Below are 57,516 nucleotides of genomic sequence, written 5' to 3' on the forward strand. Positions count from 1 at the left end.
CTGGCATGAGTAACGAGAGCGGGGTGGAAAACCCCGCCGCCGTAAACCCAAGGTTTCCTGGGCGAGGCTAATCCTCCCAGGGTCAGTCGGGGGCTAAGGCGAGGCCGGAAGGCGTAGCCGATGCACAGCGGGCCGACATTCCCGCACCCCGGAAGGGCGCTATAACCGATGGGGCGACGCAGGAGGGTAGCTGGACGGGGTTCTGGACGTCCCCGCGATGGCGCGTAGGGCGGCTCCCAGTGAAACGCGGGAGCCACGTGAGCCTGAGGCGCCGGACGAAGCCTTGTGGCGAAGCCAGTGAGCCCATGCTGCCGAGAAAAACCCCTAGGGAGCCCGACGGGGCCCGTACCGCAAACCGACACAGGTGGGTGGGTAGAGAATACCAAGGCGATCGGGAGAACTATGGTCAAGGAACTCGGCAAAATCGCCCCGTAACCTCGGGAGAAGGGGCGCCGGCCTGGGTGGGGGGACACGCTCCCCGAGCCCGGTCCGGCCGCAGCGAAAAGGTCCAAGCGACTGTTTACCAAAACACAGGACTCTGCTGAAGTCGTAAGACGACGTATAGGGTCTGACGCCTGCCCGGTGCCGGAAGGTCACGAGGAGCCGTCAGCGCAAGCGAAGCGGCGAATCCAAGCCCCGGTAAACGGCGGCCGTAACTATAACGGTCCTAAGGTAGCGAAATTCCTTGTCGGGTAAGTTCCGACCTGCACGAAAGGCGTAACGATTTGGACGCTGTCTCGACCATAGGCCCGGTGAAATTGCACTAGTCGTGAAGATGCGACTTACCCGCGGAAGGACGGAAAGACCCCGTGAACCTTTACTGCAGCTTGGCATTGGCTGCCGGGGCGCCGTGTAGAGGATAGGTGGGAGACTTCGAACCGGGACGCCAGTCCCGGGGGAGTCGCCCTTGGAATACCACCCTCGGCGCCTTGGCATCCTAACCTGCGGCCGTTATCCGGCGCAGGGACCGTGCCAGGTGGGTAGTTTGACTGGGGCGGTCGCCTCCTAAAAGGTAACGGAGGCGCACGTAAGGTCTGCTCGGGACGGTCGGCAACCGTCCTTGAGAGTGCAAGAGCGCAAGCAGGCTTGACTGCGAGACGGACAGGTCGAGCAGGTGGGAAACCAGGTTCTAGTGATCCGGCGGCTCAGAGTGGTATGGCCGTCGCTCAACGGATAAAAGGTACTCCGGGGATAACAGGCTGATCTTCCCCAAGAGTCCACATCGACGGGAAGGTTTGGCACCTCGATGTCGGCTCATCGCATCCTGGGGCTGGAGCAGGTCCCAAGGGTATGGCTGTTCGCCATTCAAAGCGGTACGCGAGCTGGGTTCAGAACGTCGTGAGACAGTTCGGTCCCTATCCTCCGTGGGCGCAGGAGAACTGATGGAGGCTGCCCCTAGTACGAGAGGACCGGGGTGGACGGACCTCCGGTGCACGGGTTGTCGACCAACGGCACCGCCCGGTAGCTGAGTCCGGTTCGGATAACCGCTGAAAGCATCTAAGCGGGAAGCCGGTCCAGAGATGAGTTCTCCCTTCGGTAAGGCCCCTCGTAGACCACGAGGTTGATAGGCCGCAGGTGGAAGCCCCGCGAGGGGCGGAGCCGAGCGGTACTAATCGGCCGAGCTCTTCCTTCGCGACCTTCTGGGGGATCCTTCGGGCGCGGTCACGCTGTGCGGCCCTGAGGGCACGGCCACGCGGCCCGCCCGTAAATCGCAGAACGCCCCTTGGCGGCCGGCGGCCATGGCAGGGGAGGCACACCCGGACCCATCCCGAACCCGGAAGTTAAGCCCCCGAGCGCCGATGGTACTGCGGAGTAAGTCCGTGGGAGAGCAGGACGCCGCCGGCCACCAAGGGGCATTTTGCCAGGGGAGGCCCCCTCCGCGAGAGCGGAGGGGGCCTCTTCTTATATGTACAGGGGTTGTGCACTATATAGAATGGGGGCCGAGGGGACCTCGCCGTCCCCTCGGCCCCCTATCGGCATGCGGGGGATGGCTGCGGTCAGCCCCCGAGGCCCGGGAGGAGGGGCGTGACGGGACCCTGGGAGAGGGCCGTCACGCGGTGCGTGGCGCGGCTGACGGCGGTGTACATGCGGCGCCTGCACAGGGGCGTCCTTTGTGACGGGCCATTTATCTCTCTTGATCTGTCTGGGAACATTTCTGACACGATTTTTCAGCGCATAGCTGCGTGGTATGCAGCACTCCTATTTCGAGACTGCTTAATTTAGTATTGGCGAATTGCTTTGCCTCGTGTTCCTCAGAACACTGGGCTTGGCTTAGCTTGATGACTTAAGATCTCCAGGTAACGGCCCTTCAATGCAAGCTAGTCCTCTGAGCTGGTATTTTCTCTGACTTGGACGGTCAGTGGCTGCTCCATCGCCCGCGGCGGCTTCTAGCCGCCCGCCCCCCGAGTTGTGTAGGAACCGTGAACCCGCCGATTCCCGCCCCGGCCCGGCGGGAGGCAGCGTATATTAACTCCTCGCGCGGCGGCGGGGCACAGAGCCCGGCACGAGCGCGGCGAACCTTGAAAACCGGATACCGCGGCCCGAGAGGGCCGACAACCAGGACAGACTATAGGACAGGTTCTTGATACATGAGTGGAGTGTCATATCACTCCCGTCGAGTTCCTTGTCCCAAGGGATCCGAGTTAAACGACATGGCGCTCACCGGCCGGGACGGCTCGAAGCGAAGACTTATCCAGGCCCAGGGCCTGGTTCTTTGAACGGAGAGTTCGATCCTGGCTCAGGATGAACGCTGGCGGCGCGCCTAACACATGCAAGTCGAACGGTTAAGGCGCCCTTCGGGGCGCGTATAGAGTGGCGAACGGCTGAGTAACACGTGGGCAACCTGCCCCCCGCACCGGGACAGCCTCGGGAAACCGTGGGTAATACCGGGTACTCCGCCACCCCCGCATGGGGGAGGCGGGAGAGCGTATGCGGCGGGGGATGGGCCCGCGGCCTGTTAGCTAGTTGGCGGGGCAACGGCCCACCAAGGCGATTATGGGTAGCTGGGTTGAGAGACCGACCAGCCAGATTGGGACTGAGACACGGCCCAGACTCCTACGGGAGGCAGCAGTGGGGAATCTTGCGCAATGGGGGCAACCCTGACGCAGCGACGCCGCGTGCGGGACGAAGGCCTTCGGGTCGTAAACCGCTTTCAGCAGGGACGAGGCCGAAAGGTGACGGTACCTGCAGAAGAAGCCCCGGCTAAACTACGCGGCCAGCAGCGGGTAATACGTAGGGGGCGAGCGTTATCCGGATTCATTGGGCGTAAAGCGCTCGTAGGCTGCCCGCTAGGTCCGGGGTCAAATCCGGGGGCTCAACCCCCGCACGCCCCGGATACCGGCGGGCTTGAGTCGGGTAGGGGAAGGCGGAATTCCAGGTGTAGCGGTGGAATGCGCAGATATCTGGAAGAACACCGGTGGCGAAGGCGGCCTTCTGGGCCTCGACTGACGCTGAGGAGCGAAAGCTGGGGGAGCGAACAGGATTAGATACCCTGGTAGTCCCAGCCGTAAACGATGGACGCTAGGTGTGGGGGGAGATGCCCTCCGTGCCGCAGCCAACGCATTAAGCGTCCCGCCTGGGGAGTACGGCCGCAAGGCTAAAACTCAAAGGAATTGACGGGGGCCCGCACAAGCAGCGGAGCATGTGGCTTAATTCGAAGCAACGCGAAGAACCTTACCAGCGCTTGACATTATGGTGAAGCCGGGGAGACCCGGTGGCCGAGAGGAGCCATAACAGGTGGTGCATGGCTGTCGTCAGCTCGTGTCGTGAGATGTTGGGTTAAGTCCCGCAACGAGCGCAACCCCCGTCGCGTGTTGCCAGCGGTTCGGCCGGGCACCCGCGCGAGACCGCCGGCGTCAAGCCGGAGGAGGGTGGGGACGACGTCAAGTCATCATGCCCCTTATGCGCTGGGCCGCACACGTGCTACAATGGCCGGCACAACGGGCTGCCACGCCGCAAGGCGGAGCGAATCCCCAAAGCCGGCCCCAGTTCGGACCGGGGGCTGCAACCCGCCCCCGCGAAGTCGGAGTTGCTAGTAATCGCGGATCAGCACGCCGCGGTGAATGCGTTCCCGGGCCTTGTACACACCGCCCGTCACACCACCCGAGTCGCCTGCACCCGAAGTCGCCGGCCCAACCCGCAAGGGGGGGAGGTGCCGAAGGTGTGGCTGGTAAGGGGGGTGAAGTCGTAACAAGGTAGCCGTACCGGAAGGTGCGGCTGGATCACCTCCTTTCTAGGGAGAGACAAGTCTCATCTAGAGAATCGATTATGACGACGGGCCGTCCCGTCAGGCCGAGGCGCCATGCCTCGGGTCCCTTTCGTCCCCTGGTTGCTCGCGGGCCTGCGCCCGCGCGGTGTCCGGTCCCCGGGGCTCGCCCTGGCCGTACCTTGAGAGCTGCATAGCGTGACCAACGAAGATTTTCTTCTAGAAGATCGCATCTCATGCAATATGACACCCAAGGCCCCACCAAGTGGGGCCGTATGAGTCGTTTAACCATACCGTCTGAGATAGAAGGAAGATGGTAAGGGCAGGCGGCGGATGCCTTGGCACAGGAAGCCGACGAAGGACGCGGCAAGCTGCGATAATCCGCGGTGAGGGGCACACGCCCTTTGACCCGCGGGTCTCCGAATGGGAAAACCCGGCGCGCCGTCGAGGCGCGTCGCCCTCCCCCCGAACACATAGGGGGGAGGGGGGCAACCCGGGGAACTGAAACATCTAAGTACCCGGAGGAAGAGAAATCAATCGAGATTCCCCCAGTAGTGGCGAGCGAACGGGGAAGAGGCCAAACCGGCCCGAGCGAAAGCCGGGCCGGGGTCGTGGGGCCGTCTACAGTGCGGTTACAAAGCGACGCGCGAGCGGAACCGGATGGGAAGCCGGGCCGAAGGGGGTTAGAGCCCCGTACGCGAAGCGCGACGCCCGCCTGACGGTGCCCGAGTACCGCCGGACACGTGAAACCCGGTGGGAAGCAGGGGGGTCCACCCTCCAAGCCTAAATACTCTCCTGTGACCGATAGCGCACTAGTACCGCGAGGGAAAGGTGAAAAGCACCCCGGGAGGGGAGTGAAACAGCACCTGAAACCGCCTGCCCACAAGCAGTCGGAGCATCGCCTTCGGGCGGTGTGACGGCGTGCCTTTTGTAGAATGAGCCAGCGAGTTGCGGCGCGTGGCGAGGCCAAGCCACGAAGCGAGCCGTAGCGACAGCGAGTCCGAACAGGGCGCTAAGTCGCGCGCCGCAGACGCGAAGCCGGGTGAGCTATCCATGGGCAGGCTGAAGCGGGGGTAAGACCCCGTGGAGGGCCGAACCCACCTAGGTTGAAAACTGGGGGGATGACCCGTGGATAGGAGTGAAAGGCCTATCAAACCCGGAGATATCTCGTTCTCCCCGAAATAGCTTTAGGGCTAGCCTCGGGCGTTTACCATGGGGGGTAGAGCACTGGACTGCCGCGGGGGCCTCACCGCCTACCAACGCAGACCAAACTCCGAATACCCATGGTCCACAGCCCGGGAGTCAGAACATGTGGGCTAAGCTGTGTGTTCGAAAGGGAAACAGCCCAGACCGCCCGCTAAGGCCCCCAAGTCGATGTTGAGTGGCAAAGGATGTGCGTCCGCCCAGACAACCAGGATGTTGGCTTAGAAGCAGCCACCCATTCAAAGAGTGCGTAATAGCTCACTGGTCGAGTGGACATGCGCCGACAATACACGGGGCTAAGCATCGCGCCGAAGCGGCGGACCGGAACCATGCGTTCCGGTGGTAGGGGAGCTTCCCGTGCGCGGGGAAGCCGGGGGACGACCCCCGGTGGAGCGCCCGGGAGTGAGAATGCTGGCATGAGTAACGAGAGCGGGGTGGAAAACCCCGCCGCCGTAAACCCAAGGTTTCCTGGGCGAGGCTAATCCTCCCAGGGTCAGTCGGGGGCTAAGGCGAGGCCGGAAGGCGTAGCCGATGCACAGCGGGCCGACATTCCCGCACCCCCGGAAGGGCGCTATAACCGATGGGGCGACGCAGGAGGGTAGCTGGACGGGGTTCTGGACGTCCCCGCGATGGCGCGTAGGGCGGCTCCCAGTGAAACGCGGGAGCCACGTGAGCCTGAGGCGCCGGACGAAGCCTTGTGGCGAAGCCAGTGAGCCCATGCTGCCGAGAAAAACCCCTAGGGAGCCCGACGGGGCCCGTACCGCAAACCGACACAGGTGGGTGGGTAGAGAATACCAAGGCGATCGGGAGAACTATGGTCAAGGAACTCGGCAAAATCGCCCCGTAACCTCGGGAGAAGGGGCGCCGGCCTGGGTGGGGGGACACGCTCCCCGAGCCCGGTCCGGCCGCAGCGAAAAGGTCCAAGCGACTGTTTACCAAAAACACAGGACTCTGCTGAAGTCGTAAGACGACGTATAGGGTCTGACGCCTGCCCGGTGCCGGAAGGTCACGAGGAGCCGTCAGCGCAAGCGAAGCGGCGAATCCAAGCCCCGGTAAACGGCGGCCGTAACTATAACGGTCCTAAGGTAGCGAAATTCCTTGTCGGGTAAGTTCCGACCTGCACGAAAGGCGTAACGATTTGGACGCTGTCTCGACCATAGGCCCGGTGAAATTGCACTAGTCGTGAAGATGCGACTTACCCGCGGAAGGACGGAAAGACCCCGTGAACCTTTACTGCAGCTTGGCATTGGCTGCCGGGGCGCCGTGTAGAGGATAGGTGGGAGACTTCGAACCCGGGACGCCAGTCCCGGGGGAGTCGCCCTTGGAATACCACCCTCGGCGCCTTGGCATCCTAACCTGCGGCCGTTATCCGGCGCAGGGACCGTGCCAGGTGGGTAGTTTGACTGGGGCGGTCGCCTCCTAAAAGGTAACGGAGGCGCACGTAAGGTCTGCTCGGGACGGTCGGCAACCGTCCTTGAGAGTGCAAGAGCGCAAGCAGGCTTGACTGCGAGACGGACAGGTCGAGCAGGTGGGAAACCAGGTTCTAGTGATCCGGCGGCTCAGAGTGGTATGGCCGTCGCTCAACGGATAAAAGGTACTCCGGGGATAACAGGCTGATCTTCCCCAAGAGTCCACATCGACGGGAAGGTTTGGCACCTCGATGTCGGCTCATCGCATCCTGGGGCTGGAGCAGGTCCCAAGGGTATGGCTGTTCGCCATTCAAAGCGGTACGCGAGCTGGGTTCAGAACGTCGTGAGACAGTTCGGTCCCTATCCTCCGTGGGCGCAGGAGAACTGATGGAGGCTGCCCCTAGTACGAGAGGACCGGGGTGGACGGACCTCCGGTGCACGGGTTGTCGACCAACGGCACCGCCCGGTAGCTGAGTCCGGTTCGGATAACCGCTGAAAGCATCTAAGCGGGAAGCCGGTCCAGAGATGAGTTCTCCCTTCGGTAAGGCCCCTCGTAGACCACGAGGTTGATAGGCCGCAGGTGGAAGCCCCGCGAGGGGCGGAGCCGAGCGGTACTAATCGGCCGAGCTCTTCCTTCGCGACCTTCTGGAGAGGCTTCGATCCCGGTCACGCTGTGCGGCCCTGAGGGCACGGCCACCTGGCCCGCCCGGAACAGCAGAACGCCCCTTGGCGGCCGGCGGCCATGGCAGGGGAGGCACACCCGGACCCATCCCGAACCCGGAAGTTAAGCCCCCGAGCGCCGATGGTACTGCGGAGTAAGTCCGTGGGAGAGCAGGACGCCGCCGGCCACCAAGGGGCATTTTGCCAGGGGAGGCCCCCTCCGCGAGAGCGGAGGGGGCCTCTTCTTATATGTACAGGGGTTGTGCACTATATAGAATGGGGGCCGAGGGGACCTCGCCGTCCCCTCGGCCCCCTATCGGCATGCGGGGGATGGCTGCGGTCAGCCCCCGAGGCCCGGGAGGAGGGGCGTGACGGGACCCTGGGAGAGGGCCGTCACGCGGTGCGTGGCGCGGCTGACGGCGGTGTACATGCGGCGCCTGCACAGGGGCGAGTCCCGGTAGACCTCCGCCTGCGCGTCGGGAATAATCACGTGGTCAAACTCCAGACCCTTGGCAACGCGTAACGGCAGCAGAACGATGCCCGTTGCGGGGAGCGTGGAGTTCTTTCCAAGTACCGTGACCGCGTCGCCCAGCTGCTTTGCCAGCCAACTTGTGCGCGAGTCGCTCTCGGTAATGATGGCCGTAAGGCCAGACTCCTCGCGAGCGGCCTCTGCAAGCTCTCTGAGGCGCGTCAAGAACCCCTCCCGGTCGTCTACTCCAAACTCCTCAACTTGGGGCTTCTCGCCGGCTCTGTGGACGCTGGAGATTTTGAGCTGCGTGTCGTGATCTATGAGGCTGCAGAAGAGCTCAGTGATCTCGGGAGAGGAGCGATAGCTGGTAAGCAGCCGGCACTCCTCCACGGAGTTGTGAGTATCCTCAAAGATTGACTTGATCTGGGGGAACGTTGCCGTTCCCTCCATGATTGCCTGGTTCTCGTCGCCCAAAAGGAGGAAGTGGGCGCGCGAGAAGTGCCTTGCCAGAACCATGAGCTGGCTCTCGGTATAGTCCTGGACCTCGTCGATCATCACGTAGCGGGCGTTCTTGTCGCCGGCTCCGGTAATGAGGAGCTTGAGGTAGAGCCATTCGGTGGCAGAAAGGGCCTGCTGGCCAAGAAGCCTCATGCCAATGCGGTCGAACCTGATCCAGGCAAGGGCATCAATCAGGTCGTGCGCCTCTGCGTAGCGGTGCTCGAGGTACTTCTGGGTAAGGTCCGCCGTCTCCTTCTCGTCGTCGGGGCTGATGGTCTCGCCAAAGATCTGGACCTGCTCGTCCACGTCGAGTCCGAGCATCTCCTCCTGGATCTCATCGTCCTTGGACATCTGCGAGAGACGACGAGAAAGTCGCTCGTGCAGCTCGTCCTTCACCAGGGCGCAGAACCGCGAGCCGATGCCAAAGCGCTCGAACTTCTCGACGGCGCTCTGTACCTGGACGGCCTTGAGAAGCACGGTGTCGCCGAGGCGGATTTCCTTGAGGTCCTCGGGCTCAAGCGCGAGGCTTGGGATGGCCTGCTCAAGGCGGCGGAGCTGTTGGGGGCTGGTCTTCTCGCCAGAATCTCGCTGACCGGCACCTTGGGCCGTAACAAAGTCCTTCCAGGTGAAGACCTGCGGGTTAGACTCGCCCATGGAGGGCAGCACGGTGTCGATGTAGTTCTCAAAGACGCTGTTGGGAGTGAAGAGGTAAACCTGGTCCGGGTTGAGCGTCTTGCGCTCGCGATAGAGGAGGAAGGCGATGCGCTGAAGAAGGACGCTCGTCTTGCCCGACCCCGCAATGCCGTTGACCAGCATGACGGGCACGTCCTCGTGGCGGACGATGCGGTTCTGCTCCCTCTGGATGGTGGCCGTGATGGCCTGGAGCTTCTCTGAGTGATGCTTCTTGAGGGCGCTCAGCAGAAGGGAGTCCTCGATGGCCACCGTGGTGTCAAAGTACATGTTGAGCTTGTCGCGCACGATGTCAAACTGGCGGCGCAGCTCGAGGTTGACCGTGCGCATCTTGCCGTCGACGGAGTAGCTGGTGGGGCCCATCTCGTGGTTGTAGTAGGTCTCGGCGACGGGGCTTCTCCAGTCAACCACCAGGGGAATGGAGTGCTCGTCGGTCATGCCGGCGGCGCCGATGTAGACGTCTCGCGCGGGGCGCCCGGGACGCATCTGGAGCTTGACCTTGGCAAAGTAGGGCTGCATGAGCAGCAGCATCACGCGGCGGAGCTTGTCGACGTTGAAGTCGTGGTACTGGTTGTAGGCGTCGATGACGGAGTTGAGCGTCTCGATTGCCGCCAGGGTCTCCATGGTCTCGTCGGCGCCGCCAAAGTCTAGGCGCACCTCCTCGCTCATGGTGATGAGGTCCTGGGCCGCGCCCGCGTGGCTGCTCTCCAAGTCTGCCGAGATGGCGTCGCGCATCTGCAGCAGCTTTTGGTAAAGGGAGGAGAGGTGCGCCTGCTCCTCCTTAAAGACGGGGTCGTTCTGCTGGTCTAGCTGGTCGGACATGCTGACTGCTCCTACGGTTGCGAGAACAATGAGTTATTAATGCTAGCGCAAAATGGGGGCTAGACTTGATGGCTGGGAAATCGTCAGGGGAGAAGCGCATGCGCAAGCTCATCGAGCAGTTTTTGAAGTTCGGCGTCGTCGGAACCATTGCCTTCTGCATTGACTATGGCGTCCTGATGCTGCTCTCGCAGGCGTTTGGCGTGGACCCAGTGCTGTCGGCCGCGGTCTCGTTCTGCGTCTCGGTCGTCTTCAACTACATGGCGTCAATGCGCTACGTCTTCACGCACCGCGAGGACATGAGCCGCGGCCGCGAGTTCGTGATCTTCATCGTGCTCTCTGCGGTGGGGTTGGCTATCAACGAGATTTGCATGGCCGTGGGCGTGGCCGTCTTGGGCACCTCAGCCCTTATGGTGACCGTCACCAAGCTCTTTGCGACGGCGGTGGTCATGGTCTGGAACTTCTTCAGCCGCAAGAAGTGGCTGGACGGCGGAGAGGCCGCTAACGAGAGGGGCCAGCGCTAGCTGCGCTCGAAGCCCGTCTGCGTGACCTCGGCACCGTTTGCCGTAATGACGCGCTTGGCAATGTAGACGGGACGGCGCTTGCCCTCAAGGTAGATGCGTGCCACGTACTCGCCGATGATGCCAAGCGTCAGAAGGGTGAGGCCTCCCAAAAGCAGAATGAGGCAGACGATAGTGGGGTACCCACTGGGGACCCTGTCGGTCGCAAAGGCTTCCCAGACCACTACGAAGAAGTAGATGACGGCGGCAAGGGAGGACAGCGCCCCAACCAGGGTGGCCAGCTTGAGCGGCGCCGTCGAGAACGCGAAGATGCCTTCGATGGCATAGGACATGAGCTTGCGAAGGGACCACTTGGTGGTGCCTGCCGCGCGCGGGGAGGGCTCGTAGGCAAACGGGATGGTCTCAAAGCCCACCCAGGCAAAGAGCCCCTTGGAGAAGCGGTGGTACTCGGGCATGGAGAGAAGGGCCTCTGCTACGCAACGGCGAAAGACGCGGAAGTCGGAGGCGCCGGCAATCATGCCGGAAGTGCCCTGTGTGATGCCCTTGAAGACCCGGTAGAAGGCACGCTTGAGCAGCGCCTTGAGTGCGCCCTCGTGACGGGTGCTCTGGTAGGCGGCGACACAGTCTGCCTCTGGGTGGCAAATGAGCTCCTGGTACATGGCAAGAAGCGTCTCGGGCTCCTGCTGCAGGTCCGCGTCCATGATGCCCAGGACCTCCCCCGAGGCGTGGGAGAGCCCGGCGAGAAGCGCTGCCTCCTTGCCAAAGTTTCGGGAGAAGTCCACTCCCACGACGCGCGGCGCGCGCCCAGAGCGAGCAAACTCGTCGATGAGCTGCCAGGTTTGGTCACGACTTCCATCGTTGACGAAGACGAGCTCATAGGAGAGGCCGGTGGTGCCAAGGGCTTCGGTGATGCGGTCAAACAGCAGCGGGAGGCACTCGTGCTCCTCGTAGCAGGGTATGATCACCGAAAGGTCCATGCGCTCCTCCTGTTGTCCTTGCGCGTCCACAACCCGACAGATGTCAGGGGAGAGACAAACGCACCTCACCTATACTAGCCGCTGCGAGACAAAAACACCCAAGGCACATGCCTTTTGCAAGGAAAGCGGTTCAGATGGATTTCATCTTTCATGCAGATGACTTTGGAATAACGCCGGAGCAGTCGCGAAGGATTCTGGAGTGCTGCGACGGCTGTCCGGGTGGTCGCGGGCTGCTCAACTCGCTGAGTGTGCTGGCTGGCTCTCCCCGCTTCGAGGAGTGTGCGAGCCTGCTTGACGGACGTCCTGAGGGGCTGCGCGTGGGCGTGCACCTCAACTTCGTGGAGGGACCCTGCTGCGCCGACCCGGTCGACGTTCCCCTCCTAGTCGATGAGAAGGGCATGTTCAAGCTGGGTTACGGTGGGCTTCTCGCCGGGTCCTGGGGCGCGGGCGCGGCTGAGCTGCGCCGTCAGCTGACGATTGAGGCGGCGGCGCAGATTGCGCGGGTGGTGGGGCGCTTTCCGGAGCTCGCCACCCACCTGCGCGTGGACGGCCACCAGCACACCCAGCTCATCCCAGCCGTCTTTGACGCTACGCTGGAGGCCGTGAGGCAGAGTGGCTGCACCCTTGAGTACCTGCGCGTTCCCGCTGAGCCGACCGCACCCCTCCTGCGCTCGGGCGTCGCTGGTACCATCAAGCCGATCAACTGGGTGAAGCACGCGCTTCTCAATGTCCTGTGGCGGCGGGACCGGCGTGCCCTCGCCGCATCCGGCCTGCCGTCCTACGAGAGGGTCTCGGCGGTCTTCTGCGGCGTGCTCTTCTCGGGGCACATGGACCAGGGGCGCGTGTCTTGCGTGCTGCCGGCACTCACGGATGAGGCGCGGAGGCGGGAAATGCCTCTTGAGCTGCTGTTTCATCCGGGTCGCGTGGCCAGCGCGACAGAGTGCCTGAACCCGGCGCTGCCTGGCTTTGTGGAGTTCTCCTGCGGGGAGGGGCGCGACGTGGAGCACGACGCCCTGAGGTCCGAGGAACTCAGGGCGTCGTTTGAGGCGGTCTGCGGCTAGTGAGCTGTGGGGCTAGTCGTCGACGAAGCCCACGCGGTAGTGCGTGAAGACGACGGCGCCCTCCTCCTGGGTGGCGTCGAGGTCGACGTCTGCCCAGATGCCAAAGTCGCGGTCGTCGTCGCTGTCGCGGAAGACCTGGTGGACGTGCCAAGCGTGGCCGCCCTCCTCGCGCGGGGTGCGCTCGTCCTTCTCGTCAATGGAGTAGTAGGCGGTGCTGCGGGCGTCTGCGTCCAGGAGGATGTCCTCGTGCTCCTCGTGGAAGCGGTCGAGGGCCTGGCGCCAGACGGGCGCCCTCCAGCCCCAGTCCGCGTCTAGGCTGCCCAGGGTGTCCGTGTCGCCGAAGGCGGCCAGGCGCACGCGGGCAAAGAGCGCGTTTCTGACCAGGAGCGTGAGGGCGCGGCGGTCGTGGACCACCTCGCCTGCGGCCTCGGGAGGTGCCACGTCCACGCTCTCGGCGCTTCCGGCGGCGCTCCACTCGTCCACGAGGCTGGAGTCCACGGAGCGCACGACCAGGCCGAGCCAGGAGATGATGTCCTCGAGGCGCTCGTCTCGCTTGTCCTGGGGGACGGTGCGGTCGAGCGCGCGGTACGCCTCGGAGAGGTAGCGTAGCAGCAGGCCCTCCGAGCGGGCTATGCCGTAGCGGCCGATGTACTCCTTGAAGTCGCTGGCGGTCTCGACCATGTCGCGCAGGACGGACTTGGGCGAGAGGGCAAAGTCGCGCGCCCAGGGCACGGCCTCGCAGTACTGGGCAAATGCCGGCTCGAGGACGTCCTCCAGGGGCTTGGGCCAGGTGACGTCCTGGAGGCGCTCGATGCGCTCGTCGTACTCCACGCCGTCGGCCTTCATCTCGGCCATGGCGCGGTCTCGTGCGGCGCGCTGCTGGGCCCTCAGGATCTGCGGCGGGTCCTCGAGCGTGGCCTCGGCCATGGATATGACATCAAGCGCGTAGGTCTCGCTCTCCGGGTCCAGGAGCTCCAGCGCGGCAAGCAGGAAGGGCGAGAGGGGCTGGTCGAGCGCGAAGTCGTCGGGCAGGTCGACGGTGGTCTGGTAGCTGACGGAGCCGTCCTCGGCCTCCTCGCGCGTGACCACGCCGGCGTCCAGCAGCGTGGCGATGATCTCGTCGGCGCGCTGGTGCAGGGCGACCTTCTCGGCGTCCGGCTGGGCGGAGTCATCGACGAGTCGGTGGACGCGGACCATGGCGTCCCCGCCCTGCTCGACCTCGGCGAGGACCATGGAGTGGCTGACCTTCATGCGCGGGCGAAGCGGCTCGGGCACCGCGGTCTCAAGCCGCTCGAAGGTCTGCTTGTTCCAGCCGACGAAGCCCTCGGGCGGCCTCTTTGCCTTGCTCTTCTGGCGGGCCTTCTTGGGGTCTCCGCCGGCCTTGCGCAGGGCGCGGGCGTTCTCGATGTCGTACTCGGTTGCCTCCGCGATGACCATTCCCTCGGTGTCAAAGCCTGAGCGCCCGGCACGGCCCACGATCTGGTGGAACTCGCGGGCGTTGAGGTGGCGCATGCGGCGGCCGTCGAACTTGGAGAGGGCCGTCAGGACCACGGTGTGGATGGGCACGTTGATGCCCACACCCAGCGTGTCCGTTCCGCAGATGACGGGGAGAAGCCCCTGCTGGGCGAGCTTCTCGACGAGCAGGCGGTAGCGGGGGAGCATACCGGCGTGGTGGACGCCGACGCCGCAGCCCAGGAGGCGCTGGAGGGTCTTGCCGAAGGTGGTGGTGAAGCGAGTGCCCTTGATGGCCTCCTTCACGGCTTCGCGCTGCTCCTTGGTGGAGACGCCGTAGCTGGCCAGGGACTGCGCGCTCTTGAGCGCCGCGTCCTGCGAGAAGTGCACGATGTAGAGGGGCGCCTCGCCCTTGCGCAGGGCCAGCTCGACGGCGCCCTCGAGCGCGGTGTCCACGAACTCGTAGGAGAGGGGGACGGGGCGCGGGGCGTCGGCCAGCACGTCGACAGCACGGCCGGTGTGCTCCTCGAGCGAGGCCGCGATGGCCGTGGTGTCTCCCAGCGTGGCGCTCATGAGGAGGAACTGCGTGTGGGGCAGGGTGAGCAGCGGGACCTGCCAGGCCCAGCCGCGGTCCGGGTCCGCGTAGAAGTGGAACTCGTCCATGGCGACGCAGCCCACGTCGCACTTCTCGCCCTCGCGGAGCGCCTGGTTGGCCAGGATCTCGGCCGTGCAGCAGATGATGGGCGCCTCGGCGTTGATGGAGGCGTCGCCGGTGATCATGCCGACGTTCTCCTTGCCAAAGAGCTCGACGAAGTCAAAGAACTTCTCGCTGACCAGGGCCTTGATGGGGGCGGTGTAGTAGGAGCGGCGGTCTGTGCAGACGCTCATGAAGGCAAGACCCAGGGCAACCATGGACTTGCCGGAGCCGGTGGGCGTGCCCAGGATGAGGTTGTCTCCGGCCGCGAGGTCGAGGAGGGCCTCCTCCTGGTGGGGCCACAGCTCTATGCCGCGAGACTCGACCCAGCCCAGGAAGAGCTCGAGGGCCTCGTCGGCGGGGATGTTGGGGTAGGTGGACTCGTCGGGCCAGGGGATGAGGCGCCCGAGCGAGCCGTGGCCGTTGGGGCCTTCGTCGACGGCGTTGGCGTCGAGCGCGGCCTCGGTGGTGCTGTCTGACATGCGGTGGGGCCTTTCTGCGAAGTTGACCCTCTCATTATGGCGTCCGCCGGTCGCTTGGCGGACGGCGCGTGCCGAATGTGCCGCAAATCGGGCAGGTTGCGACAGGATGGCCCCCGCGTCCGACCCCGTGGTCTATCTTTCAAGCTGCGAGCGGAAGCGGTCCGGCCCAATCGGCGTGATGCGCCCTGAGCCACTCCTCCCCCTCCTTCCCCGGCTCTGTCCGGCCAGGACCTCCCTCGCCTTGCCTCGGACGGGCCGGACGTCGCAGATGACGACATCCGGCCCATCTGCTTTTTCTGGGGCTGTGACGCGGGATGGCGACGAGAGGCCCTAGAGCTTCCAGTGCGAGATGACCTCCTCGCTGCGGTGGCCGCTGTTGATGGACGTGCCACGGTCGGTGAGGAAGTAGAGGATGAGGTCGTTTATGACGAGCTCGTGCAGGTGGGACGTTATGCCGAAGTCGCCGAGAAGCTCGTCCTGGTCGCCCGTGCACAGGATGCAGTCGGCAAGCGAGCCCGCCTCGCTCGTGGGGTCGTTGGTGATGAGAACGACTTTGATGCCCTGCTCGCGAGCGACGCGCATGGTCTCGAGGGAGACCGTCGACTGCCCCGTGTGGGTGAACACTATGAGGATGTCTCTGGGGTCGGCGATGACGAGGCTCCTGAGAACGTACTCGGTGCTCTCGGTCGTGAAGGTGTTGACGCCGCAGCGCGCCAGCCTGTGGGCGAGGTCGGCGGCGACCACGGAGCTGTTGCCCCAGCCGAAGACGAAGACGGTGCGGGCGTCGCGCAGCATGCCTATGGCCTGATGGACGGCATCGGAGTCGAGCGTCTTCGATATGGAGAGAATCCCCTCGTCCGTCCTGCGCAGGAACTCGACGATGTCGTTGGGCTCCTCGTCGGGGCCCTCGCTGGCTCGAGGTGCCTCCGGCTCGGCGCTCAGCTCCATGGCGAGGCTGATCTTGAGCTGGTGGAAGCCCGTCTCGCCAACGAGCTTGCACATCCTCATGACGGTGGCATCGGAGGTTTCGCTCGCCTCGGAGAGGCGGTTCATGCTCATGCGAACCACGCTTGAGGGCGAGGAGAGAATGTAGTCGGCGACGCGCTTCTCGGCGTCGGTCATGTCTTTGTAGCAGGTGCGTATGTTGTCGAGGACCATGGCTCTCCCAAGTGCTTCGGCCTGTGGCGGATTGCTCTGAAGTATAACTTCAGCCAGTGAAGCAAAGATATCATGCAATGGGGGAGAGACGGACGCCTCGCCATGGGACGGGAGAGCTGCGAGCAGGGTGTTTACCTGTGAGTGGAGCAAAAATCCACGTGAACGGAAAAGCAGAAGTCTTTCTCCACCAATGGTTGACTACGGATGTTGGCTGAAGTAAAACTGCACTCGGAAAGAGAAACGAAGTTTTCCTTCTAAAGCGAAAGGGGACGGCATGGGGGAGAGAAGGGTGCTCCTGGCATCCCACGGTCATCTGGCGAGCGGCCTGAAGAGCTCGCTGCAGATCCTTACGGGAGACGCCTCGGCGGTCACCGCGATTGACGCATACGTTGACGAGACAGACTTCGTGCCGACCATCGAGGAGTTTCTCGCCGCGTCCGAGGAGGGCGACGAGACCATCGTCTTCACCGACCTGCTCGGCGGCAGCGTGTTCCAGAAGGTGAGCGTACTTCTGGCGAGCCACCCGGGCGTCATCCACGTCACCGGCATGAACCTGGCCGTGGTCATCGGCTGCTTGCTCTCTGACGAGCCCCTGACCCCCGAGGTGGTGGACGGGGTCGTGGCGATGGCCTCCGATGCTCTTGAGCGCGTCGAGATTCCCGGTGCCGACCCCGCGAACGAGGGCGATGCCGCGGACGACGACTTCTTTGCTTAGCCGACTGCGTTTGGGCCGCACTGGCGGCCTTGGGAAGAAGCGATGCCGCGAGGGCGGCAGAAGGGAAACCAGCCATGATCATCCAGATTCGCGTTGACGACAGGCTCATTCACGGCCAGGTGGCCATCCTCTGGTCCAAGGAGCTCAACAGCAAGGGCCTTTTGGTTGCCAACGACAGGGCCGCATCCAACCCCACCATCTCCGCGACGCTCAAGATGGCTTGCCCCAGCTCCCAGAAGCTGCTCATCAAGTCCGTCGACGACGCCATCAGGATTGCCAAGGACCCGCGTGGCGGCTCCATGCGCATCTTCGCGCTTGTCGACTGCGTCGCCGATGCGCTGAAGATCGTCGAGGCGTGCCCGGAGGCCGTCGGCGAGGTCAACGTTGCCAACGTCGGCCGCTTTGACAACTCCGATCCCGCCCAGCAGGTCAACCTCATCAAGTCCGTGATGCTCAACCCTGACGAGCTCGAGGCCTGCCGCAAGCTCGTTGCAACCGGCGTCACGGTCATCCACCAGGTCACCCCGACTGACCGCAAAGTGTCCGTCGAGGACCTTCTCAAGACGCTCTAGGGAGATCCGGAGCTCCCTGGCACGTATCAAGAACGCAACAAGGAACGGAGGGTATCAAGAAATGCTGTACACAGCGACAATGGCTCTTCTCGCCGCATTCGTGGCCAAGTGGAGCAACAACCTGCTGGGCCAGGCGCTGACCGAGCGCCCGCTCGTTGCAGGCCTCATCGCCGGCCTCTTCCTGGGCGACGTCCAGACGGGCGTGCTCGTCGGCGCCGCGCTGGAGGCCGTCTTCCTCGGAATGGTGGACGTGGGCGGATCCGTTACCGCCGAGCCCGTTACCGCAACGGTCCTGGCGGTGGCCTTTGTCTCCACCATGGGCATGGAGCAGGGCACCGCGGTCGCCCTGGCCGTCCCCATCGGCCTGCTCGGCGGCCTGGTCTACTCGGTCATCCACCTCTCTATCTCTTCCCTGGCCGCCCCCCTCATCGAGAAGGCCGCTGCCACGGGTGATCCGAAGAAGGTCAACCTCGTCTGGTTTGTCGGCGGCGGCATCAAGCACTTCATCGTTGCCGTTCCGACCTTCCTGGGCGTCCTGCTTGGCGCCGAGCCCATGAGCGTCGTCATGAACCAGATTCCCGACCAGGTCATCGCCGGCCTTACCGCAAGCGGAAGCCTGCTTCCCGCTGTTGGCATGGCAATGCTCATGAAGATGCTCTGGAACAACAAGATTGCCATCTACTGGTTCCTGGGCTTCATCCTGGTTGCCTACATGGGCCTTGGCACCGTCGGCGTTGCCGCGTTTGGCGCCGTCATCGTGACCCTGGTGGTCATGAACGACCTGGATGCCATGAAGAAGGAGAAGGCCTCGATCGCCGCTGGCACCGTGGCCGCTGACGAGGAGGAGGACTTCTTCGCATGAGTGACGAGAAGACCCTGGCCACCAAGCCGGAAAGCGACGTGAAGATCAACCTCAGCACCAAGGACCTGCCCGCTGAGGACCGCAAGATGCTCAAGAGCATGTTCCTGCGCACCAACTGTCTCTATGCCCTGTGGGCGGGCCAGGCCCAGGCGGCGGCCGGCGGCATGCTCTTCACCATGGAGCCCGCGCTCAACCGCTATTACGCCGACCAGAAGAAGCGCGCCGAGGCCATGAGCCGCTACACCTCCTGGTACAACATCACCCTGAACGTGCACCCCGTCGTCTCCGGCATCTGCGCCGCCATGGAGCGCGACGCCGCCGAGGACGAGAACTTCGACGTGAGCAACATCCAGGCCGTCAAGGCGTCCCTCATGGGACCCCTGTCCGGCGTCGGCGACGCCTTCTTCTGGGGCGTCTTGCGCATCATCGCCGCCGGCATCGGCATTGGCCTGGCCGCCACCGGCAGCCCCTTGGGCGCCATTGCCTTCCTGCTGATCTACAACATTCCCTCTTGGATCGTGCGCTGGGGCTGCCAGGTCCTGGGCTTCAAGCTCGGTACCTCCTTCATCTCGAAGGTCTCTGAGTCCGGTCTGATGGGCGTGGTCACCAAGGCCGCCGGCATCCTCGGCCTGCTCATGATCGGAGCCATGACGGCGTCGAACGTGGCCTTCAACGTGGCCCTGACCATTCCGGTCGCGGGCTCTGACCCCATCATGGTCCAGACCTACCTCGACGCGATGTTCAAGGGGCTCATCCCCATGCTCATCACGCTCGGCTGCTTCAAGCTCCTGAAGAAGAACGTCAATGTCCTGTGGATCATCCTGGGCATCATGGCGCTTGGCCTGGTCTGCGGCCTGTTTGGCATCGTCGCCTAGCAAACGTTCAGACGCCTTTTTCCAATCGGTTCAAAAGCAACGGACGGCATGGCCATGCGCTCGGCGCGATGGCTGGCGAAAGCCTTGGCAAAAACGGCCGTGCCGTCCGCTGCGCGCAAAAGGAGGAGAGCATGGCAGACAAGAAGTTCCAGGTCGCCCTGGACCTCTTTACCATCGAGGACGCAATGAGGATCCTCGAGCAGGTTGGCGAGTACGTCGACATCATCGAGGTGGGCACCCCGCTCATGGTTGCCGAGGGCGCCCGCGCCGTCCGCACCATCAAGGACGCCTATCCCACCAAGACCGTCTTTGCCGACATCAAGGTCATGGACGGCGGCGGCGAGGTTCCCAAGTCGTGCATCCAGGCCGGCTGCGACATGTTCAGCGTCCTGTGCGCCTCCGATGACGCCACCCTTCGCGCCGCCATCGAGCTTGCCCACGCGAACGACGTCATGGTCCTTGCGGACATGTGCAACGTCAAGAACATGGAGGAGCGCGCCGCTCAGGTTGCCCCCATGGGTCCGGACTACCTCTGCTGCCACGTTGGCTTTGACCGCCAGGCCACCGGCGCCGACCCCGTCGAGGAGCTGAAGCGCCTCTCTGGCGTCTCCACCCCCAAGGCCATTGCCGGCGGCATCAAGCTCTCCACCTTCAAGGCTGCCGTCGAGAGCGAGGCACAGGACATCATCTCCGGCGGCGCCATCTTCAACGCCGAGAAGCCCGGCGAGGTCGCGCGCCAGATGCGCGAGATTCTCGACGCCTACAACGCAAGCCACTAGGAGGTCGAACATGAGCGAGTCAACGGAGATGGCGGTCAACCAGATCGCCGCGCTGGGAGCGCGTCAGCTGGCCGGCATCCTCGAGGGCGTGAGCGGGGAGAGGCTCCAGGAGCTCATCGCCCTCATCGATGAGGCGCCGCACGTGTACTGCTGCGCCGCGGGAAGGTCGCTGCTCATGATGAGGTGCATGGCCATGAGGCTCATGCACATGGGGTACGCGAGCTACGTGGTGGGGGACACCACGACGCCGGCGTTCCACGAGGGCGACCTGCTGATTTGCGCCTCTGGCTCCGGTACCACCTCCTGTGTCCTCAACGTGGCGAGAAAGGCCCGCGACCTCGGCGGCCGCGTCGCCTGCATCACCATCTCCGAGGACTCGCCCCTGGCCGAGCTCAGCGACGTCGTCGTCAGCGTCCCCACCTTCACGGACAAGGGCGACTTCGACGCCAGCGAGCGCACGGTCATGGCCGGCGGCTCCAGCTTCGAGCACGCCGTCCTTCTCCTCTCTGACGCCATGGTCGTTCCTATGGCCGCCGCAAGGGGCTTTGACATCAACAAGGGCTTCCCGCTTCACGCGAATCTTGAGTAAAGGGGCGTTTGATGAGCAAGATCATGAACGAGGCTTCCGGCTTCGTCGACCAGAGCCTCGCCGGCATCGTGGCCGCCAACCCGAACGACCTCGCACTTTGCGAGACCTCCCGACGCAGCGTGGTGCGCGCCGGCCAGGCCAAGGGCGACGGCAAGGTCGCCATCGTGACCGGTGGCGGCTACGGGCACCTTCCGGTGTTTCTGGGCTACGTGGGCCAGGGCATGTGCGATGGCTGCGCCGTGGGCAACGTCTTCACCTCCCCGAGTGCCGAGGCCATCGTCGAGTGTGCCAGGCAGGCCGACCGCGGCGCGGGCGTCCTGTTCCTCTTTGGCAACTACATGGGCGACTCCATGAACTTCGACATGGCCTCCGAGCTGCTTGAGTTTGACGACATCCAGACGCGCGTGGTCAAGTGCTCCGACGACGTCGCCTCCCTCCCGCGCGAGCGCTGGCAGGAGCGCCGCGGCGTGAGCGGCATCTTCTTCGCCTACAAGCTCGTGGGCGCCTACGTGGAGCAGGGCCACTCCCTGGACGAGGTCGCCGACTTCGCCCGTCGCGTGACCGAGAACGTCTCCACCTTCGGCTTTGCGACGAGCTCCTGCCAGATTCCCGGCGAGAAGACCACGGTCTTCCAGATCGGCGAGGACGAGACCGAGCTCGGCATGGGCATCCACGGCGAGCCCGGCGTCGAGCGCGCCGGCAAGATGACCTCCGCCGAGCTTGCCGCCTACCTTGTTCCGAGGCTCGTCGCTGACCAGGGGCTTGCCGCTGGCGACAAGATTGCCGTGCTCGTCAACTCACTCGGAGCCACGTGCGAGGAGGAGCTCTACGTCCTCTATGCCGACGTAAAGCAGCTGCTTGACCAGGCCGGCATTGACGTGAGCCGCGTCTTCGTGGGGCGCTACGGCACCTCGATGGAGATGGCCGGCGCATCGCTCTCCTTCCTCAAGATGGAGGACGACTTCTCCGAGTATCTGAACGCGCCCGCCTCCACGCCCTTCATGCGGTTCTAGGAAGCTGCGGGCTCTGGGGAACACCTGGTGATAAGGAGATAACAGCATGTCCTATGGCATCAATGACGCAAAGGCCCTCATCGCCCGCGTCAGCGACATCATCGAGGCTCACAAGGACGAGCTCAACGAGCTGGACGGCCGTTCCGGCGACGGCGATCTGGGAATGAGCGTCGCGCTTGGCCTGGCGGCGACCAAGGCCTCCGCAGAGGCCTTCGAGGGCGACGACATGGGCAAGATGCTTGCCATGGCCGCCATGGCTTGCAACCGCGAGGCTCCCTCCACGATGGGAACCCTCGTCTCCAGCGGCATCATGGCCGTGGGCAAGGCGTTCAAGGGCAAGAACGAGGTCGAGAAGGCCGACGTCGTCGCCATCCCCAGGACCTTCGCTGACGCCATCGCCGCCCGCGGCGGCGCCAAGCTGGGCGACAAGACCATCCTGGACGCCCTCTATCCCATGGCGGACGTCCTCGAGGAGCGCGTCGCCGCAGGTGACGAGCTTGGCGTTGCGATGGGTGCCGCCGCTGCCAAGGCCCGCGAGGCCGCCGAGGCCACCTCTGGCATCCAGGCCTCGGTCGGCCGCGCCAAGTGGCTTGGCGAGCGCGCCGCGGCAAATCCTGACGGCGGGGCCATCCTGTGCGCCGTCGTGGCCGAGGGGCTGGCCTAGTGGCCGCTTCGGCCAAGTCGAGCCAGCTCTACGCCAAGGAGCTGGGGCCTGATTGCATCGCCTGCCTGTGCAGGCAGTATCTGAGCGCAGCGCCTGGGGACGCCCCCTGGGAGCTGCGCTCCGCGTATATGCGCCGGGCGCTCTCGGCCATATCCGAGGGCTCTCGCGAGCTGACTGCGCCGGAAATCGGCCACAAGCTAGACGGCCTCCTGAGGGAGCAATTTGGGGTCGAGGAGGACCGAACAGAGGAGAAGCTCCGGCTGAACGAGCTCGTCATGGGCTGGGAGGACGACCTTTGGCGCAAGGTGGTGGCCGCGAAAGACCCCGTAGCCCTGGCTGCCCGTCTTGCCGCCTGCGGCAATTACGTCGACTTCAGCGTCCAAGAGAGCGTCGAGGAGGACGTGCTGGCCCGCTTTCTCGAGAGGGCTGGCGCCGACGAGGGGCAAGGCGACCCCTTCTCGGCGCTCTCGGAGGCTCTTCTCGAGGCCAGAAGCGCGGTGCTTCTTGCCGACAACTGCGGCGAGGTCGTGCTGGACAAGATGCTGCTGAGGGCGGTCAAGAGGTCGAACCCAGTGTGTGAGGCCACGGTCATCGTGCGAGACGGGCGGGTCTCCGGCGACGTCACCCTTGCGGACGCCGCGCAGGTGGGGTTGGGCGAGGTGGCTCGCGTGGTCTCAAACGGCAATGACGTGGCGGGGACGTGCGAGAGGCTTCTCTCGGGCGAGGCTCGCCAGGTGCTGGTCGCGACGGACGTCGTGGTCTCGAAGGGACTCGCCAACTTCGAGACGCTTCGTGGCCGGCGGGTGGGCAACGCGAGGACCTTCTTCCTTTTCATGGTCAAGTGCGAGCTCTACGCGCGAGAGTTCGGTGCGAGCCTGGGTGACGTCATGGCCGTACGGGGAGTGTGATTCCCAGGCGCTTGGCCGGCGCGGCGGCAGGTCGGGCTCGGCCTGGTGCACCTCGTGCCGGGCACGCGACCGAGGCCATTCTTGCCCCCATCATGGAACCAACCGTTACAAGGAGGGGTTTCATGGGAAGAAGCGTCACCAGGCGAGAAGCGCTCGCGCTTGCGGGGCTCGGTGCCATTGCGGGAGCGGCCGGCTGCAGCGCCGGCGAGCCCGCCACAGACGAGAAGGACGGGGCCACCGAGGTGGCCTCCATCGAGGAGATTGGCGACACCTCCGGGTGGGACGCCTCCTTCTACCAGCCTGCGTACGCGAGCGTGGAGGAGGCGCGCGTCGCTGCCGAGGCCGTTGCCGAGGAGGTCGAGGCGGGCGGCATCGTGCTGCTGCGCAACGAGGGCGGCACGCTGCCACTGGCCTCGGGGGCGCGCGTCTCGCTTCTGGGGCGCGGCGCGGCGGACCCCGTCTACGACGGCACGGGTGCGGCGTTCATTGACCTCACGCACGCCGTCGACCTGCGCAGCGCATGCGTGGCGGCCGGGCTTTCCGTCAACGATGCGGCCTTTGACTTCCTGGCGGCGGAGGCGCCCAACCGCCCGCGCGCGGCCATCGGCACGCTCGACGCGCCGGAGACCGTCTCGTACTACCTCGGCGAGATTCCCTGGTCGGCATACCCGCAGGACGTGCGCCAGAGCATGGAGGGCACCGTCGGCGTGGTGGTGATCGGCCGTCCCTCGGGCGAGGGCGCCGACCTCAGCCAGGACCTGCTGGGCAGCCTTGAGTCGGGGGTCTCGCAGACCTTCCTGCCCAACGACGAGACGACAAACTACGTGCCGGGCCAGCACCAGCTCGAGCTCTGCGCGGAGGAGCTGGAGCTTCTGGCCGAGGTCAAGGCCCGCTGCCAGAAGCTCGTGGTGCTGCTCAACGTGGCCACCACCATGGAGGTGGGGCCCCTCGTGGAGCCGGGCGGCCCGTGCGAGGCGGACGCCATCCTGGAGATTGGCTTTCCGGGCGAGAGTGGCCTCTGTGCCGTGGCGCGCGCCCTTGCTGGCGAGGTCAACCCCTCTGGGCGCACGTGCGACCTGTGGGCGGCCGACCTCTCGGCCACGCCGAGCTTCAACAACTTTGGCGACAACACCTACACGGACGTGACCGACTACTACACCTCAATTGGCTCGGGCGCCCACTTTGTGGAGTACGCCGAGGGCATCTACGTTGGCTACCGCTACTACGAGACCGCGGCGGCAGAGGCCGCGGCGGGCAACTACCCGGGCTTTGACTACGACGCGGCGGTGACCTTCCCGTTTGGCTTCGGCCTCTCGTACACGAGCTTCAAGAGGGAGCTCCTGGACGTGACGCACGAGGGGGAGGACCTTCTCGCCAAGGTGCGCGTGACCAACGAGGGCCAGGTCGCGGGCCGTGACGTGGCCGAGCTCTATGCCACGGCGCCCGCGAGGCAGGGCGTGGAGAAGAGCGCGGCCGTCCTGGTGGCGTTTGCCAAGACCGACGAGCTGGAGCCCGGCGAGGCGGCCGAGCTGGAGCTGCGCTGCTGCGAGCGCGACCTTGCCAGCTGGGACGTGTCTGCCGGCTGCTGGGTGCTTGACGCGGGAAGCTACGCCATCAGCCTGAGGAGCGACTCCCACACCGTCATCGACCAGCGCGAGCTCTCCCTTGGCGAGAAGCGCTTCCAGACGGACTCCGCCACGGGCAATCCCGTCAAGAACCGCTTTGACGACGTGACGGACTACATGGACGCCTACGTCACGCAGCTGAGTCGCGCCGACTTTGCGGGCACCTTCCCGGCGCCGGCGCGGGACAAGACGGCTGCCTCGGTGGGCCTTGTGCTCAAGGAGTACGACGTCGCGGAGCACGTAGACCCCTCCGACGAGATGCCCCTCACGCGCGAGAAGAACGGCATCAGCCTCTCTGACCTGCGCGGACGTCCCATGGACGACCCGCTGTGGGAGAAGCTGCTGGACCAGCTCGGCACCAACGTGATGACCATCATCCTGAACAACCATAACCACGGCACCGACTCCGTTGACTCGGTGGGCAAGCCCAGGACCTTTGAGGGCGATGGCCCGGCGGGCATTGGCATCTTCGTCGACGATGGCGGGCACTGCGGGTTCCCGAGCGAGTATGCCGTGGCGCAGAGCTGGGACCGCGACCTCGTGCGCAGGATGGGCGAGGCCATGGCCGACGAGATGCTGGTCACGGGCATGAACGGCTGGCACGCGCCGGCCATGAACACGCACCGCAGCCCCTTTGGCGGACGCGACTTCGAGTACTACTCGGAGGACCCGCTGCTTGCCGGCGCGCTGGGCACGGCCATGGTAGAGGCGGTCTTCTCGCGCGGGATCTACGCGCAGATGAAGCACTTCTGCCTGAACGACCAGGACACCAACCGCAGCGCGCACCTGCTGACGTGGGCAAGCGAGCAGGCCATCAGGGAGATTTACGCCAGGCCCTTTGAGATCGTGGTCAAGAACGCCCGGGGCAGCATCGACTACCTGGACGACCAGACGGGCGAGCGCAAGACCCGTGGCATGAGCGCCGCCATCGCGGTGATGAGCTCCTACAACTACGTTGGCTCCACGTGGGCCGGCGGCAGCAAGGCGCTCTGCACGGAGTTGCTGCGCGACGAGTGGGGCTTTGAGGGGCACGTGGTGTCCGACTGGTCGCTCTACGACTACACCAACAAGAACCAGGCGTTCTACGCGGGGACCGACGTCAACCTCACTACCACGCTGACGACGGGCCAGATGCAGGATGCGGAGAGCGCCACGGCGGTCAAGGCCATGAGGCGCTGCATGCACCACTACCTGTACTCCATTGCCAACTCCAACGCCATGAACGGCAAGCCGCCCACCGTCCGCGTGACGTACAGGTAGCAACGCCGCCCGGCGAGAAGCACGCACTTCTCGCCGGGCGCTTTTTGACGTCACGTCAAATTCATGCTTGCATCACATTCTCTTCACAAATATGATGGTACGGGTTCATTGGTGCTGGTGGGGGAGCCAGCAGTCGCAAGCAAGGAGAGAGGGTACGAAGCATGCTGTTTGACGTCTGGGGTTCCAACACCCTCACGCACTGGCTCGGCTGGGCCATGGTCTTTGTGGGGCTCATCGTCCTCAACGAGGTCGGCCGCAGGACCAAGGTCGGCGCGGCCATCATCTTTGGCGTGGCCCCGCTTGCCATGACCATCTACTGCGCCGCCATTGCCTTTGGCGTGGCCAACGGCCAGGAGTGGGCGCTCACCAACCCCACCCACATCTACCAGAACAGCTGGTTCCACTACGCCAAGGTGTACGCGGCGCTGGCCGGCTGCTGGGGCTTCATCGCCATCAAGTACCAGTGGGGCAAGATCGGCAAGGCCCGCTGGTTCCGCGCCTACCCGTTCCTCATCGTGGCCATCAACATCATGATCGCCGTCGTCTCCGACTTTGAGAGCGCCTACCACTTCTTTGCCCTGGGCGAGACCACGTGGGTGACCTCCGAGGGCGCCATTCAGCTCGCTGGCTGGAACAACGTGTTCAACGGCATTGCCGGCATCATCAACATCTTCTGCATGACCGGCTGGTGGAGCGTCTACGCCTCCGAGGACCAGAGCGACATGCTGTGGCCCGACATGACCTGGGTCTACATCATTGCCTATGACATCTGGAACTTCTGCTACACCTACAACTGCCTGCCCACCCACTCCTGGTTCTGCGGCTTTGCCCTGCTGCTGGCCCCGACCGTGGCGGCCTTCTGCTGGAACAAGGGCGGCTGGATTCAGAACCGCGCCTTCACGCTGGCCATCTGGTGCATGTTTGCCCAGGTCTTCCCGTACTTCCAGGAGGAGAGCATCTTTGTGACGCACTCCACCCTCAACCCCACGTCCGCTCTCGTGGTCTCCATCCTGGCCCTGGTGGCAAACGTGGCCGCGATCGTCTTCATTGCCTACCGCGCCAAGAAGCTCGGCCGCAACCCCTACAAGCAGGACGTCTTCGAGGGAACCAGCGACTGGGAGAAGGCAACCGCCCGCCGCTCCAAGATCGACTACGCCACCCAGGAGCAGTAAGCCCTCTTGCCCTGGTTCTTTAGCCACTAAAGAAATGGCCCCGCTGGCTGCTCGCAGCCAGCGGGGCCTAACTACTTTTGTAGGCAGAACAGGTTCGTTGGGACGCTTGACCTGGAGGAACGTGCCCCTCCAACCTGAAAGGCCCCGCGGGTTTCTCATCGGCGACTTCCGCAGCCGCGCCCTTTGCGGCGAGGACTGAGCCGAGGAGAAACCCGCGGGGCCGTGCCTTACAGGCTGAACGAGAAGAACGCCCTTCTCGCCTACTTCACGCCGTACTGCGCGTAGTACTCGTCGATGGCGGCGTGCAGCTCGGGCGTGATGAGGCTTCCGTCAAGCGCCTCGACGACCTCCTCCATGGAGACGATGGAGGCCACCGGGAAGCCGTACTTCTCCTGGATCTCCTGCTGGGCGGTCACCTTGCCGCCCTTGCCGACCTCCATGCGGTTGAGGCTGACGATGAGGCCCTTGACCTCGACGTCTGCCGCCGCCATGACCTTGGGGTAGGTCTCGTCGATGGACTTGCCGGAGGTGGTGACGTCCTCGACCATGACCACGCGGTCGCCATCGGTCAGCTGGTAGCCCAGCAGGTTGCCCTTGTCGGCGCCGTGGTCCTTGGCCTCCTTGCGGTCGGAGCAGTACTTGACCTCCTTGTCGTAGAGGTCGTGGAAGGCGACGGCGGTGACCACGGACAGGGGGATGCCCTTGTAGGCGGGCCCGAAGAGGACGTCAAAGTCCGTGCCAAAGTTGTCGTGGATGGCGCGGGCGTAGAACTCGCCGAGCTTCTTGAGCTGGTAGCCGGTGACGTAGGCGCCAGCGTTCATGAAGAACGGGGACTTACGGCCGCTCTTGAGCGTAAACTCGCCAAACTTGAGGACGTTGCTCTCGACCATGAAGTCAATGAACTCGCGCTTGTAGTCTTCCATGGGGCTCCTTTCGAGGCGCGGGGGCGCGTGGTTGCCACCGCACGATCTGTCGCGTGCCTGTGTCGAGGCAATTCTAGCGGGTTGGCTGGGGCTTCCGCGGTACGATGCCCGACCGTTTGCCAGTTGGTCACGACCGGGTTTGGCCGCGTGTTGCCGCTTGCGGTACAGTTAACAGGTTGAACAGTGGGTTTGGCCGCGCGGGCGCGCGCTTTGCGCGGGCGGGCGGCCGTTTGTCTGCAAGGGAGAAGTCCCATGGACCGCAAGACCATCGCCAGCCTGTACGCCGACGCCACCGAGCTCGGCGGCCAGACCGTCACCGTCGCCGGATGGGTCCGTTCCATCCGCGACATGAAGAACTTCGGCTTCGTCACGCTCAACGACGGCAGCTGCTTCAAGGACCTGCAGGTAGTCGTCAATCGCGAGAACCTCGGCGACGCCGTCTACGACGACGTCATCGCGCAGTCCGTGGGAGCGGCGCTCTCCTTCGAGGGCGTGCTCGAGCTCACGCCCGACCGTCCGCAGCCGTTTGAGCTGCAGGCCAAGTCCTACGTGGTGGAGGGTGCCTCCGCCCCCGACTACCCCATGCAGAAGAAGCGTCAGACCCGCGAGTTCCTGCGCACCCAGCAGCACCTGCGCAGCCGTACCAACCTCTTCCGCGCCGTCTTTCGCGTGCGCAGCGTGGCCGCCTTCGCCATCCACCAGTTCTTCCAGGAGCGCGGCTTTGTGTACGTCAACACGCCGATCATCACGGCCTCCGACGCCGAGGGCGCTGGCGAGATGTTCCGCGTGACCACGCTCGACCTGGACAACCTGCCCAAGACCAAGGACGGGCGCGTCGACTACAGCCAGGACTTCTTTGGCAAGCCCACCAACCTCACCGTCTCCGGCCAGCTCCAGGCCGAGAACTTTGCCCTCTCCTTTGGCGACGTCTACACCTTCGGCCCCACCTTCCGCGCCGAGAACTCCAACACGCGCCGTCACGCCGCGGAGTTCTGGATGGTCGAGCCGGAGCTTGCCTTCTGCGACCTCGAGGGCGACATGGAGTGCGCCGAGGACATGCTCAAGTACGCCATCAACTACGTCATGGACAAGTGCCCCGACGAGATGGAGTTCTTCAACAAGTTCGTGGACAAGGGTCTCATCGAGCGCCTGCATCACGTGGCGAGCAGCGACTTTGCGCGCGTGACCTACACCGAGGCCGTGAAGATCCTCGAGGAGGCCCAGACCGCGGGCAAGGAGTTTGAGTACCCGGTGAGCTGGGGCTGCGACCTGCAGACCGAGCACGAGCGTTTCCTCACCGAGGAGCACTTCAAGCGCCCGACCTTTGTGACCGACTACCCGGCGGCCATCAAGGCCTTCTACATGCGCCTGAACGACGACGGCAAGACCGTCGCCGCGGCCGACTGCCTGGTGCCCGGCATCGGAGAGATCATTGGCGGCTCCCAGCGCGAGGAGCGCCTGGACGTGCTGGAGGGGCGCATCAAGGAGCTGGGCATGGACCCGGAGCAGTACAAGTACTACCTTGACCTGCGCCGTTATGGCGGCTGCAAGCACGCCGGCTTTGGCCTGGGCTTCGAGCGCCTGGTCATGTACCTCACGGGCGTGGACAACATCCGCGACGTCCTGCCGCATCCGCGCACCGTGGGCAACGCGGACTTCTAAGAGGCGGGGCTTGTGACCCTGATCTGACTGACTTGGGCGGCGAGAAGAGAGGTCTTCTCGCCGCCCTTTTTAGTGCGGAACGGGGTGCGTGGGGCCTGAGCTGGATCCGGCCTGGCTGGGCCGGCCTAGGCCAGGAGGTCCTCGATGAACTGAGCCACGGCGTCCTCCTCGCAGGGCCCAATGTGTTGACGGGCGGCACCCCTTGCCTCGGGCGATGCGTTGGCCACGGCGTAGGAGTTGGGGATGGCCTCGAGCATGGTGAGGTCGTTCTCGGAGTCCCCGAAGTAGGCGACCTCCTCCGGCGTGATGCCCATGGCGTCGAGGAGGGCCGGCAACGCGCTTGCCTTGGTCCAGCCGCGCTCGATGACGTCCAGGAAGAAGGGCGCCGGCTGGGGGAAGGCCAGGTCAGGACATGTGCTTTCTGCAATGCGCCGCAGGTCATCGATGGCGTTGAAGCGCGTGTCCACAAAGATGCCGGCGGAGATGACGGCCCCGTCTGAGGGGAGCTCCCCTGCGGGGGTGATGGCCTGCCGGGCGCCGGCGATGTTGGCGCGGGCGGTCTCGTCACCTGCGGCGACGCCCAGCGCATAGCTGGTGGCGGACGAGAAGGGGTCCTCCGAGATCACGCTTGCCAGGGCAAAGCTGCCCTCAAAGGGAAGAAGCGCCTCGCCCAGGCGCATCACGGCGTCCTGGGGAAGCGACCTGCGCAAGATGAGCTCGCCGTTGAGAAACACCTGCTTGCCGTTGGCCATAATTCCCGTGGAGACGCACCTCTGGTCTCCGTAAAAGGCGGGGAGAAGCGCGGCGCGGTCTCGGCCGCTTGCGGGCCCAAAGTGGATGCCTGCCTGTTGAGCGGCGAGGACGGCCTCATGCGTGCGCTGACTGACGGTGACGGCGCCAAAGGGGAGCAGCGTGCCGTCCATGTCCGAGAGTATGAGCTTGATCATGGGCGGGGCCCGTTTCTGTTGGGGCGGTTTGGAGGCGCAAGTTCCATTGTAGACGGGTATACTCAGTATACGCGTCTACAAGAGAGGGGAACCATGGCAACTGCGGTGATTTCTGGTCGGGTCGACGAGCAGGTGAGGGAGTCGGCCGAGCGTTACATCCAGGCCGCCGGCCTGACCGTTGCGGACGTCATCAGGACGGTGTGGGAGAGAATTGCCAGGACGGGCGAGGTGCCCCGCGAAGAGGCGGTGGGGGAGCCGGCCGACGCCGCCTGGAACGACTTCATGGCCTTCCGAGATGAGATTTCTGGCGAGGCGTCTTGGCTCGACGCGCTCACTGAGCGCGAGGTAAGAGACCTGGTGGCGGCTCGCTATGAGTAGGTACTCTGGGCAGAGGGTCCTTATGGACACAAACGTGCTGCTAGATGCCTTGGACTCGCGAAGGCCGCAGTCCGAGGAGGCGTGCCGGGTCCTGAGGCATTGCAATGGCGGAGGAGCAACGGCGTACGTCTGCCCGATGTCCCTGAAGGACGTGTACTACGTGCTCGCCAAGGCGCACGGCGCCGAGGCCGCGCGGAGAGGGGTCGGCTACCTTATGGGCCTCGTCGTGATTGCGCCGATGGGACCCGAGGACTGCGACGTCTCGCTGCGCTCCGACGAGCCGGACTTTGAGGACGGGCTCGTACGTGCCTGCGCGGAGCTGAACGGGATTGACTTCATCTTAACAAGAGACGCCAAGGCGTTTGACCACTCCACCGTCAGGGCCGTCAACTGCGCCAAGTATCTCGAGATCTTTGCGGCGCGGGACGAGGCCGCAAGAGGGGCGGCCTTCGGAGTGAGACCCTAGTCCGCGGGGACAACCTGCGCGGGCTCGGCCCAGATGATGCCGCGCTCGTTGGCCCACTGGCGGACGCGTTCCTTCATGCCCGCTACGTCAAGGGTGCCCAGGGCAAAGCCCTTGCGGACAAGCTCCTCCGGCACGAGCTCGTCGTACTTCTCGAAGTAGGGGACCTCGGCGGGGTAGACCAGGTCCATGGGGTCTCCAAGCTCCGCGGCGGCGCCGGTCAGGATCTCAAAGAAGGCCTGCTCGGTCATGTCCTCGCGCATGACGAAGGCCATGAAGTAGGGGCGCGAGGAGTCCAGGCCCTTGAGACCGAGGTCCTTGGCACACCTGATCTTGAGGAGACGCTCCAGCGCGAGGAAGGCGTAGCTTCCCAGCCAGGGGAAGAGGCACCACATGTTGCCCCCAAGGCTCACGAGCGGCGACTTGGTGAGTCCGCCGTTCTTGGCGACGTGCCGGGCCTGGGCAAGGCGGGCCCGCGCCTGCGGCCGCAGGTAGGCGTAGGGGGTGGACTCCTCCAGCGCCTGGCGCATGCGCACGAGGACGCGCGTGTTGATGTCTCCGGCGCACTCGCCAAAGTAGGCGGGCACGCGCCCCTTTACCTGTGTGACGTAGAGCAGGCGCCGCTTGTGGTCGACCTCCTCCACAAGCCAGACGTGTCCCGCGATGGCGACCTTCTCGCCTGGTGGGGGAGGGGCGCAGAGGGTGCCGATCTCCTGCGAGTCGCAGCGGACGGTGTACTCCACGCTCTCCTGGAAGACGGCATAGAACTTGTAATTGTTTGTGACGCGCTCCCCGGCAAGCCCCACGATGAGGCCGCCGGTCTCCGTGGTCTCAACGTAGTCGTGCGCCAGAAGGTGGCGCAGCAGGATGCGAAAGTCGTCCGCGCTGATGCGGTGGAAGGGCGTGAGTGTGAGCACCCGCGTTGCCAGCTGCGGGGGCGTGAGCTCCCCCTCGGAGGCGAGAATGGCCAGGGTCTGGTGGCAGAGCAGGCTGTAGGGCAGGCGGTCCAGGCGCGCGGGCTCAACCCAGTGCTCCTCGCGGTAGAGCTGGACGAGGGCGATGCCCTGCAGGAGCTCCCAGGGGAGGGTCTCTGGCGTGAGGGCCCGCGGCTCGGGCTGTTCTTCTCGCATGACGAACCACATCTCAGGCGGGGCCTCGCGCCGGCCGGTGCGGCCCATGCGCTGAAGGAAGCCAGAGACGGTGAAGGGGGCGTTTATCTGGAAGGCACGTTCCAGGCGCCCCACGTCAATGCCGAGCTCGAGGGTTGCGGTGGCCACGATGCTGAGGTCCGCGGAGTCATCCCGCATGAGCTCCTCGGCGCTCTCCCTGATGCTGGCGGAGAGGTTGCCGTGGTGGATGAGGAAGCGGTCAGGCTCGTGGTTGACCTCGCAGTAGCGCCTGAGGGTGGTGGTGACCTCCTCGGCCTCCTCGCGCGAATTGGTGAAGACGAGGCACTTGCGACCGCGCGTGTGCTCAAAGACGTACCCGATGGCGGGGTCGGCGCCGTCGGGGGCGGTGTCGTCAAGTAGGTCATCGGGCTCGGGCATGTCTATCCCCGTGCTCAAACATTCTCGGCCTTCGGCCTGCGAAACTGCGCGCGGGAATAGACATGCCCGAGCCGTTGAGGCGGCATTTGACTCCCGGTCCTTGACTGCCGACCCCGCCGTCGGGTGCGGCTTCGGGCCGTCGATGGCAGGGGCGGGGCTCGGGGCCGCCTGGGTGGAGAGTACCTCTACCTCGGTTGGGGAGGTGCTGGCGAACGAGAGCTCGGTGGCTTGGGGGCCGGTTTGGAAGAAGTGCTCCATGGAGAGGCGCCAGGTGCGGGGCGGCTCCTCGACCTTGGGGATGACGGTGTTTCTGCCGGTGCCAGCCGCCAGGAAGCGGCCTACGGATTCCGGGTCTCCCATGGTGGCGGAGAGGCCTATGCGGCGCGGGTCGACGCCTGCCATGCGGGAGAGGCGCTCTATGAGGCAGATGGTCTGGCCGCCGCGGTCTCCGCGCAGCAGGGAGTGAACCTCGTCGATGACCACGTAGCGCAGGTTGCAGAAGAGGCTCGATATTGCGGCATGCCTGTGCATGAGCAGCGCCTCGAGGGACTCCGGCGTAATCTGCAGGATGCCCGAGGGATGCTTCATGAGCTTGGCCTTGTGACTGGCAGAGACGTCTCCGTGCCAGTGCCATACGGGAATGTCCGCGCGTGCGCAGAGGCCAGTCAGGCGATAGAACTGGTCGTTGATAAGGGCCTTGGTGGGGCCAACGTAGATGGCGCCCACGGATGCCGGTGGGTTCTCCCAGAACTCCGTCAGGATGGGAAAGAACGCGGCCTCCGTCTTGCCCGATGCGGTGGACGCACAGAGAAGGACGTGGTCGTCGCTGTTGAAGATGGCGTCTCCTGCGGCCACCTGGATGCCACGCAGCGAGTCCCAGCCGTTCTCGTAGATGAAGTCCTGAACAAAGGGTGCGTATCGGTCAAAGACGGACATGAGTGCTCCTATAGCCCCATGCCGCCGAGAAGCCCGCAAACTCGCCAAAGCCCTCGTTGGCATAGACGTAGATGCCACCCTTGAGCTCGGGGCGCACGGGTCCGAGTCCGTTGGAATCAGCGATGGAGTCCTCCGCGGCCTGGGCCGGAAGGTCCTTATCGCCGGAGCGAGGGGTTTGGTTCATGGATGACCGCCTTGGCTAGATGGTGAACTCTGCGAAGGACGGGTCAACGTCAGAGGAGCCCGGCTTTGAGCCATTGGCGTTGGAACCCGTCTCAACGGTAGCCGCAAGCTGCGCAAAGGCGTTAGGCTGTAGCAGTTCCGCAACGTCTGTGTCTGGGTTCTGATACATGATGTCCAGAAGCTCGATGAAGTCCCTGATGACCTCTCGCGGGGTGAGGTGGCTGTCGGCGCCCACGCGCCCGAACTCGACCTGCAGAAACCTCACCAGGTCATCGGTGGTGACCTTGCGCTCGTAACCAAAGTAGCCGGCGTGGATGTCTGCCAGCTTCTCTGCCAGGACGAGGAGCTCCTCGTAGGTGAGCGACTGTAGGTGGATGATGGGAGCGAGCATGTCCGTCATGTCCTCGCGGGCAAAGCGACCCTGGGTCAGGCGGCTGCGCAGGGCCTCGTAGCTAAAGACGCCGCGACGGCGGTCCTCTATGGACTGGGGCGTTCCTCCCATGATGATGCCCAAGTACTGCGCCTTGCCCTGGAGCGTGTCGTTGTACATGGTGAGAATCTTCTCGTAGTTGTTCTGGCGAGTGATGGAGTTGGGGATCTTGTACAGGTTGACCAGCTCGTCGATCATGACGAGCATGCCCTTGTAACCCGCACCCACCAGGAAGCGCGCCAGCAGCTTGACGTAGTCGTACCAGTCATCGTCAGTGATGATGGTGCCATTGCCCAGCTCCGACTTTGCCTCGGTCTTGGTGCGGTACTCTCCGCGCAGCCACTTGACCACGTGGGCAAGCTCCTCCTCGTCCTGCTCCAGGTAGGCCATGCGGTAGCGCCTGAGCATGCGGGTGAAGTCAAAGCCGTGGACCATCTCATCCAGCGGGGCGAGCTGCTCCCTCAGCAGGGAGGCCCCGTCCGCGCCAGCCTCCACCTGCTGCTGGACCGAGCTGACCCAGCGGTCGAGGATGAGGTTGAGCGCACCGCCCTCCGGACGGGTCTTGGTCGAGATGTTGCGGATGAGCTCGCGATAGGTGGCAAGCCCCTGGCCCTGGTTGCCCTGCAGGCGGCGCTCCGGGGAGAGATCCGCGTCTGCCACCACAAAGCCCTCGCCCATGGCGTGGGTGCGAATGGTCTGGAGCAGGAAGCTCTTGCCGGCGCCATAGCGGCCCACGAGGAAACGGAAGGACGCGCCGCCGCTCTCTATGAGGCCAAGGTCCGTGAGGAAGGCCTGTATCTCCTTCTCTCTGCCGACGGTGATGTAGGGCAGGCCGATGCGTGGCACGACGCCGCCCTTGAGCGAGTTGATGATGACGGCGGCGATGCGCTTGGGAACCCTGGGCTTCTGCTCTGCCATCTGACTGCTCTCCTTCCCGTCTGCGTGAAAGGCAATCCTAGCACAGCTGCGGGTCAATAACAAACAGACGTTCTATTTTTCTGCCGAATAGGGCCCGCATGGCGAGTGGGTCGCGGAGCGAGAAATCCAGTGCAGGCTTTGACCCTGCACTGGATGGGGCCTGCCAGAGCTGACCAGGGGTTTCTCGCCAGATGGGCAATCCAGTGCGGGGAGAAAAACGGCCCGAGGCCCGCACTGGATGCCCGGGCAAATCCAGTGCAGGCCTCGGGGCCCTACAGCGCGGCCCGGACGTCTTCGGCGTAGTCCTCCACCAGCTGCGGCTCGCCATCTGCCCCAAACTCGATGGCGGTGTCTCCCAGCAGGTGAAAGAGGGCCTCGTTGATTGCATCCACCATGAGGCCCACGTTGCCCGGACCGGCGTACTTCCTGCCGTCGAGAAGCGCCCGCAGCAGTGCGGTTTCATCCTCGGAGAGCCCCAGGTTGCTGACGTCATCGGCTTGCGCGGGAGCCTCCTGCTGAGCTTCCTCCGCTGCTGCCATGGACACCGCCTCCTGAGCCCCCTCGGCAGCGGAGTCCTCGCGCTCCTCGTCCACCAGAAGGGCCTCGCGCGTGACGGCCGCGGCGGAGCGGATGCCCGCCAGCTTGGAGAGGTCGATCTCAACGCGCCGGGGCGCCGCCGCCTGCTTCCAGCCCAGATAGGCCGCAATCTCGTCATCTATGATCTTGACCAGGTACTTTGCCTCGGCGTGGTCCTTGAGCGGGTGCGCGTAGCCAAGGGCCTGGCGCAGCTGTCGGTCCACGGCGCGCACGATCTGGCCCAGCTTGGCGCTGCGGGCGCCCCCGTCGTGGTAGGAGTCGCAGCTCCACAGGCCGTTCTTGCAGACGTAGCGCCTGGTGGGAGAGAGCTCGTAGACGCAGTCCTCGTGAAAGCCCGGCTCGTAGCGGACGGCGCTCGCGTACATGACGTGGCGCACGGCAAAGCGCAGGCCAAAGAGGGTCTCGGTGAGCCCCTGCGTGCGGCTGCCGCGGTAGTGGAGCGCCAGGCGAGAATAGACCGCCAGCAGCACGCGCGAGACGTCCTCCGGCCGCTCCTTGTAGAGGCGGCTCTCGTCCAGGCGGTAGCTTGAGAGCTGGCAGACGGACTGCGCGAACTCGCCGGCGTGGTCACCCATCGCGGCAAAGTCCGTGGGCTGGCGCCTGCGGCCCTTGGGAGGGGCTGCGGCCAGCGCGTCCTTCTCGGCGCGCTCCAGCACGGCTATGGCGGCGTCGTGCTCCAGGTGGGCGTAGGGGACGGCGAGCTCCGCCGGGAGGTCGTGCTCCACGACGTAGTCCACCAGCCACTCGGGCACGTAGCGGTCCATGCCGGGGTCAAACTGGCGGTACGTCTTCCAGAACGCCTCGATGGCGTCGAAGGCCTTGCGGCCGGGCTCCACGCCAATGCCCATGAGCAACTCGTAGAGGTAGACGTAGGCAAACGAGGCCGCCGTCTGCTCAACCTGCCCCGCGCGCACGCGTGCCCGCCACGTGAAGTAGCCGCGCAGCTGCCGGTCGGTCATGGTGCGGTACGTGGGGTAGTAGCTCTGGAACTGCCCGTGGTAGGGGCAGTTGTCCTCAAAGTCCTCCATGAGGCGGGCCTGCTCGTAGAAGAGGCGCGTCTCGGACCAGGTGCGGCCGCGCGGCGTGCGCTGCAGCTCGCGCATCTGGCCGATCTTTTGGGGCAGGTAGCTGTCCATCTGCGACCCGCGGCGGATGATGGGCTCGTCGGCGTACGTCTTGGTGGTGGAGAAGGCCTTTGAGCTGCGCAACCTTGGGTCGGAGAGAATCTGCTCAAGGAGCCGGTCTATGTCCATGCCGTTGGCGTAGATGTCGCCCTCGTCGCGCCAGCTGCTCATGCCACGGCCTGCGCTATCAGGGCGTAGACGACGGCGATAACCACGGAGGGCAGCATGTTGGCGGGCTTGAAGGTGCGCGGCCAGATGAGGTTCACGCCCACGCAGAAGACCAGCATGGAGCCGACGAGGCTCAGGTTTGCCAGCGCCGCATCGGTCATGATGGGGTGCAGAAGCGTCGCCAGCGCGGTCATGCTGCCCTGCAGCACGCCGACGGGCAGGGCGGAGAAGAGGCAGCCGCGGCCCATGGACGCCGCCATGGCGCAGACGATGATGGCGTCGAGCGCCCCCTTGAGCATGAGGGTGGAGTAGTCGCCCGCGAGGCCGTCCTGGATGGACCCCACTATGGCCATGGCGCCGATGCTCACGGTGAGGGAGGCCGTCACAAAGCCGTCCACAAAGCGCGCGTCCCCGGAGCTGCCGGTCTTCTCGCGCAGCCAGACGCCAAGGCCCTCAAAGCGGACGTCCAGGTCAAGGGCCTCTCCCACGACGGTGCCCACGGCCAGGCAGACCACCATCATCATGGTCCCGCCGCTGGTCAGGGCAATGGTGCCGTCCGCGGCCAGGCTTGCGGAGAGCATCTTCTCCAACGTGCCGGCAATGCCCACGAACATGACGGCCACGCCGCACGAGCGCAGGAGCGCCTGCTGGAGCCTCTGGGTGATGGCGCCGCGGCACAGAAGCCCCACCAGGCCTCCCGCCACGATGCATGCCACGTTGATGAGCGTTCCGAGTCCGACCACGCCGTTGCCCCCTTTGTTTTCGCAGGCTATGGTAACAAAGGGCCTGCGGGCAGCGTCGGGGGAGGGCCATGGCTGGTAAGAAGAACATGCGGGTTGCGGCGCTTGCTGCCGGTGCGGTCGCCGCCGGCGCGGCTGCGGCCGCCACATGCGCCCTGCGTCGCCTTGACCCGCACCCGCTGCGTGGCGGCGGCCTCGTCTACACCACCCGCGGCCCGCAGGGCGAGCCCGTGCGCGTGCTGCGCCGTGGCGGTGTCTTCCAGTCCGCCACCTACCTTGGCGAGAAGTGCCTGGAGCCCGTGTTTGAGTACTACCGCGCCTTTGGCGACGTGCTGGGGCGCGCTCCTGGGGCTCGCCGCGTCCTGGTGGTGGGCGGCGGTGGGTGCTCCTTTCCCAAGCTCGTGGCCCTGGAGCGTCCGTCTGCCTGCGTAGACGTGGTGGAGATAGACCCGTGCGTGGTCGACGCGGCCGGGCGCTGGTTCTATGTGGGCGAGGCGGCTCGACGCATGCGTGACAATGGCGGTGACCTGCGGCTTGTTTGCGCCGACGGCCGCGCGTTCCTGGACGCGGCGCCAACCGCCTCCTACGACATGATCGCGCTCGACGCGTTTGCCGGGGCCGCTCCCGTGGCCGCGCTCGCCGACGAGGGCTGCGCCCGCGCCTGCTGGCGCGCCCTGACGCCCGGCGGCGTCGTGGCCGCGAACGTGGTGACCCCAGCGGGCGACGCCGCCTTCCTCCGGGACCTCTGCTGCGTCTTCGAGGCCGTCTTCGGGCAGGTGGAACTTCTTCCCTGCGAGGACGACGCCTGGGGTGCCGACGACAACTACCTCGTGGTGGCCTGGCGGTAGGGCCGCCTAGACTGCAATGAATGAACTGATGTGGCTGTCGTCGAGGGAGGGTGTGAAAGCGAGCGAAAGACGCTCGCTCCATTGCCCATCAAGGGAGACAAGGTGCAGTCTGTCGCTGCTGTCTAGGACGCAGAGTTCGTTATTAATGATCTCGGCCTGCACTGCGTGATAGGGAAGCGTGCTCTCCGATTTGACTGACCATGTCTCATAGTCAAGGAGGGCGGCTTCCGTTCTGGTGGATGAGGTCTGGTGGATGTCGCCGTGAATGATGATCAAGCCATTGTCTATTGGGATTGTTTCGAGAATAGGCTTCTTAAGCTCGACAGTTTCAAGCGCTCTTGATGAGATGTCGTAGACTCCTAAGGTGCTTGACCTGTTGTTTTGGTTTGTTATGCTCGTCCAGCTCGGAATGAAGATTCTATCGTCGAAAATCCGTGGCCGAAATGCACAGTAGCCACAGGCATCAAGAGAAACGCATGAGATGGCGTTGAGGTCAAGGTCGTATATGTGAAGGCTTGACTGCACTGCTCCGTCGATGTCTTCCCATGCAAAAGCATACAGATTCGACGTATCTGAGATAATTGAATCAAGTATCAACTTGGAGAGGGTCAAGGACTGAACGTCTCCATTGGCAAGATTGACCTTGCTGATATGGGAGCTCAGATTTAGGTTCCCCCCAATGAAGGCATGGCCCTCTGCTGCGGCGATGCAATAGTTGTTGACAGCGTCAAGCGTATATTCCGTTACGCGGAAATCGTCAAGCTCAATCGAAAGGACGGTCTTGTCGTCGTTTCGTCCCGTTGGACCCGTTGGAGCAAGGAGCAGCTTTCCATCCATTACGGCGGGGCGAGAATAGTCTCCAACGGCTGCATGGTTGATTTCGGTAGACCCGAGGGCCTCCAGGTCGCTGTCTAGCCAGTGAATGAGGCTCGGGGCAACGTGGGGGCGCGTTTCAATCACTGCAAGCGCGGGCAATCGACTAGATGTTGCGTCTTGATCAGATTGCGAATCCCCGGAGCACCCAACCAACAGGCTCAAGGCAGCCAACCCAGCTCCGCAAATGAAATCCCGTCTTTTCATGGCTCCTCGCACTTGGGTCGAGGCGGGTCTTTGACCGTAGTGTACCCAGGAGCGAGTGGCGTCCCCACGCCCTTCTCGGCAAGAAATCTAAGCGCTTTCAACTGAGGTTTTCTTAGTGCCCAGAATAACGACCACATGAGTCGGGTACAGTCATGTCTGTTGAACATCGTTCGTCGAAGGGATGCGTGACATGCGCAAGTTCAAGACAGAGAGCAAGAAGCTCCTGGACCTCATGATCAACTCCATCTACACCAACAGGGAGATCTTCCTGCGCGAGCTGGTCTCCAACGCGTCCGATGCCATCGACAAGCTCTACCTCAAGAGCCTGACGGACGCCTCCGCCCAGATTGACCAGGCAAACCTTGCCATCACCGTCACGCCCAACAAGGACGCCCGCACGCTCACCATCTCCGACAACGGCATCGGCATGACGGCCGAGGAGCTCGAGAAGAACCTGGGCACCATCGCCCATTCCGGCTCCGAGGAGTTCAAGGCCGCCAACGCCGACAAGCAGGGCGACGCCGTGGACATCATCGGCCGCTTTGGCGTGGGCTTCTATTCCGCCTTCATGGTGGCCAAGGAGGTCAGCGTGGTCACGCGCGCCTTTGGCTCCGAGGAGTGCAACCGCTGGACGTCCGACGGCATTGAGGGCTACACCATCGAGGCCGTGCCCGCCGACGACCCCGCCTACCGCCAGACGGCCGGCTCCGACGTCATCCTCACGCTCAAGGACAACGCCGAGGAGGCCAGCTACGACGAGTACCTCGAGGAGTACACCCTCAAGGACCTCATCCGCCGCTACAGCAACTACGTGCGCTACCCGGTCCAGATGATGGTCACCAAGAGCCGCCAGAAGGAGAAGCCGGAGGACGCCGGCGACGACTACAAGCCCGAGTGGGAGGACTACCAGGAGCTCGAGACCATCAACTCCATGACCCCCATCTGGAAGAAGCGCGGCTCCGACGTCACCCCCGAGGAGTACAACGAGTTCTACAAGTCCACCTTCCACGACTGGGAGGACCCGGCCCGCACCTTCAGCCTGCACGCCGAGGGCACCCTGGAGTACGACGCGCTGCTGTTCATCCCGGGCAAGGCCCCGTTTGATCTCTACAGCCGCGACTACGAGAAGGGCCTCGAGCTCTACAGCTCCAACGTCCTGATCATGGAGAAGTGCGCGGACCTGCTGCCCGACTACTACAACTTCGTGCGCGGCGTCGTGGACTCCGCCGACGTGACGCTCAACATCTCCCGCGAGACCCTCCAGCAGACCCGCCAGCTGCAGGCTATGGAGCGCCGCATCGAGAAGAAGGTCACCTCCGAGCTGGAGTCCATGCGCGACAACGACCGCGATGACTACGTCAAGTTCTTCGAGAACTTTGGCCGCGGCCTCAAGTACGGCATCTATCAGAGCTACGGCATGAAGAAGGACGAGCTCGGCGGCCTGCTGCTCTTCTGGAGCGCCCGCGAGCAGAAGTACGTCACGCTGCAGGAGTACGCCGAGGCCATGCCTGAGGGCCAGAAGGCCGTCTACTACGCCGCCGGCGACGACCGCGAGCGCCTGGCCAAGATGCCCGTGGTCAAGGCCGTCCTGGCCAAGGGCTATGACGTGCTGCTCTGCACCGAGGACGTGGACGAGTTCTGCTTCCAGGCCATGCGCGACTTTGAGGCCAAGGGCCTGCCCAAGACCTACGAGGACGACGCCGCCCGCGAGGCCGCCCAGAAGGCTCAGGCCGACGGCGCCGAGCCCGAGACCGAGGACCGCACCCTGGAGCTGAAGAACGTCTCCTCCGGCGACCTGGACCTTGCCACCGAGGAGGAGAAGAAGTCGGCCGAGGAGGCCGCCAAGGCCAACGAGGACCTGTTCGGCGCCATGAAGGAGGCCCTGGGCGAGGACGTGGTCACCAAGGTCACCGTCTCTGCTCGCCTGACCGCCGCAGACGACGCCCCGTCCTGCGTCTCTGCCGAGGGCCCCGTCTCGCTCGAGATGGAGAAGGTCCTCTCCACCGGTCCCGCACCTGAGGACGTCAAGAGCCAGCGCGTCCTTGAGGTCAACGCCGCCCACCCGGTCTTTGCCAAGCTCCAGGCCGCCCAGGCCGCCGGCGACAAGGAGAAGCTCGCCCTCTACACCTCGCTTCTCTACGACCAGGCGCTGCTGACCGAGGGCCTGCCCGTGGCCGACCCGGTGGCCTTTGCCCAGAACGTCTGCAAGCTCATGGCCTAGCCGCCTGACTGACATGGCACTGCCGCGCGCCCTTCTCGCCTGCCGCTTGACCGCTTGGCGAGAAGGGCGCGTTCTTGTAACAATGCCTTGCTATGCTAAAAGGTCCCGCGCGGGCGAGGCCCGCCGGCAACCGATGGTCAGGGGGAAGCATGGTCAAGACGCTGGTGCTCGTTCGTCATGGAAGCCCCGAGGATGTGGCCGCGTCCGGCCTGGACGAAGACCGCAGGCTCACGTCCGCGGGCGTCCGAGCCCTTGCTGCGGCGTATCCGCGCACGTTTGCCCTGCTGGGGGAGGACCCGGAGCTGGAGGTCTGGAGCAGCCCGGCGGTGCGCGCGCTGGAGACCGCGCAGGCCGTCTGCGACGCCACAGGTTCCCAGGACGTGGCCGTGCATCAAAGCCTGTACCGTCAGGACCTGGCGGCGTTTCTGGCCGAGCTGGCCGATGCCCAGGCTCCCGTTGTTGTTGCTGTGGGGCACGTGCCCTTCATGGACATGGCGGCGGCCCAGCTCACGGGCTGCGGCCTGACGTTTGGCAAGGGCGCTGCGATGGCCATCGACCTGCCTGACGGCCCTGCCGGCCGCGGGCACGTGAAGTGGTTCGTCGCCGGGCCCGACCCCATTGCGTGGGACGCCCCCGCCGTGGCGGAGGGCGAGGTGGCCCAGATGACGGCCGAGCTCAAGGGCCTCTTCGCGCAGTTGCGCGAGCGCCCGGACGACCCCGTTGCCCTGCGCGCCTTCCGCGTGGGGCTGCGTCGCCTGCGCTCCCTGCTGGAGTTCTTGGCGTCCTGGCAGGCAAAGAAGCAGAACCGCCGCTCCGTGCGCCTCATGAAGGAGCTCCAGGAGGCCACGGGGTCTCTTCGCGGCCTGGACATCCTTTGCGAGTGCGTGGATGGCCTGGTGGAGTCCGGCGAGCTCGCGGCGGGCAGCCTGCTGCCGATGGCGTGCGCCAAGGAGCGTGCGCTCGCCCGCGAGGGCGTGGCCGAGCTGCTGCGCAAGGAGCACGCCGCGCGCCGCCTGGACGAGCTGGAGGCCGACCTCGCCAACTTTGCGTGGAAGGGCCGCGTGCTTGAGGCAGGCCTCTCCGCGTCCGACTTCAAGACCCACTTTGACCAAGAGCTCGCGCAGGTGGACGAGGCCCTCTTTGGCCTTGACCTCTCTGACCAGGACGCGGTCTTCCAGGCCCGCCGGGACGCCAAGGAGGTCCACTTTGTCTCCGAGCGCCTGGCCGAGGTGCTTGGAGACGAGCGCGCCCAGGCGAGCGAGTACATGGACAGCATCCAGGCCGAGCTGGGAGCCCTCTCCGACGCCCGCGTGAACGAGCATCTGGCCAAGGACCTCTCCAAGAGCCCGCGCTTTCGCGGCGTCCGCGCCGACCTGGGCGTCGTTGCCCGCGACCAGTCCGAGGTGGTCTCCGCCATCCTCTCGGGCCTGCAGAGGCTCGAGCAGGGCGGCCGCGCGTCCGAGTAGGAGAGAACATGGCTCAGAACACCATAACGACCGAGGTTCCCGCCGGCTGGCGCGTGGAGCGCGACTCCATGGGAGAGATGCTCGTGCCGCAAGACGCCCTCTGGGGCGCTCAGACCGAGCGCAGCCACGAGAACTTCCCCATTGGCACCGAGCGTATGCCCGATGAGATCGTGCGAGCGTTTGCGCAGCTCAAGGCTGCTGCGGCTCGGGCAAACTGCCGCCTGGGCCGCATGAGCCGTGCGGACGCCGACCTCATTGGCGCCGTGGCGGACGAGATCCTTGCCGGCAAGCTCGACGGCAACTTTCCGCTGGTGGTGTGGCAGACGGGCTCCGGCACGCAGTCCAACATGAACGTCAACGAGGTCATCGCCAACCGGGGCAACCAGATTGCCGGCGAGCGCCGCCTTCACCCCAACGACTCCGTCAACATGAGCCAGTCCTCCAACGACACCTTCCCCACGGCCATGCACATCGCGGCCGTGACGGCGGTGCGCGAGCGCCTTCTTCCGGCGGTGGCGCAGCTCGAGGCCACCTTCCGTCGCCTGGAGGAGGAGAACGCCGACGTGGTCAAGAGCGGCCGCACCCATCTGCAGGATGCGGTGCCCATCTCCTTTGCGCAGGAGATCTCTGGCTGGCGCGGCCTTCTGGAGGGATCTGCCGAGGAGTTGGAGGCCTCGCTTGCGGGGCTGTATCGCCTGGCACTGGGAGGCACGGCCGTGGGCACCGGCCTCAACGCGCCGGAGGGCTTTGACGTTGCCGTGGCGGAGGAGCTTGCCGCGGCCACGGGCATGCCGTTTGTGACTGACCCCAACAAGTTCCGCGCGCTCACGGGCAAGGACGCCATCGTCTTTGCGCACGGCGCGGTCAAGGGCCTTGCCGCCAACATGATGAAGATTGCCAACGACGTGCGCTGGCTTGCCTCCGGTCCCCGCCTGGGCCTGGGAGAGATTGCGATTCCGGCCAACGAGCCGGGCAGCTCCATCATGCCGGGCAAGGTCAACCCCACGCAGTGCGAGGCCGTCACCATGGTGGCCGCCCAGGTCATGGGTAACGACGCCACCATCGGCTTTGCCGCGTCCCAGGGCAACTTCGAGCTCAACGTCTTCATGCCCGTCATCGCGTACAACTTCCTGCAGTCCGTGAGGCTGCTCGCGGACGCCATTCTCTCCTTTGACCAGAGGTGCGCCTCGGGCATCAAGGCCAACCGCGAGCGCATGGACCACAACCTGCGCCACTCCCTCATGCTGGTGACCTGCCTCAACCCCTACATTGGCTATGACAACGCGGCCAAGGTGGCAAAGAAAGCCTTTGCCGAGGGCGCGAGCCTGCGCGACGCCTGCCTTGACCTGGGGCTCCTTTCTGCGGAGAAGTTCGACGAGGTGTTCCGCCCGGAAGAGATGGTGTAGGCGCGCAGGCAGCCAAAGACAATCGGAGCGAAAAAAGAAGCCGCAAGCCAATGGCCTGCGGCTTCTTTTTCGTGTGCAATCTGCGCGGAGCCTACTCGGCGACCTCGAGGAGCTCGATGTTGAAGTTGAGGTCCTTGCCGGCCATCTCGTGGTTCATGTCAAAGGTGATGTTGCCGTCCTCGATCTTGGCCACGAGCGCGGGGATGGGGTAGCCGGCGGGGCTGCCCAGGGTGACCTTCTGGCCCGCGACCAGGTTCTCCGCGCCGGGGAGCTGGGCGATGGGCAGGGTCTGGACGAGGTCCTCGCGCCTCTCGCCGTAGGCCTCGGCGGCGGGGATGTGCACGTCGATGACCTGGCCGACCTCCATGTCCTTGACGGCGGCGTCAAAGCCCTTGATCATCTGGCCGGCCATGCAGGTGAACTCCAGCGGCTCGTTGCGGTCGCGGGAGGAGTCGAACTTGGTGCCGTCGTCCAGGGTGCCCACGTAGTGGACCTTGACCTTCTTGCCCTCATTGCTCATGCGTCTCTCCAGACTGTTGGGTCCATCGGGTAAGATGGACAAGTTAACCTACGCTGTCGTTTGGGCGAGAAGCACTTCTCGCCGCATGCAGAATCGGAGTATACCCAACATGATGGACAAACGGCTTCTGGCGCTGGTGCCCGAGGCCCTGCGACACGTGCTGGCCACGGTGGCCTGGCAGTGGGTGGGCCTGGTGGGCAACGTGGCGCTGGTCTGGGTCATTGCACGGGTGGCGTCCTCGCTGGTTACGGACGTGGCGGTGCCGCAGGTGGCGTGGCCCCTGCTGGCCGCGGGCGTCGTTCTGCGCGTGGTGGCCGCGCGCCTTGCCGCCCACGAGAGCTTTGCCGCCTCCCAGGACGTCAAGCGCGTGCTGCGCCGCCGCATCTACGAGAAGCTCCTGGCCATGGGTCCCGGCTACACGGACCAGGTGCCCACGGCCGAGGTGGTGCAGCTCTCCGTGGAGGGCTGCGAGCAGCTTGAGACCTACTTTGGCCAGTACCTCCCGCAGCTCTTCTACGCCGTGCTGGCGCCGGTGACGCTGTTTGCGGTGGTGGCGCCCGTGAGCCTGCCCGCGGCGGCCGTGCTGCTGCTCTGCGTGCCGCTCATCCCCGCGACCATCGTGGCGGTGCAGAAGGTGGCAAAGCGCATCCTGGGCAAGTACTGGGACCAGTACGCCGAGCTGGGCGACAGCTTCCTCGAGAACCTCCAGGGCCTCACCACCCTCAAGATCTACCGGGCGGACGCCGCGCGCCACGAGGCCATGAACCAGGAGGCGGAGCGCTTCCGCACCATCACCATGAAGGTGCTCTCTATGCAGCTCAACTCCATCATCGTGATGGACATCGTGGCCTTGGGAGGTGCCGTGGCGGGCATCGCGGTGGCGCTCTTTGCCACGGCCGCGGGCGCCATCGACCTCTTTGGGTGCCTCTTCGTCGTCCTCATCTCCGCGGACTTCTTCCTGCCCATGCGCCAGCTGGGCTCCTACTTCCACGTGGCCATGAACGGCATGGCCGCAAGCGAGAAGATCTTCCACCTGCTTGAGCTGCCGGAGCCGCCGGTCCGCACCCTCGCGCCGAAGGCGGGCGACGCATTCTGCCTGCGCGACGTGACGTTTGGCTATGTGCCCGAACGCGAGGTCCTGCATGGCGTGGGCCTTGAGGTGCCGGCCCGTGGCATGACCGCCATTGTGGGCGAGTCCGGCAGCGGCAAGTCCACCATTGCCGCGCTCCTGTGCGGTCGCTTGCCCGGATATGACGGCGAGGCCCTGCTGGGCGAAGCGCAGGTGCGCGACCTTGACCCCGCGGCGCTCGCCCGGTATGTGACCTACGTGGGCCTGGGCGCCCGGCTCTTTGCGGGCACGGTGCGCGACAACCTCCTCATGGCCGCGCCGGGCGCCTCCGAGGAGGAGCTCTGGACGGCGCTCAAGACGGCTAACCTGGCCGACTTCCTGCAGGGCCAGGATGGGCTGGACACGCGCCTTACCGAGGGCGCGGCCAACCTCTCCGGCGGCCAGCGCCAGCGCCTTGCGCTTGCCCGCGCCGTCCTGCATAAGACCCCGGTCTATGTCTTTGACGAGGCCACGAGCAACGTGGACGTGGAGAGCGAGGAGGCCATCATGGCCGCGGTTCGCTCGCTTGCGGCCACGCGCGCGGTGCTGCTCATCAGTCACCGCCTGGCAAACGTGACGGACGCCCAGCGCATCTACGTGATGGAGCGGGGTCGCCTGGTGGGGGAGGGCACCCACGAGGAGCTCCTTGGCGGCTGCCCCGAGTACGCCTCCCTCTGGCGCACCCAGTCCGAGCTCGAGAACGTGACAAAGGGACAGTCCCTTTGCCAGCCCCAGGAGGTGACGGCCGATGCCGGCCAGGAGTAACGCGCGCGTCATGTGGCGCATGCTGGGGCTGGCAAGGCCCCTTGCCGGATGGATGGTCCTGGCCGTGGCCTGCGGCGTGGCCGGCTTCTGCTGCGCGACGGGCGTACCCGTGCTGGCGGCCGAGGCGGCCCTTGCCGCGGTGGGCGCGGGCTCTCTGCCGTGGGCGTTTGGCGTTACGGTGGCGGTGCTGGCCGTCATGGCCGTGGCCCGCGGTGTGCTGCACTACGTGGAGCAGCGCTGCAACCACTACATTGCCTTCAAGCTGCTGGCCCACGTGCGCGACCTGGTGTTTGGGGCGCTGCGCCGCCTGACCCCGGCCAAGCTGGCCGGCTCCGACAGCGGCGCCCTCATCTCCACGGTTACGGCTGACGTGGAGCTGCTGGAGGTCTTCTACGCCCACACCATCAGCCCCATCTGCATAGCCGTGCTGATGGCGGTGGTCATGGGTGCCTTCCTGGGCGGCATCCACCCTGCGCTGGCGGCGATGGCTCTGGCCCCCTACGCGTTGGTGGGCATTGCCGTGCCGGTCGCAGTCTCCCGCGCCTCGGGCGGGGAGGGGCGGCGCAGCCGAGACCTCGCCGCCGGGCTGTCTGGTTTCGTCCTTGATGGCCTGCGCGGCCTGGGCGAGGTGCTGCAGTATGGCGCGGGCGCTTCTCGCCTGGAGGAGCTTGATGGCAGGAGCGAGGAGCTGGTGGCGTCCCAGCGCAAGCTGCGTGCCCGTGGAGCCGCAGGCCAGGCGGCCACCACGGGAGCCATCATGGTGCTCTCCTGCGCGCAGATGCTGATGGCCGCAAGCCTTGCCGGCGCGGGCCTTGTGACGGCGGAGGGCGCCGTGCTTGCCACGGTGGCCACGTTCAGCTCCTTCGGGCCCTTTGTGGCGCTGGCCAACCTGGGCTCCACGCTGCAGGGCACGCTTGCCGCCGGCAACCGCGTGCTGGACATCCTGGACGAGGAGCCGCTGGTGGCCGAGGTCCCCGACTCCGAGGGTGCCTGCCTCGGCTTTGACGGCATTGCCGCCGAGGACGTGAGCTTCTCGTATGCTGGCGGCTCATCGGCGGATGGCGCCCCTGCGTCTGGCGAGAAGATCTTGGACCACGTGAGCGTCAGCGTGGAGCCTGGGCAGATTGTGGGCGTCCAGGGCAAGAGCGGCTCCGGCAAGTCCACGCTTTGCCGCCTGCTCATGCGCTTCTGGGACGTTGACCAGGGGCGCGTTGCCCTCTCGGGCACTGACGTGCGCGAGGTTGCCACGAGCGCCCTGCGCGACGCCGAGGCCTTCGTGGAGCAGGACACCCACCTCTTCCACGACAGCATTCGCGACAACCTGCTCATTGCGCGTCCGGACGCCACGGACGCCGAGCTTGAGACCGCGTGCCGCGCCGCCAGCGTCCACGACTTCATCTGCAGCCTGCCCAACGGCTACGACACCATGGTCGGCGAGCTGGGCGACACTCTCTCTGGCGGCGAGCCCCAGCGCCTGGGTCTGGCGAGGGCCTTCCTGCACGACGCGCCATTGCTCCTGCTGGACGAGCCCACGAGCAACCTGGACTCCCTCAACGAGGCTCAGATCCTGAAGTCCCTCTCCGACCAGCGCGGGCGCCGGGCCGTGGTCCTCATCAGCCACCGCCCCTCCACCATGGCAATAGCCGACAAGACCTACTCCATGGACCAAGGCCGCGTGAGCTAGACCACGCCCCCGACGAGAAGCCCTTCTCGCCGGGGCTTTTTGGCGGACAACGGGCGAGTCAAAAAAGTCTGCATTTTGCAATAATCCGGGGGTGCGGACGAAAAGTTGGACGCCGACAGGCGTCCGGATTGGAGCCCGCAATGTACTCGAGCGACGAGAGGGACGCCATCCTGGGGCTCTGGCGCGAGTCCGGCCGGCCGGCCCACAGGTTCGCCAGGGAGTCGGGGCTCGCCTCCGCCGAGTCGATCAGGCGCTGGGCGTCCGGCGACCTGGGCGTCGGCTGGCACGCCCCCTATACTCTTGCCCAGAGGGCCGACGCCGCGCGCAGGGCGCTCGCCGGGGAGGACCCCGCCGAGGTCGCCGCGTCGATCGGCTGCCACCCGGAGACCGTGCGCGGCTGGGCCCGCGCCGCGGGGAGGGAGGGCGAGGTGTCGCTCGCGAACGGACGGGGCGCCCCGCGCGTGCCGCCGCCGGCCGACCCCGGGGACCTGGAGGCCCTCAGGGCCGAGAACCGGGCCCTGAGGCTGGAGCTCGCCAGGGCCGAGGCGGTGTTGGACGTCCTAAAAGGAGGCGGCCCGGGGCGGGGCCCGGACTCGCTGACGGCGGCGGAGAGGGCGCTGGTCGCCGACGCCCTTAGGCCCGGGTTCGGCCTGGAGGACGCCCTGCGCGCGGCCGGCGTGGCGCGCAGCACCTACTACTACCACCGCGCCCGCAGGGGCGCCCCCGACCGCCTGGCCGCCCTGAGGGCGCGGGTGCGCGCCCTGTTCGAGGCCGGGGGCGGGGCCTGGGGCTACCGCACGATATGGGCGAGGCTGCGCCTGGACCCCGACGAGCCCCTGGCGGTCTCCGAGAAGGTCGTGAGGCGCGTCATGCGCGAGGAGGGGCTCGAGGTGCGCTACCTGAGGCGCCGCAGGCGCTGGAGCAGCTATGCCGGCGAGGTCTCCGAGGCCCCTCCCAACCTGCCGCTGCGCCCCGACGGCACCCACGACTTCTCCGCCTCGCGCCCCAACGAGCTGTGGGTCACCGACGTCACCATGTTCACGATAGGGTCGGGGCGCTGCTGGCTGTCGCCGGTGGTCGACTGCTTCGACGGGGCGGTCGTGGCGTGGACCCTGTCGGAGTCCCCCGACGCCCGCATGGCCGACTCGATGCTGGAGGCGGCGGCCTCGACGCTCGCGGCCGGCGAGCGGCCCGTGGTCCACACCGACCGCGGCTGCCACTACAGGTGGCCGGGCTGGGCGGCGATATGCGAGCGCCACGGCCTGGTGCGCAGCATGTCGAGGAAGGGCCGCAGCCCCGACAACGCCGCGGCCGAGGGCTTCTTCGGCCGGCTCAAGCAGGAGTTCTACCACGGCAGGGACTGGTCCGGGGTGGGCTTCGAGGAGTTCCGGCGGCGCCTGGCGGGCTACCTCGCCTACTACAACTCGGGCAGGATCAAGCGGAGCCTGGGGTGGAGGAGCCCGGAGCAGTACCGCAGGGACCTGGGGTACTCTCTCCGTAGTGTCTAAGAAATTGTCCGCACCCCCTCCCGCCTTCTCAAACCTGCATTTTGTGATTTTGCCTGGTAGATAAGGCAACGATGTGAAACTAAGTTAGACTAGACTGACTTGTTACTTCACCCTACCTGATTGGTTCTTTGATGTCCAAGCCCCTTACCCCCGAGGCCGTCGAGGCAAAGCGCGAGCGAGAGCGCCTGGTGGTCACGCAGATGATCGGCGTCTACTGCCGCGGAAACCACGGGACCCCTCGCGGTCGGCTCTGCCCGGAGTGCGCCGCGCTGACGGAGTACGCCTCCGCGCGCATCGGCCGCTGCCCCTTCATGGCAACCAAGACCTTCTGCTCGCAGTGCCGCGTGCACTGCTACGCGCCCGCCCAGCGGCAGGCCATCAAGGACGTCATGCGCTATGCTGGTCCCAGGATGCTGCTTAGCCACCCGGTCATGACCGTCCGCCACGGCATAGACACGCTGCGCGCCAGGCAGTCACATCAATGACGCAATGAGAAAAGGGGACTGTCCCTTTTTCTCATTTTTGGGAGATGAGCGAGCGTGAGTGGGTTTGTCGGCGTGTTTGACTCGGGGGTCGGCGGCATCAGCGTGCTGCGGTCCCTGGTTGCGGAGCTCCCGCACGAGGACTTCCACTACTTTGGGGACTCCGCTAACGCCCCGTACGGCGAGAAGACCGAGGCACGCGTGCTCGAGCTCTCCCAGGACATCGTGGAGCGGTTTGTGGCGGACGGCGCCAAGGCCATTGTCATAGCGTGCAACACGGCTACCTCGGCTGCCGCCCCCACGCTGCGCCGCATATACCCTGACCTGCCCATCATTGGCATCGAGCCGGCGCTCAAGCCCGCGACGGAGGCTCCCGGCCACGGCCGCATCCTCGTCATGGCGACAGACATCACCCTGCGCCTTGACAAGTACCAGGAGCTTGCCGCCACCTACGGGCGCGACTGCGAGATCATCTCGGTCCCGTGCCCAGGCCTTGCCGGACGCATCGAGCGGGGCGACCTTGCCGCGGCGGACCTGCGCGAGATGATCCGCGGCTACGTGGGCTCCTTCGCGGGCACCGTCGGCTCCGTGGTCCTTGGCTGCACGCACTACCCCTTCGTGCGCACGCAGATTGCCGAGGTCCTGGGTGGTGACGTGCACTTCTATGACGGCGGTGCCGGAACGGCCCGCCAGCTGCGCCATCGCCTGGGGGAGTGCGGCCTTCTGGCCGACGAGGCCCACGCGGGCTCCGTGAGTTTTGCCTCCAGCGAGGACACCCCCGACGAGCTGGCCCTCTATCGCGAGTTCTTTGAGATGGAACTGTAGGAGAAACAACAGAGGGCCCGGACGACGTCGTCCGGGCCCTCTGTTGTCATTTGCGTGCGCAGCCCTGTCTACTCCCTGGGCTTGCCCCAGAAGAAGAGGGCAACGGTGCCCGGGCCGGTGTGGCAGCCGATGGTGGCGCCAATGGGATAGATACGAACGGGGCCATCGATGTGCGGGAACGTGGTCTCAACGCGGTGGGCCAGCTCCTCGGCGTCAACCAGGCACTCGGACTGGCTGATGAAGACCTTGCCCGTGTAGTTGCGCCCGCCCTGGGCCAGCTCCTCCATCTTCTGCAGGTCGCGTGCGATGGCTCGGCCCTTACTGCGAATTTTCTCCTTCACGGCAAGGCTGCCGTCGGGCTCCACGTCCATGACGGGGCAGATCTTGAGCAGGCCGCCCACCAGGCCCGCGGCCTTGGAGATGCGCCCACCGCGGATGAAGAACGTGAGGTCGCTGGAGAAGAACCAGTGCTGCACCTCGAGGCGGTGCTCCTCGGCCCAGGCGGCAAGCTCGTCGATGCCCATGCCGGTGTCGCGCAGGTCCGCAAGCCTGTCCATGAGCAGGCCGTAGCCGGCGCTTGCGCACAGGGAGTCAACGATGACGATCTTGCGGTCCGGGTACTTCTCGGCAAGCTGGTCGCGTGCGGCGCAGGCGGAGCCGTAGGTTCCGGAGATGCCGGACGAGAGGGTCACGTGGAGGACGTCCTTGCCCTGCGTGAGGAACTTCTCGAAGTGAGTGACGTACTCGCCGACGTTGACCTGGGAGGTCTTGGCGTCCGCGCCGGCAAGCATCTTTGAGTAGAGCTGGGCGGGGGAGTTGGTCTGGCCAAAGTCGTCCTTGAGCATCTGGCCGTCCAGCTGGTAGCTGAAGTAGGCGTAGGCAATGCTGCGCTCCTCCAGGAGCTCGCGCGTGACGTCTGCCGTGGAGCAGCAGCTAAGGACGTAGTCGGACATGGGGTCTCCTCTCGTTCTCCTGTGTCTAGAATACCGCGCGTGGGCGGCCGCGTGCCTTGGGAGCGCGGCGAGTGAGACTCGCAACGACTGTTGTTGTACCCTTCACATAACCATCACATGCCCGGAAGAAGGCGCTCCCGGTCTCCGGCCTCCTCCCATTTGCCGACGTTCCCACACCAAGCCGCAAACAGGTTCCAAGCTTTATGAACACCCCGACGGGTGCCGCCGACCGGTAGAAAAACGTCGGCAAACGGTAGCAAATGAGCGGCGTATGGTTTCCCGTACAACCGTGACCGGAGCGGTTAAGACCGAAAGTGAGACGGAAGATGTTTGAGGCAGACCTGCCGTTTGACCACAAAACCATGCATCTCAAGCTGGAGGACAAGAACTTCGCCGGCCTGATGGAAGGCCACCAGAACGAGTTCAAGCCCGAGGCGAGCCAGGAGGAGCTCGTCGAGAAGTCCCTGGACAACCCCTATGGCTCTCCCAAGCTCGAGGAGCTCTGCCGCGGCAAGCGCGACATCGTCATCATCAGCTCCGACCACACGCGCCCCGTTCCCTCCCGTGTGACCATGCCCATCCTGCTCCGCCGCATCCACGCCGCCGCGCCCGAGGCTCGCGTGCGCATCCTCGTGGCAACCGGCATGCACCGTCCCTCCACCCACGAGGAGCTCGTCAACAAGTACGGCGAGAAGATCGTGGCCGAGGAAGAGATCGTCATGCACGTGGCCACCGACGACTCCATGATGGAGAAGGTCGGGACCCTGCCCTCCGGCGGCGAGTGCATCATCAACAAGGTGGCCGCCGATGCGGACCTGCTGCTTGCCGAGGGCTTCATCGAGCCGCACTTCTTTGCCGGCTTCTCTGGCAGCCGCAAGTCCGTCCTGCCTGGCATCGCCAGCTACAAGACGATCATGTACAACCACAACGGCCAGTTCGTGAACGACTCCCACTCCCGTGCCGGCAACCTCTGCCACAACCACGTCAACGAGGACATGTTCGCCGCCGCCGAGATGGCGCATCTCGCCTTCGTGCTCAACGTGGTCCTGAACGGCAAGCACGAGGTCATTGGCTCCTTTGCCGGTGACATCCACAAGGCCCACGAGGCCGGCTGCGACTTCGTGCGCAAGCTCGCCGGCGTCGAGCCCGTGGAGTGCGACGTGGCCATCACCACCAACGGTGGCTACCCGCTCGACCAGAACATCTACCAGGCCGTCAAGGGCATGTGCGCGGCCGAGGCCACGCTGCCCGAGGGTGGCGTGATCATCGACGTCGCCGGCTGCGCTGACGGCCATGGCGGCGAGGGCTTCTACAAGAACATCGCCGAGAACGACCCGGCCGAGTTCGAGCGCGCCTGCATCGAGCGCCCGAAGGACGAGACCCTGCCCGACCAGTGGACGAGCCAGATCCTCGCTCGCATCCTGGCCCACCACCCGGTGATCATGGTCACGGACCTCTGCGATCACCAGATGCTGCGTGACATGCACATGACGCCGGTCAACACCATTGACGAGGCCCTCGAGCTGGCCTTCAAGATGAAGGGTGCCGACGCCAAGGTGGCCGTCATCCCCGACGGCCTGGGCGTCGTCGTGGCCCAGCACTAGGGCTCTCTGGCGCGTCGGCATGTGGTGTGCGGCCGCGCACCTGTGCCGGCGCGCCTTGCCGTTAAATAATCGTTGCAACTACCTAAGGAGTTTTACGCGTGGCTAGCTTTGACCTTCTCTACCACATGCTGTGCGAGTTTGGCAGCACGGCGCTCATGATCATCTTCGGCGTGGGCGTTCACTGCGACACCGTCCTCAAGGGTGCCAAGTACCAGGGCTCCGGCCACATGTTCGCAATCACCACCTGGTCCTTTGGCATCTCGGTGGCCCTGTTCATCTTTGGCGGTGCCGTCTGCATGAACCCGGCCATGGTCCTGGCCCAGTGCATCGTGGGCCTGGTGCCCTGGTCCTCCTGCATCCCGTACATGGTCGCTGACATGCTCGGCGGCTTTGCGGGAGCTGTCGTTGCGTGGTTCATGTACGCCGACGAGTTCCGCGCGTCCGAGGGCGTGGTCGACCCCATCGCTCAGCGCAACATCTTCTCGACCAACCCCACCGAGGGCTTGCAGAACCTCCCGCGCGACTTCTTCTGCGAGGCCATCTGCACCTTCGTCTTCATCAGCGCGATTCTGGCCGCGGCCAGCCGCGCGGGTGAGAACGTCCTCATGCTGGCCATCTGCGTGGGCCTCATCGTCTGGGCCGTCGGCATGGGCATGGGCGGCATCACCGGCTTTGCCATGAACCAGGCCCGTGACCTCGGCCCGCGCTTTGCCTACCAGGTGCTTCCCATCAAGGACAAGGCCGACAACAACTGGAAGTACGGCCTGCTGGTTCCTGGTCTGGCCCCGTTTGTGGGCGCCGTCCTGGCCGCGCTCTTCGTTCACGGCTTCCTGGGCCTGTTCTAGGCCACAGCCCAACCATCCGCTGTTCAGAGAGCTGGCAAGGGCCGGGCGGCGAGTCTTTTGAGGCTCGCCGCCCGGCCCTTCTTGCGTTTCTCCGCGCACCTACTCAAACAGCGGCTTGGTGGCGCGCAGAAAGTCCTCCGCCAGCTCCTGGGGCATGGAGGCAAAGTCGCTCCAGGCCCACCACTGGACCATGCCCACGAAGGTGGCTGCGATGTGGTGCAGAAGGAAGCTTCGGTTCATCTGGCCCGCCTGCCCCGTGGGTTCCTCGGGCACCGTCCGCGCGGCGCGAGAGACTATGGCGTGGCGCAGGCAGTCGGCAAACCGCCTTGACCCGGCGCCCTTGACCAGGGCCTTTACTCCCTCGCGACGGTCCCAGAGGTTCTGGAGGACCTGCTCGAGCTGCTGCTCCGGGCCAAGGTCGGAGCCGTCGTCCACCCTGAGGGCGCAGGTGCAAAGTCCGCTCACCAGCTCGGCGAGAAGGTCGTCCTTGCCCTTGAACTGGGCATAGAAGGTGGCGCGACCCACTCCGGACCGGGCGAGGATGTCCGCCACGGTGATCTTGGCGTAGTCCCGCTCAAGAAGCAGCTCGGAGAAGGCCTGTTCTACGGCAAGGCGGCTGCGGCGCTTGCGGGCGTCCATCAGGCGTCGGCCTCCACCGCGGCTGCCTCGACGGCGCGGAAGACCTCCTGGAACGAGGCTCCCGTGCGCTCGCATGCCGCAACCACGGAGCCGTACTCCGGGTAGGAGCGCACGCTCCCATTGGGCAGGACCACGCGCTTAGTGGCGATGGAGCCAAAGCGCGTCTGCACTTCGTCGGGCTGGCGACGCAGCGGGTGGCGCAGCATGGTCATGGACCGAATGCCAATGGTGGTGGTGTTCTCAAAGATAAGGTCCATGAGCTGCTGCTGGTTTGACTCGTCGCAGATGACCTCGAGCTGGTAGCCGGGACGCCCCTTCTTCATGACCACGGGGACGGCGTGTGCGTCGCGGGCGCCGGCCGCCATGAGGAGCTCGATGGTGCGCCCGAGGGCCTCGCCCGTGCAGTCGTCGAGGTCGCACTCAAGCTTGGTGACGGGGTGCTCGGCACCGGGGTCGTCATCGGCCGCCTCCTCGTCGCGGGCGCCCGCGACCTCGGCCAGCGTCACGCGCAGCACGCCGGCGGTGTTCTCGTAGGCGCGCTTGCCGGCCCCGTAGCCGCAGGCCAGGATGCGATAGGAGTCCGGAAGCTCGGCGGAGGTGCGCAGGGCCGCCACGATTGCGGCGCCCGTCGGCGTCACCAGCTCGCCGTGGACGGGGGCGGGCACGAGCTCGATCCCCGCGGCGGAGCACAGGTTGGCCACAGCGGGGACGGGGATGGGCATCATGCCATGGGCGCAGCGGATGGTTCCGTGGCCCTCGCTGAGGCAGGGCACGACGACCTGGTCCACGCCCAGGTCGTCAAGGCAGGCAGCGACGGCGCAGATGTCCACGATGGAGTCCACGGCACCCACCTCGTGGAGCATGACGGTGTCCGGCGTGGCGCCGTGCGCCTTGGCCTCCGCCTCGGCAAGCTTGCCAAAGACGGCCAGGGCCAGCTCCTTGGCGCGGGCGGTCAGCCCCGAGGCCTCGATGACGGCGCGCACGTCCGCGAGCGAGCGGTGCGCGTGGTGGTGCCCATGCCCGTGATCGTGGCCGTGAGCGTGCTCGTGGCAGTGCTCGGCCTCGTGCTCGTGGCAATGCTCGTGCTCGTGCCCCTCGTCGTGGTGGTGATGGTGCTCGTGCCCGTCCGCGCCATTCTCGCCAAAGAGCCAGGCCATGTCGTGGTCGTGGTTCTGGTGCTCGTCGTCCAGGACGACGTCAAAGTCGCAGGCAGAG

Annotated in this window: 43 protein-coding genes and 5 rRNA genes (1 of these 48 only partly in view); 32 read left to right on the plus strand and 16 right to left on the minus strand. The window is 65.3% G+C overall.

The window, feature by feature from the left end; all coding sequences use genetic code 11:
- The 5 genes from DXV50_RS00005 to rrf (DXV50_RS00025) form a co-directional block, all read left to right on the plus strand.
- Positions 1-1,634, plus strand: a 23S ribosomal RNA gene (locus tag DXV50_RS00005); the annotation flags it as partial.
- A 95-nt stretch (positions 1,635-1,729) separates the two neighbouring features.
- A 5S ribosomal RNA gene (rrf, locus tag DXV50_RS00010) occupies positions 1,730-1,845 on the plus strand.
- Between the two features lie 869 nt (positions 1,846-2,714).
- Positions 2,715-4,231 (plus strand): 16S ribosomal RNA (locus DXV50_RS00015).
- 279 nt (positions 4,232-4,510) lie between these two features.
- Positions 4,511-7,454 (plus strand): 23S ribosomal RNA (locus tag DXV50_RS00020).
- Between the two features lie 94 nt (positions 7,455-7,548).
- A 5S ribosomal RNA gene (gene rrf / locus DXV50_RS00025) occupies positions 7,549-7,664 on the plus strand.
- A 152-nt stretch (positions 7,665-7,816) separates the two neighbouring features.
- Here the strand turns inward: rrf (DXV50_RS00025) and DXV50_RS00030 are convergent.
- Entirely contained in the window at positions 7,817-9,955 is a 2,139-nt protein-coding gene (locus DXV50_RS00030; protein WP_117204206.1) for a HelD family protein, read from the minus strand.
- A gap of 98 nt (positions 9,956-10,053) precedes the next feature.
- Here DXV50_RS00030 and DXV50_RS00035 point away from each other — a divergent pair, with 98 nt between their 5' ends.
- Positions 10,054-10,476 (plus strand): GtrA family protein, encoded by a 423-nt coding sequence (locus DXV50_RS00035; protein ID WP_117204207.1) that lies wholly within the window; start codon positions 10,054-10,056, stop codon positions 10,474-10,476.
- Here the strand turns inward: DXV50_RS00035 and DXV50_RS00040 are convergent.
- Positions 10,473-11,450: a glycosyltransferase family 2 protein gene (locus DXV50_RS00040; protein ID WP_117204208.1), complete on the minus strand. Its 978-nt coding sequence runs from the start codon at positions 11,448-11,450 to the stop codon at positions 10,473-10,475. The genes DXV50_RS00035 and DXV50_RS00040 overlap by 4 nt on opposite strands.
- Before the next feature lie 134 nt (positions 11,451-11,584).
- Between DXV50_RS00040 and DXV50_RS00045 the strand changes: the two genes are divergently transcribed.
- Positions 11,585-12,511, plus strand: a complete 927-nt coding sequence (locus tag DXV50_RS00045) for a carbohydrate deacetylase (protein WP_157966931.1) — start codon at positions 11,585-11,587, stop codon at positions 12,509-12,511.
- A gap of 12 nt (positions 12,512-12,523) precedes the next feature.
- On the opposite strand, the gene DXV50_RS00050 is transcribed toward DXV50_RS00045, so the two are convergent.
- The gene (locus DXV50_RS00050) at positions 12,524-15,139 is read right to left on the minus strand and encodes a DEAD/DEAH box helicase (protein ID WP_117204210.1); all 2,616 of its coding nucleotides are present in this window, start codon (positions 15,137-15,139) and stop codon (positions 12,524-12,526) included.
- 330 nt (positions 15,140-15,469) lie between these two features.
- A complete protein-coding gene (locus tag DXV50_RS00055) occupies positions 15,470-16,297 on the minus strand; it encodes a MurR/RpiR family transcriptional regulator (protein ID WP_117204211.1) in 828 nt (275 codons plus the stop codon).
- A 274-nt stretch (positions 16,298-16,571) separates the two neighbouring features.
- Here DXV50_RS00055 and DXV50_RS00060 point away from each other — a divergent pair, with 274 nt between their 5' ends.
- The 11 genes from DXV50_RS00060 (at position 16,572) to DXV50_RS00110 (ending at position 27,331) form a co-directional block, all read left to right on the plus strand.
- Entirely contained in the window at positions 16,572-17,012 is a 441-nt protein-coding gene (locus tag DXV50_RS00060) for a PTS sugar transporter subunit IIA (protein WP_117204212.1), read from the plus strand.
- Between the two features lie 74 nt (positions 17,013-17,086).
- A complete protein-coding gene (locus DXV50_RS00065) occupies positions 17,087-17,584 on the plus strand; it encodes a PTS system mannose/fructose/N-acetylgalactosamine-transporter subunit IIB (protein ID WP_117204213.1) in 498 nt (165 codons plus the stop codon).
- 61 nt (positions 17,585-17,645) lie between these two features.
- Positions 17,646-18,446 carry a PTS mannose/fructose/sorbose/N-acetylgalactosamine transporter subunit IIC gene (locus DXV50_RS00070; protein WP_117204214.1) on the plus strand — a complete coding sequence of 267 codons (801 nt, stop codon included), beginning with the start codon at positions 17,646-17,648 and terminating at the stop codon, positions 18,444-18,446.
- Positions 18,443-19,321, plus strand: a complete 879-nt coding sequence (locus DXV50_RS00075) for a PTS system mannose/fructose/sorbose family transporter subunit IID (protein ID WP_117204215.1) — start codon at positions 18,443-18,445, stop codon at positions 19,319-19,321. Before DXV50_RS00070 ends, DXV50_RS00075 begins: the two co-directional genes overlap by 4 nt.
- 131 nt (positions 19,322-19,452) lie before the next feature.
- Complete coding sequence (hxlA, locus tag DXV50_RS00080; RefSeq protein WP_117205917.1) at positions 19,453-20,100, plus strand: 3-hexulose-6-phosphate synthase; 648 nt, start codon at positions 19,453-19,455, stop codon at positions 20,098-20,100.
- Between the two features lie 10 nt (positions 20,101-20,110).
- On the plus strand, positions 20,111-20,689 hold the full coding sequence (gene hxlB, locus DXV50_RS00085; RefSeq protein WP_117204216.1) for a 6-phospho-3-hexuloisomerase: 579 nt from the start codon (positions 20,111-20,113) through the stop codon (positions 20,687-20,689).
- Positions 20,690-20,700: 11 nt separating this feature from the next.
- Positions 20,701-21,702 carry a dihydroxyacetone kinase subunit DhaK gene (locus tag DXV50_RS00090; RefSeq protein ID WP_117204217.1) on the plus strand — a complete coding sequence of 334 codons (1,002 nt, stop codon included), beginning with the start codon at positions 20,701-20,703 and terminating at the stop codon, positions 21,700-21,702.
- A gap of 46 nt (positions 21,703-21,748) precedes the next feature.
- On the plus strand, positions 21,749-22,366 hold the full coding sequence (locus DXV50_RS00095; RefSeq protein ID WP_117204218.1) for a DAK2 domain-containing protein: 618 nt from the start codon (positions 21,749-21,751) through the stop codon (positions 22,364-22,366).
- A complete protein-coding gene (locus DXV50_RS00100; RefSeq protein ID WP_117204219.1) occupies positions 22,366-23,274 on the plus strand; it encodes a damage-control phosphatase ARMT1 family protein in 909 nt (302 codons plus the stop codon). Before DXV50_RS00095 ends, DXV50_RS00100 begins: the two co-directional genes overlap by 1 nt.
- A gap of 122 nt (positions 23,275-23,396) precedes the next feature.
- Entirely contained in the window at positions 23,397-26,159 is a 2,763-nt protein-coding gene (locus DXV50_RS00105) for a glycoside hydrolase family 3 protein (protein WP_198666355.1), read from the plus strand.
- A gap of 161 nt (positions 26,160-26,320) precedes the next feature.
- The gene (locus DXV50_RS00110) at positions 26,321-27,331 is read left to right on the plus strand and encodes a DUF5692 family protein (protein ID WP_117204221.1); all 1,011 of its coding nucleotides are present in this window, start codon (positions 26,321-26,323) and stop codon (positions 27,329-27,331) included.
- A gap of 260 nt (positions 27,332-27,591) precedes the next feature.
- Here DXV50_RS00110 and pyrE read toward each other — a convergent pair whose 3' ends face one another.
- On the minus strand, positions 27,592-28,254 hold the full coding sequence (gene pyrE / locus DXV50_RS00115) for an orotate phosphoribosyltransferase (RefSeq protein WP_117204222.1): 663 nt from the start codon (positions 28,252-28,254) through the stop codon (positions 27,592-27,594).
- Between the two features lie 252 nt (positions 28,255-28,506).
- On the opposite strand from pyrE, the gene asnS reads away from it, so the two are divergent.
- A complete protein-coding gene (gene asnS / locus DXV50_RS00120; protein WP_117204223.1) occupies positions 28,507-29,916 on the plus strand; it encodes an asparagine--tRNA ligase in 1,410 nt (469 codons plus the stop codon).
- Between the two features lie 125 nt (positions 29,917-30,041).
- On the opposite strand, the gene DXV50_RS00125 is transcribed toward asnS, so the two are convergent.
- Positions 30,042-30,863, minus strand: a complete 822-nt coding sequence (locus DXV50_RS00125; RefSeq protein ID WP_117204224.1) for an HAD family hydrolase — start codon at positions 30,861-30,863, stop codon at positions 30,042-30,044.
- A 93-nt stretch (positions 30,864-30,956) separates the two neighbouring features.
- Here DXV50_RS00125 and DXV50_RS00130 point away from each other — a divergent pair, with 93 nt between their 5' ends.
- Positions 30,957-31,241: a type II toxin-antitoxin system RelB/DinJ family antitoxin gene (locus DXV50_RS00130; RefSeq protein WP_117204225.1), complete on the plus strand. Its 285-nt coding sequence runs from the start codon at positions 30,957-30,959 to the stop codon at positions 31,239-31,241.
- On the plus strand, positions 31,234-31,707 hold the full coding sequence (locus DXV50_RS00135) for a type II toxin-antitoxin system VapC family toxin (protein ID WP_117204226.1): 474 nt from the start codon (positions 31,234-31,236) through the stop codon (positions 31,705-31,707). The genes DXV50_RS00130 and DXV50_RS00135 overlap by 8 nt, the downstream gene beginning before the upstream one ends.
- On the opposite strand, the gene DXV50_RS00140 is transcribed toward DXV50_RS00135, so the two are convergent.
- From DXV50_RS00140 to DXV50_RS00160, 5 genes are all read right to left on the minus strand, one after another.
- Positions 31,704-34,187, minus strand: coding sequence for a DEAD/DEAH box helicase (locus DXV50_RS00140; protein WP_117204227.1), 2,484 nt, complete (start codon positions 34,185-34,187; stop codon positions 31,704-31,706). The two genes, DXV50_RS00135 and DXV50_RS00140, sit on opposite strands and share 4 nt — an antisense overlap.
- Positions 34,174-34,371: a hypothetical protein gene (locus tag DXV50_RS00145; protein ID WP_117204228.1), complete on the minus strand. Its 198-nt coding sequence runs from the start codon at positions 34,369-34,371 to the stop codon at positions 34,174-34,176. The genes DXV50_RS00140 and DXV50_RS00145 overlap by 14 nt, the downstream gene beginning before the upstream one ends.
- Before the next feature lie 15 nt (positions 34,372-34,386).
- Complete coding sequence (locus DXV50_RS00150; protein WP_117204229.1) at positions 34,387-35,718, minus strand: ATP-binding protein; 1,332 nt, start codon at positions 35,716-35,718, stop codon at positions 34,387-34,389.
- A gap of 272 nt (positions 35,719-35,990) precedes the next feature.
- Positions 35,991-37,610, minus strand: coding sequence for a TerB N-terminal domain-containing protein (locus DXV50_RS00155; protein ID WP_232817400.1), 1,620 nt, complete (start codon positions 37,608-37,610; stop codon positions 35,991-35,993).
- Positions 37,607-38,350: a DUF554 domain-containing protein gene (locus tag DXV50_RS00160; RefSeq protein WP_198666356.1), complete on the minus strand. Its 744-nt coding sequence runs from the start codon at positions 38,348-38,350 to the stop codon at positions 37,607-37,609. The genes DXV50_RS00155 and DXV50_RS00160 overlap by 4 nt, the downstream gene beginning before the upstream one ends.
- A 68-nt stretch (positions 38,351-38,418) precedes the next feature.
- Here DXV50_RS00160 and DXV50_RS00165 point away from each other — a divergent pair, with 68 nt between their 5' ends.
- The gene (locus DXV50_RS00165; protein WP_117204230.1) at positions 38,419-39,195 is read left to right on the plus strand and encodes a spermidine synthase; all 777 of its coding nucleotides are present in this window, start codon (positions 38,419-38,421) and stop codon (positions 39,193-39,195) included.
- Positions 39,196-39,201: 6 nt separating this feature from the next.
- On the opposite strand, the gene DXV50_RS00170 is transcribed toward DXV50_RS00165, so the two are convergent.
- Positions 39,202-40,170 carry a hypothetical protein gene (locus DXV50_RS00170; protein WP_198666357.1) on the minus strand — a complete coding sequence of 323 codons (969 nt, stop codon included), beginning with the start codon at positions 40,168-40,170 and terminating at the stop codon, positions 39,202-39,204.
- A gap of 295 nt (positions 40,171-40,465) precedes the next feature.
- On the opposite strand from DXV50_RS00170, the gene htpG reads away from it, so the two are divergent.
- The 3 genes from htpG (at position 40,466) to fumC (ending at position 45,368) form a co-directional block, all read left to right on the plus strand.
- A complete protein-coding gene (gene htpG, locus DXV50_RS00175; RefSeq protein ID WP_117204232.1) occupies positions 40,466-42,496 on the plus strand; it encodes a molecular chaperone HtpG in 2,031 nt (676 codons plus the stop codon).
- Between the two features lie 149 nt (positions 42,497-42,645).
- Positions 42,646-43,962 (plus strand): CHAD domain-containing protein, encoded by a 1,317-nt coding sequence (locus DXV50_RS00180; RefSeq protein WP_198666358.1) that lies wholly within the window; start codon positions 42,646-42,648, stop codon positions 43,960-43,962.
- Positions 43,963-43,970: 8 nt separating this feature from the next.
- Positions 43,971-45,368 carry a class II fumarate hydratase gene (fumC, locus tag DXV50_RS00185; protein WP_117204234.1) on the plus strand — a complete coding sequence of 466 codons (1,398 nt, stop codon included), beginning with the start codon at positions 43,971-43,973 and terminating at the stop codon, positions 45,366-45,368.
- 91 nt (positions 45,369-45,459) lie between these two features.
- Here fumC and DXV50_RS00190 read toward each other — a convergent pair whose 3' ends face one another.
- A complete protein-coding gene (locus DXV50_RS00190) occupies positions 45,460-45,888 on the minus strand; it encodes an FKBP-type peptidyl-prolyl cis-trans isomerase (protein WP_117204235.1) in 429 nt (142 codons plus the stop codon).
- 109 nt (positions 45,889-45,997) lie between these two features.
- Here DXV50_RS00190 and DXV50_RS00195 point away from each other — a divergent pair, with 109 nt between their 5' ends.
- From DXV50_RS00195 to murI, 5 genes are all read left to right on the plus strand, one after another.
- Positions 45,998-47,761 carry an ABC transporter ATP-binding protein/permease gene (locus tag DXV50_RS00195; protein ID WP_117204236.1) on the plus strand — a complete coding sequence of 588 codons (1,764 nt, stop codon included), beginning with the start codon at positions 45,998-46,000 and terminating at the stop codon, positions 47,759-47,761.
- Positions 47,745-49,445: an amino acid ABC transporter ATP-binding/permease protein gene (locus DXV50_RS00200; protein WP_232817401.1), complete on the plus strand. Its 1,701-nt coding sequence runs from the start codon at positions 47,745-47,747 to the stop codon at positions 49,443-49,445. Before DXV50_RS00195 ends, DXV50_RS00200 begins: the two co-directional genes overlap by 17 nt.
- Positions 49,446-49,585: 140 nt before the next feature.
- Complete coding sequence (locus DXV50_RS00205) at positions 49,586-50,953, plus strand: IS3 family transposase (protein WP_117204237.1); 1,368 nt, start codon at positions 49,586-49,588, stop codon at positions 50,951-50,953.
- A gap of 131 nt (positions 50,954-51,084) precedes the next feature.
- Positions 51,085-51,438: a nitrous oxide-stimulated promoter family protein gene (locus DXV50_RS00210; protein ID WP_198666359.1), complete on the plus strand. Its 354-nt coding sequence runs from the start codon at positions 51,085-51,087 to the stop codon at positions 51,436-51,438.
- Positions 51,439-51,492: 54 nt separating this feature from the next.
- The gene (murI, locus tag DXV50_RS00215) at positions 51,493-52,260 is read left to right on the plus strand and encodes a glutamate racemase (protein WP_117204239.1); all 768 of its coding nucleotides are present in this window, start codon (positions 51,493-51,495) and stop codon (positions 52,258-52,260) included.
- 68 nt (positions 52,261-52,328) lie between these two features.
- Here the strand turns inward: murI and DXV50_RS00220 are convergent, their stop codons facing one another.
- The gene (locus tag DXV50_RS00220; protein WP_117204240.1) at positions 52,329-53,213 is read right to left on the minus strand and encodes a DegV family protein; all 885 of its coding nucleotides are present in this window, start codon (positions 53,211-53,213) and stop codon (positions 52,329-52,331) included.
- 326 nt (positions 53,214-53,539) lie between these two features.
- On the opposite strand from DXV50_RS00220, the gene larA reads away from it, so the two are divergent.
- The gene (gene larA / locus DXV50_RS00225; protein ID WP_117204241.1) at positions 53,540-54,817 is read left to right on the plus strand and encodes a nickel-dependent lactate racemase; all 1,278 of its coding nucleotides are present in this window, start codon (positions 53,540-53,542) and stop codon (positions 54,815-54,817) included.
- 98 nt (positions 54,818-54,915) lie between these two features.
- A complete protein-coding gene (gene larD / locus DXV50_RS00230) occupies positions 54,916-55,662 on the plus strand; it encodes a D/L-lactic acid transporter LarD (protein WP_232817402.1) in 747 nt (248 codons plus the stop codon).
- A gap of 99 nt (positions 55,663-55,761) precedes the next feature.
- On the opposite strand, the gene DXV50_RS00235 is transcribed toward larD, so the two are convergent.
- Positions 55,762-56,301: a TetR/AcrR family transcriptional regulator gene (locus DXV50_RS00235; RefSeq protein ID WP_157966933.1), complete on the minus strand. Its 540-nt coding sequence runs from the start codon at positions 56,299-56,301 to the stop codon at positions 55,762-55,764.
- Positions 56,301-57,516, minus strand: the 3' portion of a protein-coding gene (gene larC / locus DXV50_RS00240; protein ID WP_117204243.1) for a nickel pincer cofactor biosynthesis protein LarC. Its footprint extends 185 nt past the window's final position; only the last 1,216 of its 1,401 coding nucleotides appear in the window; the start codon falls outside the window, past its right edge; its stop codon occupies positions 56,301-56,303. Before larC ends, DXV50_RS00235 begins: the two co-directional genes overlap by 1 nt.

The sequence above is a fragment of the Paratractidigestivibacter faecalis genome, assembly GCF_003416765.1.
In the GTDB taxonomy this organism is placed as follows: domain Bacteria; phylum Actinomycetota; class Coriobacteriia; order Coriobacteriales; family Atopobiaceae; genus Paratractidigestivibacter; species Paratractidigestivibacter faecalis.

Excerpts from the sequence above, each read along its gene's own strand:
- DXV50_RS00055 (WP_117204211.1), bottom strand. The coding sequence starts at position 16,297 with ATGGTCCTCGACAACATACGCACCTGCTACAAAGACATGACCGACGCC.
- DXV50_RS00220 (WP_117204240.1), bottom strand. The coding sequence starts at position 53,213 with ATGTCCGACTACGTCCTTAGCTGCTGCTCCACGGCAGACGTCACGCGC.
- DXV50_RS00125 (WP_117204224.1), bottom strand. The coding sequence starts at position 30,863 with ATGATCAAGCTCATACTCTCGGACATGGACGGCACGCTGCTCCCCTTT.
- larA (WP_117204241.1), top strand. The coding sequence starts at position 53,540 with ATGTTTGAGGCAGACCTGCCGTTTGACCACAAAACCATGCATCTCAAG.
- DXV50_RS00110 (WP_117204221.1), top strand. The coding sequence starts at position 26,321 with ATGCTGTTTGACGTCTGGGGTTCCAACACCCTCACGCACTGGCTCGGC.
- fumC (WP_117204234.1), top strand. The coding sequence starts at position 43,971 with ATGGCTCAGAACACCATAACGACCGAGGTTCCCGCCGGCTGGCGCGTG.
- asnS (WP_117204223.1), top strand. The coding sequence starts at position 28,507 with ATGGACCGCAAGACCATCGCCAGCCTGTACGCCGACGCCACCGAGCTC.
- pyrE (WP_117204222.1), bottom strand. The coding sequence starts at position 28,254 with ATGGAAGACTACAAGCGCGAGTTCATTGACTTCATGGTCGAGAGCAAC.
- DXV50_RS00145 (WP_117204228.1), bottom strand. The coding sequence starts at position 34,371 with ATGAACCAAACCCCTCGCTCCGGCGATAAGGACCTTCCGGCCCAGGCC.
- DXV50_RS00130 (WP_117204225.1), top strand. The coding sequence starts at position 30,957 with ATGGCAACTGCGGTGATTTCTGGTCGGGTCGACGAGCAGGTGAGGGAG.
- DXV50_RS00030 (WP_117204206.1), bottom strand. The coding sequence starts at position 9,955 with ATGTCCGACCAGCTAGACCAGCAGAACGACCCCGTCTTTAAGGAGGAG.
- hxlB (WP_117204216.1), top strand. The coding sequence starts at position 20,111 with ATGAGCGAGTCAACGGAGATGGCGGTCAACCAGATCGCCGCGCTGGGA.
- DXV50_RS00150 (WP_117204229.1), bottom strand. The coding sequence starts at position 35,718 with ATGGCAGAGCAGAAGCCCAGGGTTCCCAAGCGCATCGCCGCCGTCATC.
- DXV50_RS00165 (WP_117204230.1), top strand. The coding sequence starts at position 38,419 with ATGGCTGGTAAGAAGAACATGCGGGTTGCGGCGCTTGCTGCCGGTGCG.
- DXV50_RS00090 (WP_117204217.1), top strand. The coding sequence starts at position 20,701 with ATGAGCAAGATCATGAACGAGGCTTCCGGCTTCGTCGACCAGAGCCTC.
- DXV50_RS00095 (WP_117204218.1), top strand. The coding sequence starts at position 21,749 with ATGTCCTATGGCATCAATGACGCAAAGGCCCTCATCGCCCGCGTCAGC.
- htpG (WP_117204232.1), top strand. The coding sequence starts at position 40,466 with ATGCGCAAGTTCAAGACAGAGAGCAAGAAGCTCCTGGACCTCATGATC.
- DXV50_RS00210 (WP_198666359.1), top strand. The coding sequence starts at position 51,085 with ATGTCCAAGCCCCTTACCCCCGAGGCCGTCGAGGCAAAGCGCGAGCGA.
- DXV50_RS00155 (WP_232817400.1), bottom strand. The coding sequence starts at position 37,610 with ATGAGCAGCTGGCGCGACGAGGGCGACATCTACGCCAACGGCATGGAC.
- DXV50_RS00200 (WP_232817401.1), top strand. The coding sequence starts at position 47,745 with ATGCCGGCCAGGAGTAACGCGCGCGTCATGTGGCGCATGCTGGGGCTG.
- DXV50_RS00235 (WP_157966933.1), bottom strand. The coding sequence starts at position 56,301 with ATGGACGCCCGCAAGCGCCGCAGCCGCCTTGCCGTAGAACAGGCCTTC.
- DXV50_RS00195 (WP_117204236.1), top strand. The coding sequence starts at position 45,998 with ATGATGGACAAACGGCTTCTGGCGCTGGTGCCCGAGGCCCTGCGACAC.
- DXV50_RS00045 (WP_157966931.1), top strand. The coding sequence starts at position 11,585 with ATGGATTTCATCTTTCATGCAGATGACTTTGGAATAACGCCGGAGCAG.
- DXV50_RS00075 (WP_117204215.1), top strand. The coding sequence starts at position 18,443 with ATGAGTGACGAGAAGACCCTGGCCACCAAGCCGGAAAGCGACGTGAAG.
- DXV50_RS00070 (WP_117204214.1), top strand. The coding sequence starts at position 17,646 with ATGCTGTACACAGCGACAATGGCTCTTCTCGCCGCATTCGTGGCCAAG.
- DXV50_RS00040 (WP_117204208.1), bottom strand. The coding sequence starts at position 11,450 with ATGGACCTTTCGGTGATCATACCCTGCTACGAGGAGCACGAGTGCCTC.
- hxlA (WP_117205917.1), top strand. The coding sequence starts at position 19,453 with ATGGCAGACAAGAAGTTCCAGGTCGCCCTGGACCTCTTTACCATCGAG.
- DXV50_RS00035 (WP_117204207.1), top strand. The coding sequence starts at position 10,054 with ATGCGCAAGCTCATCGAGCAGTTTTTGAAGTTCGGCGTCGTCGGAACC.
- DXV50_RS00190 (WP_117204235.1), bottom strand. The coding sequence starts at position 45,888 with ATGAGCAATGAGGGCAAGAAGGTCAAGGTCCACTACGTGGGCACCCTG.
- DXV50_RS00180 (WP_198666358.1), top strand. The coding sequence starts at position 42,646 with ATGGTCAAGACGCTGGTGCTCGTTCGTCATGGAAGCCCCGAGGATGTG.
- DXV50_RS00060 (WP_117204212.1), top strand. The coding sequence starts at position 16,572 with ATGGGGGAGAGAAGGGTGCTCCTGGCATCCCACGGTCATCTGGCGAGC.
- DXV50_RS00205 (WP_117204237.1), top strand. The coding sequence starts at position 49,586 with ATGTACTCGAGCGACGAGAGGGACGCCATCCTGGGGCTCTGGCGCGAG.
- DXV50_RS00105 (WP_198666355.1), top strand. The coding sequence starts at position 23,397 with ATGGGAAGAAGCGTCACCAGGCGAGAAGCGCTCGCGCTTGCGGGGCTC.
- DXV50_RS00050 (WP_117204210.1), bottom strand. The coding sequence starts at position 15,139 with ATGTCAGACAGCACCACCGAGGCCGCGCTCGACGCCAACGCCGTCGAC.
- DXV50_RS00065 (WP_117204213.1), top strand. The coding sequence starts at position 17,087 with ATGATCATCCAGATTCGCGTTGACGACAGGCTCATTCACGGCCAGGTG.
- DXV50_RS00140 (WP_117204227.1), bottom strand. The coding sequence starts at position 34,187 with ATGTCCGTCTTTGACCGATACGCACCCTTTGTTCAGGACTTCATCTAC.
- DXV50_RS00135 (WP_117204226.1), top strand. The coding sequence starts at position 31,234 with ATGAGTAGGTACTCTGGGCAGAGGGTCCTTATGGACACAAACGTGCTG.